This window comes from Reinekea sp. (assembly GCF_046710285.1).
GTDB lineage: Bacteria > Pseudomonadota > Gammaproteobacteria > Pseudomonadales > Natronospirillaceae > Reinekea.
Window position 1 is genome coordinate 57,672 of record NZ_JBKEGY010000010.1, and the last position, 56,995, is coordinate 114,666.

General features: G+C 44.4%; 61 protein-coding genes and 4 tRNA genes (2 of these 65 only partly in view). 28 read left to right on the forward strand and 37 right to left on the reverse strand.

The window, feature by feature from the left end:
- Positions 1 to 120 carry the final stretch of an MATE family efflux transporter gene (locus ACI882_RS08905; protein WP_411743458.1) on the forward strand. Its footprint begins 1,278 nt before the window's first position, so 120 of the gene's 1,398 nt are visible here — the last part of the coding sequence; the start codon falls outside the window, past its left edge; it ends in the stop codon at positions 118 to 120.
- Here the strand turns inward: ACI882_RS08905 and tusA are convergent.
- From tusA to ACI882_RS08925, 4 genes are all read right to left on the reverse strand, one after another.
- Positions 117 to 359, reverse strand: a complete 243-nt coding sequence (tusA, locus tag ACI882_RS08910; RefSeq protein WP_411743457.1) for a sulfurtransferase TusA — start codon at positions 357 to 359, stop codon at positions 117 to 119. The genes ACI882_RS08905 and tusA overlap by 4 nt on opposite strands.
- Positions 356 to 1,429 (reverse strand): 23S rRNA (cytidine(2498)-2'-O)-methyltransferase RlmM, encoded by a 1,074-nt coding sequence (gene rlmM, locus ACI882_RS08915; RefSeq protein ID WP_411743456.1) that lies wholly within the window; start codon positions 1,427 to 1,429, stop codon positions 356 to 358. The genes tusA and rlmM overlap by 4 nt, the downstream gene beginning before the upstream one ends.
- On the reverse strand, positions 1,426 to 2,406 hold the full coding sequence (locus tag ACI882_RS08920; RefSeq protein WP_411743455.1) for a YheT family hydrolase: 981 nt from the start codon (positions 2,404 to 2,406) through the stop codon (positions 1,426 to 1,428). Before ACI882_RS08920 ends, rlmM begins: the two co-directional genes overlap by 4 nt.
- A 174-nt stretch (positions 2,407 to 2,580) precedes the next feature.
- A complete protein-coding gene (locus ACI882_RS08925; RefSeq protein WP_411743454.1) occupies positions 2,581 to 3,120 on the reverse strand; it encodes a hypothetical protein in 540 nt (179 codons plus the stop codon).
- A gap of 385 nt (positions 3,121 to 3,505) precedes the next feature.
- On the opposite strand from ACI882_RS08925, the gene ACI882_RS08930 reads away from it, so the two are divergent.
- Both ACI882_RS08930 and ACI882_RS08935 read left to right on the forward strand, forming a co-directional pair.
- Positions 3,506 to 3,581 (forward strand) — tRNA-Asn (locus ACI882_RS08930).
- 46 nt (positions 3,582 to 3,627) lie between these two features.
- Positions 3,628 to 3,703 (forward strand) — tRNA-Asn (locus ACI882_RS08935).
- A 55-nt stretch (positions 3,704 to 3,758) separates the two neighbouring features.
- Here ACI882_RS08935 and rlmF read toward each other — a convergent pair.
- The 5 genes from rlmF to ACI882_RS08960 all read right to left on the reverse strand — a co-directional run bounded on the left by rlmF (position 3,759) and on the right by ACI882_RS08960 (position 9,468).
- Positions 3,759 to 4,751: a 23S rRNA (adenine(1618)-N(6))-methyltransferase RlmF gene (gene rlmF / locus ACI882_RS08940; RefSeq protein ID WP_411743453.1), complete on the reverse strand. Its 993-nt coding sequence runs from the start codon at positions 4,749 to 4,751 to the stop codon at positions 3,759 to 3,761.
- 21 nt (positions 4,752 to 4,772) lie between these two features.
- Positions 4,773 to 6,365 (reverse strand): L-lactate permease, encoded by a 1,593-nt coding sequence (locus ACI882_RS08945; protein ID WP_411743452.1) that lies wholly within the window; start codon positions 6,363 to 6,365, stop codon positions 4,773 to 4,775.
- 182 nt (positions 6,366 to 6,547) lie between these two features.
- Positions 6,548 to 7,255 carry an FKBP-type peptidyl-prolyl cis-trans isomerase gene (locus ACI882_RS08950; RefSeq protein WP_411743451.1) on the reverse strand — a complete coding sequence of 236 codons (708 nt, stop codon included), beginning with the start codon at positions 7,253 to 7,255 and terminating at the stop codon, positions 6,548 to 6,550.
- A gap of 129 nt (positions 7,256 to 7,384) precedes the next feature.
- The gene (locus ACI882_RS08955) at positions 7,385 to 8,029 is read right to left on the reverse strand and encodes a VWA domain-containing protein (RefSeq protein ID WP_411746603.1); all 645 of its coding nucleotides are present in this window, start codon (positions 8,027 to 8,029) and stop codon (positions 7,385 to 7,387) included.
- Complete coding sequence (locus tag ACI882_RS08960) at positions 8,026 to 9,468, reverse strand: hypothetical protein (RefSeq protein WP_411746602.1); 1,443 nt, start codon at positions 9,466 to 9,468, stop codon at positions 8,026 to 8,028. Before ACI882_RS08960 ends, ACI882_RS08955 begins: the two co-directional genes overlap by 4 nt.
- A gap of 173 nt (positions 9,469 to 9,641) precedes the next feature.
- Here ACI882_RS08960 and ACI882_RS08965 point away from each other — a divergent pair, with 173 nt between their 5' ends.
- A complete protein-coding gene (locus tag ACI882_RS08965) occupies positions 9,642 to 11,060 on the forward strand; it encodes a hypothetical protein (protein ID WP_411745567.1) in 1,419 nt (472 codons plus the stop codon).
- Here ACI882_RS08965 and ACI882_RS08970 read toward each other — a convergent pair.
- On the reverse strand, positions 11,057 to 12,475 hold the full coding sequence (locus ACI882_RS08970; protein WP_411745568.1) for an NAD(P)H-hydrate dehydratase: 1,419 nt from the start codon (positions 12,473 to 12,475) through the stop codon (positions 11,057 to 11,059). The genes ACI882_RS08965 and ACI882_RS08970 overlap by 4 nt on opposite strands.
- 68 nt (positions 12,476 to 12,543) lie before the next feature.
- On the opposite strand from ACI882_RS08970, the gene ACI882_RS08975 reads away from it, so the two are divergent.
- From ACI882_RS08975 to ACI882_RS09000, 6 genes are all read left to right on the forward strand, one after another.
- Complete coding sequence (locus ACI882_RS08975) at positions 12,544 to 13,179, forward strand: TetR family transcriptional regulator (protein ID WP_411745569.1); 636 nt, start codon at positions 12,544 to 12,546, stop codon at positions 13,177 to 13,179.
- Positions 13,161 to 14,600, forward strand: coding sequence for an alpha/beta hydrolase (locus ACI882_RS08980; protein WP_411745570.1), 1,440 nt, complete (start codon positions 13,161 to 13,163; stop codon positions 14,598 to 14,600). The genes ACI882_RS08975 and ACI882_RS08980 overlap by 19 nt, the downstream gene beginning before the upstream one ends.
- Before the next feature lie 11 nt (positions 14,601 to 14,611).
- Positions 14,612 to 15,346, forward strand: coding sequence for an ATP-binding cassette domain-containing protein (locus ACI882_RS08985; RefSeq protein ID WP_411745571.1), 735 nt, complete (start codon positions 14,612 to 14,614; stop codon positions 15,344 to 15,346).
- On the forward strand, positions 15,346 to 16,470 hold the full coding sequence (locus ACI882_RS08990; protein ID WP_411746769.1) for an ABC transporter permease: 1,125 nt from the start codon (positions 15,346 to 15,348) through the stop codon (positions 16,468 to 16,470). The genes ACI882_RS08985 and ACI882_RS08990 overlap by 1 nt, the downstream gene beginning before the upstream one ends.
- A 340-nt stretch (positions 16,471 to 16,810) precedes the next feature.
- Complete coding sequence (locus ACI882_RS08995) at positions 16,811 to 17,122, forward strand: type II toxin-antitoxin system HigB family toxin (protein WP_411745627.1); 312 nt, start codon at positions 16,811 to 16,813, stop codon at positions 17,120 to 17,122.
- Complete coding sequence (locus tag ACI882_RS09000) at positions 17,122 to 17,550, forward strand: helix-turn-helix domain-containing protein (RefSeq protein ID WP_411745628.1); 429 nt, start codon at positions 17,122 to 17,124, stop codon at positions 17,548 to 17,550. Before ACI882_RS08995 ends, ACI882_RS09000 begins: the two co-directional genes overlap by 1 nt.
- 96 nt (positions 17,551 to 17,646) lie before the next feature.
- On the opposite strand, the gene ACI882_RS09005 is transcribed toward ACI882_RS09000, so the two are convergent.
- From ACI882_RS09005 to dapA, 6 genes are all read right to left on the reverse strand, one after another.
- Positions 17,647 to 19,254: an NAD(P)/FAD-dependent oxidoreductase gene (locus tag ACI882_RS09005; RefSeq protein WP_411745629.1), complete on the reverse strand. Its 1,608-nt coding sequence runs from the start codon at positions 19,252 to 19,254 to the stop codon at positions 17,647 to 17,649.
- Positions 19,255 to 19,354: 100 nt separating this feature from the next.
- Positions 19,355 to 20,185 carry a hypothetical protein gene (locus tag ACI882_RS09010; RefSeq protein WP_411745630.1) on the reverse strand — a complete coding sequence of 277 codons (831 nt, stop codon included), beginning with the start codon at positions 20,183 to 20,185 and terminating at the stop codon, positions 19,355 to 19,357.
- An 84-nt stretch (positions 20,186 to 20,269) separates the two neighbouring features.
- Positions 20,270 to 20,980 (reverse strand): phosphoribosylaminoimidazolesuccinocarboxamide synthase, encoded by a 711-nt coding sequence (gene purC / locus ACI882_RS09015; protein ID WP_411745631.1) that lies wholly within the window; start codon positions 20,978 to 20,980, stop codon positions 20,270 to 20,272.
- A 58-nt stretch (positions 20,981 to 21,038) separates the two neighbouring features.
- Positions 21,039 to 21,806: an MBL fold metallo-hydrolase gene (locus ACI882_RS09020; RefSeq protein ID WP_411745632.1), complete on the reverse strand. Its 768-nt coding sequence runs from the start codon at positions 21,804 to 21,806 to the stop codon at positions 21,039 to 21,041.
- 5 nt (positions 21,807 to 21,811) lie between these two features.
- The gene (locus ACI882_RS09025) at positions 21,812 to 22,375 is read right to left on the reverse strand and encodes a hypothetical protein (protein WP_411745633.1); all 564 of its coding nucleotides are present in this window, start codon (positions 22,373 to 22,375) and stop codon (positions 21,812 to 21,814) included.
- A gap of 4 nt (positions 22,376 to 22,379) precedes the next feature.
- Positions 22,380 to 23,255, reverse strand: a complete 876-nt coding sequence (dapA, locus tag ACI882_RS09030) for a 4-hydroxy-tetrahydrodipicolinate synthase (protein WP_411746770.1) — start codon at positions 23,253 to 23,255, stop codon at positions 22,380 to 22,382.
- 150 nt (positions 23,256 to 23,405) lie between these two features.
- On the opposite strand from dapA, the gene ACI882_RS09035 reads away from it, so the two are divergent.
- Entirely contained in the window at positions 23,406 to 23,891 is a 486-nt protein-coding gene (locus tag ACI882_RS09035) for a peroxiredoxin (RefSeq protein WP_411745493.1), read from the forward strand.
- Here the strand turns inward: ACI882_RS09035 and ACI882_RS09040 are convergent.
- Both ACI882_RS09040 and ACI882_RS09045 read right to left on the reverse strand, forming a co-directional pair.
- Positions 23,888 to 24,979, reverse strand: a complete 1,092-nt coding sequence (locus ACI882_RS09040; RefSeq protein WP_411745494.1) for an AI-2E family transporter — start codon at positions 24,977 to 24,979, stop codon at positions 23,888 to 23,890. The two genes, ACI882_RS09035 and ACI882_RS09040, sit on opposite strands and share 4 nt — an antisense overlap.
- 1 nt (position 24,980) lies before the next feature.
- Positions 24,981 to 25,223 carry a sulfurtransferase TusA family protein gene (locus tag ACI882_RS09045; protein WP_411745495.1) on the reverse strand — a complete coding sequence of 81 codons (243 nt, stop codon included), beginning with the start codon at positions 25,221 to 25,223 and terminating at the stop codon, positions 24,981 to 24,983.
- A gap of 107 nt (positions 25,224 to 25,330) precedes the next feature.
- On the opposite strand from ACI882_RS09045, the gene ACI882_RS09050 reads away from it, so the two are divergent.
- The gene (locus ACI882_RS09050) at positions 25,331 to 26,647 is read left to right on the forward strand and encodes a M48 family metallopeptidase (RefSeq protein ID WP_411745496.1); all 1,317 of its coding nucleotides are present in this window, start codon (positions 25,331 to 25,333) and stop codon (positions 26,645 to 26,647) included.
- On the opposite strand, the gene nadA is transcribed toward ACI882_RS09050, so the two are convergent.
- The 16 genes from nadA to aspS form a co-directional block, all read right to left on the reverse strand.
- Positions 26,629 to 27,681: a quinolinate synthase NadA gene (nadA, locus tag ACI882_RS09055; RefSeq protein ID WP_411745497.1), complete on the reverse strand. Its 1,053-nt coding sequence runs from the start codon at positions 27,679 to 27,681 to the stop codon at positions 26,629 to 26,631. The two genes, ACI882_RS09050 and nadA, sit on opposite strands and share 19 nt — an antisense overlap.
- 78 nt (positions 27,682 to 27,759) lie before the next feature.
- Positions 27,760 to 27,835: transfer RNA gene (locus tag ACI882_RS09060), tRNA-Lys, on the reverse strand.
- 75 nt (positions 27,836 to 27,910) lie between these two features.
- Positions 27,911 to 27,986: transfer RNA gene (locus ACI882_RS09065), tRNA-Lys, on the reverse strand.
- Positions 27,987 to 28,126: 140 nt separating this feature from the next.
- Complete coding sequence (gene queC, locus ACI882_RS09070) at positions 28,127 to 28,804, reverse strand: 7-cyano-7-deazaguanine synthase QueC (protein WP_411745498.1); 678 nt, start codon at positions 28,802 to 28,804, stop codon at positions 28,127 to 28,129.
- 284 nt (positions 28,805 to 29,088) lie between these two features.
- Positions 29,089 to 29,811 (reverse strand): tol-pal system protein YbgF, encoded by a 723-nt coding sequence (gene ybgF, locus ACI882_RS09075; protein ID WP_411745499.1) that lies wholly within the window; start codon positions 29,809 to 29,811, stop codon positions 29,089 to 29,091.
- Between the two features lie 68 nt (positions 29,812 to 29,879).
- Positions 29,880 to 30,449 carry a peptidoglycan-associated lipoprotein Pal gene (gene pal, locus ACI882_RS09080; RefSeq protein ID WP_411745500.1) on the reverse strand — a complete coding sequence of 190 codons (570 nt, stop codon included), beginning with the start codon at positions 30,447 to 30,449 and terminating at the stop codon, positions 29,880 to 29,882.
- Positions 30,450 to 30,536: 87 nt separating this feature from the next.
- On the reverse strand, positions 30,537 to 31,841 hold the full coding sequence (gene tolB, locus ACI882_RS09085; protein WP_411746925.1) for a Tol-Pal system beta propeller repeat protein TolB: 1,305 nt from the start codon (positions 31,839 to 31,841) through the stop codon (positions 30,537 to 30,539).
- Entirely contained in the window at positions 31,838 to 32,695 is an 858-nt protein-coding gene (gene tolA, locus ACI882_RS09090; RefSeq protein ID WP_411745720.1) for a cell envelope integrity protein TolA, read from the reverse strand. The genes tolB and tolA overlap by 4 nt, the downstream gene beginning before the upstream one ends.
- Positions 32,688 to 33,113 carry a protein TolR gene (tolR, locus tag ACI882_RS09095; protein ID WP_411745721.1) on the reverse strand — a complete coding sequence of 142 codons (426 nt, stop codon included), beginning with the start codon at positions 33,111 to 33,113 and terminating at the stop codon, positions 32,688 to 32,690. The genes tolA and tolR overlap by 8 nt, the downstream gene beginning before the upstream one ends.
- 2 nt (positions 33,114 to 33,115) lie before the next feature.
- A complete protein-coding gene (gene tolQ / locus ACI882_RS09100; protein ID WP_411745722.1) occupies positions 33,116 to 33,820 on the reverse strand; it encodes a protein TolQ in 705 nt (234 codons plus the stop codon).
- A 137-nt stretch (positions 33,821 to 33,957) separates the two neighbouring features.
- The gene (ruvB, locus tag ACI882_RS09105; protein ID WP_411745723.1) at positions 33,958 to 34,977 is read right to left on the reverse strand and encodes a Holliday junction branch migration DNA helicase RuvB; all 1,020 of its coding nucleotides are present in this window, start codon (positions 34,975 to 34,977) and stop codon (positions 33,958 to 33,960) included.
- Positions 34,978 to 35,029: 52 nt separating this feature from the next.
- Complete coding sequence (ruvA, locus tag ACI882_RS09110) at positions 35,030 to 35,635, reverse strand: Holliday junction branch migration protein RuvA (RefSeq protein WP_411745724.1); 606 nt, start codon at positions 35,633 to 35,635, stop codon at positions 35,030 to 35,032.
- Positions 35,632 to 36,276 (reverse strand): trimeric intracellular cation channel family protein, encoded by a 645-nt coding sequence (locus ACI882_RS09115; protein ID WP_411745725.1) that lies wholly within the window; start codon positions 36,274 to 36,276, stop codon positions 35,632 to 35,634. Before ACI882_RS09115 ends, ruvA begins: the two co-directional genes overlap by 4 nt.
- On the reverse strand, positions 36,276 to 36,797 hold the full coding sequence (ruvC, locus tag ACI882_RS09120) for a crossover junction endodeoxyribonuclease RuvC (RefSeq protein WP_411745726.1): 522 nt from the start codon (positions 36,795 to 36,797) through the stop codon (positions 36,276 to 36,278). The genes ACI882_RS09115 and ruvC overlap by 1 nt, the downstream gene beginning before the upstream one ends.
- Positions 36,798 to 36,803: 6 nt before the next feature.
- On the reverse strand, positions 36,804 to 37,529 hold the full coding sequence (locus ACI882_RS09125) for a YebC/PmpR family DNA-binding transcriptional regulator (protein WP_411745727.1): 726 nt from the start codon (positions 37,527 to 37,529) through the stop codon (positions 36,804 to 36,806).
- A gap of 277 nt (positions 37,530 to 37,806) precedes the next feature.
- Positions 37,807 to 39,579 carry an aspartate--tRNA ligase gene (gene aspS / locus ACI882_RS09130; protein ID WP_411746148.1) on the reverse strand — a complete coding sequence of 591 codons (1,773 nt, stop codon included), beginning with the start codon at positions 39,577 to 39,579 and terminating at the stop codon, positions 37,807 to 37,809.
- Between the two features lie 128 nt (positions 39,580 to 39,707).
- On the opposite strand from aspS, the gene ACI882_RS09135 reads away from it, so the two are divergent.
- Complete coding sequence (locus tag ACI882_RS09135) at positions 39,708 to 40,286, forward strand: lytic transglycosylase domain-containing protein (RefSeq protein ID WP_411746149.1); 579 nt, start codon at positions 39,708 to 39,710, stop codon at positions 40,284 to 40,286.
- 3 nt (positions 40,287 to 40,289) lie between these two features.
- On the opposite strand, the gene ACI882_RS09140 is transcribed toward ACI882_RS09135, so the two are convergent.
- Positions 40,290 to 40,559, reverse strand: coding sequence for an acylphosphatase (locus ACI882_RS09140; protein WP_411746150.1), 270 nt, complete (start codon positions 40,557 to 40,559; stop codon positions 40,290 to 40,292).
- A gap of 235 nt (positions 40,560 to 40,794) precedes the next feature.
- On the opposite strand from ACI882_RS09140, the gene ACI882_RS09145 reads away from it, so the two are divergent.
- The 14 genes from ACI882_RS09145 (at position 40,795) to ccoM (ending at position 53,460) form a co-directional block, all read left to right on the forward strand.
- The gene (locus ACI882_RS09145; RefSeq protein ID WP_411748466.1) at positions 40,795 to 42,264 is read left to right on the forward strand and encodes a hypothetical protein; all 1,470 of its coding nucleotides are present in this window, start codon (positions 40,795 to 40,797) and stop codon (positions 42,262 to 42,264) included.
- Positions 42,265 to 42,475: 211 nt separating this feature from the next.
- Entirely contained in the window at positions 42,476 to 43,915 is a 1,440-nt protein-coding gene (ccoN, locus tag ACI882_RS09150; RefSeq protein ID WP_411744334.1) for a cytochrome-c oxidase, cbb3-type subunit I, read from the forward strand.
- Between the two features lie 12 nt (positions 43,916 to 43,927).
- Positions 43,928 to 44,533 (forward strand): cytochrome-c oxidase, cbb3-type subunit II, encoded by a 606-nt coding sequence (gene ccoO, locus ACI882_RS09155; RefSeq protein ID WP_411744333.1) that lies wholly within the window; start codon positions 43,928 to 43,930, stop codon positions 44,531 to 44,533.
- Between the two features lie 2 nt (positions 44,534 to 44,535).
- Complete coding sequence (locus ACI882_RS09160; RefSeq protein ID WP_411744332.1) at positions 44,536 to 44,706, forward strand: cbb3-type cytochrome oxidase subunit 3; 171 nt, start codon at positions 44,536 to 44,538, stop codon at positions 44,704 to 44,706.
- On the forward strand, positions 44,703 to 45,593 hold the full coding sequence (gene ccoP, locus ACI882_RS09165) for a cytochrome-c oxidase, cbb3-type subunit III (protein ID WP_411744331.1): 891 nt from the start codon (positions 44,703 to 44,705) through the stop codon (positions 45,591 to 45,593). Before ACI882_RS09160 ends, ccoP begins: the two co-directional genes overlap by 4 nt.
- Positions 45,594 to 45,691: 98 nt before the next feature.
- Positions 45,692 to 47,098, forward strand: coding sequence for a cytochrome c oxidase accessory protein CcoG (gene ccoG, locus ACI882_RS09170; protein WP_411744330.1), 1,407 nt, complete (start codon positions 45,692 to 45,694; stop codon positions 47,096 to 47,098).
- Between the two features lie 14 nt (positions 47,099 to 47,112).
- Positions 47,113 to 47,625: a FixH family protein gene (locus ACI882_RS09175; protein ID WP_411744329.1), complete on the forward strand. Its 513-nt coding sequence runs from the start codon at positions 47,113 to 47,115 to the stop codon at positions 47,623 to 47,625.
- A complete protein-coding gene (locus ACI882_RS09180) occupies positions 47,622 to 50,006 on the forward strand; it encodes a heavy metal translocating P-type ATPase (RefSeq protein ID WP_411744328.1) in 2,385 nt (794 codons plus the stop codon). Before ACI882_RS09175 ends, ACI882_RS09180 begins: the two co-directional genes overlap by 4 nt.
- Before the next feature lies 1 nt (position 50,007).
- A complete protein-coding gene (ccoS, locus tag ACI882_RS09185; protein ID WP_411744327.1) occupies positions 50,008 to 50,181 on the forward strand; it encodes a cbb3-type cytochrome oxidase assembly protein CcoS in 174 nt (57 codons plus the stop codon).
- The gene (locus ACI882_RS09190) at positions 50,181 to 50,825 is read left to right on the forward strand and encodes a sulfite exporter TauE/SafE family protein (RefSeq protein ID WP_411744326.1); all 645 of its coding nucleotides are present in this window, start codon (positions 50,181 to 50,183) and stop codon (positions 50,823 to 50,825) included. Before ccoS ends, ACI882_RS09190 begins: the two co-directional genes overlap by 1 nt.
- A 4-nt stretch (positions 50,826 to 50,829) precedes the next feature.
- A complete protein-coding gene (locus tag ACI882_RS09195; protein ID WP_411744325.1) occupies positions 50,830 to 51,423 on the forward strand; it encodes a gamma-glutamylcyclotransferase family protein in 594 nt (197 codons plus the stop codon).
- Positions 51,424 to 51,518: 95 nt separating this feature from the next.
- Entirely contained in the window at positions 51,519 to 52,409 is an 891-nt protein-coding gene (gene ttcA / locus ACI882_RS09200; protein WP_411744324.1) for a tRNA 2-thiocytidine(32) synthetase TtcA, read from the forward strand.
- Positions 52,410 to 52,491: 82 nt separating this feature from the next.
- Positions 52,492 to 53,229 carry a fumarate/nitrate reduction transcriptional regulator Fnr gene (fnr, locus tag ACI882_RS09205; protein ID WP_411744323.1) on the forward strand — a complete coding sequence of 246 codons (738 nt, stop codon included), beginning with the start codon at positions 52,492 to 52,494 and terminating at the stop codon, positions 53,227 to 53,229.
- A 114-nt stretch (positions 53,230 to 53,343) separates the two neighbouring features.
- The gene (gene ccoM / locus ACI882_RS09210) at positions 53,344 to 53,460 is read left to right on the forward strand and encodes a cytochrome c oxidase subunit CcoM (protein WP_411744322.1); all 117 of its coding nucleotides are present in this window, start codon (positions 53,344 to 53,346) and stop codon (positions 53,458 to 53,460) included.
- Positions 53,461 to 53,466: 6 nt separating this feature from the next.
- Here the strand turns inward: ccoM and nudC are convergent, their stop codons facing one another.
- Positions 53,467 to 54,273: an NAD(+) diphosphatase gene (nudC, locus tag ACI882_RS09215; RefSeq protein WP_411744321.1), complete on the reverse strand. Its 807-nt coding sequence runs from the start codon at positions 54,271 to 54,273 to the stop codon at positions 53,467 to 53,469.
- Positions 54,274 to 54,285: 12 nt separating this feature from the next.
- On the reverse strand, positions 54,286 to 56,919 hold the full coding sequence (locus tag ACI882_RS09220) for a GNAT family N-acetyltransferase (protein WP_411744320.1): 2,634 nt from the start codon (positions 56,917 to 56,919) through the stop codon (positions 54,286 to 54,288).
- A 73-nt stretch (positions 56,920 to 56,992) separates the two neighbouring features.
- Here ACI882_RS09220 and ACI882_RS09225 point away from each other — a divergent pair, with 73 nt between their 5' ends.
- On the forward strand, positions 56,993 to 56,995 hold the beginning of the coding sequence (locus ACI882_RS09225) for a histone deacetylase family protein (protein ID WP_411744319.1). It continues 924 nt past the right edge of the window; 3 of the gene's 927 nt are visible here — the first part of the coding sequence; its start codon is at positions 56,993 to 56,995; the stop codon falls past the right edge of the window.

A 56,995-nucleotide genomic window follows, 5' to 3' on the forward strand; every position in this document is an offset into this window, starting at 1 on the left:
AAAACCGATTGGATCATTCCAATGATGGGCGCGGCGGGCTTCTGGATAGGTTTAATTGCAGGCTTAACCAATGCAGCTTTCTGGTTAACCCTGCGCTTATTTAGATTTAGCCGTGCTTAACGCTGGCCTTTTTTAAGCCAGTAAATATATTCATCATCAACCACATCACTGCGCAATAGTTCGTGAGGTAAAAACTCACAAAAGCTTGGAATATCACGCGCAGTGGCTGGGTCAGTCGCGATAACTTTCACCACTTCGCCAACTGCCATTTTGCGTATTTCTCGATGCAACATCATAACCGGCTCTGGGCACTTTAACCCTTTGGTGTCGAGTTCAATATCCGCGATAATTTCGGTCATCCGTTTTGATTCCCCAAATCTAAGAATACTGTTATTTCCTCGCGATCATGATAAAGGTGTTTCGCTTTCATAATGGCTTTAGGATGCTGCCCTACTTTGGCTATGTCTAACTGAGTCTTGATATCTTGCCATTCTTGAAAACGCTTTTTCATCGGTAGCTTTAAGTTAAAAATAGCGTATTTTGCTTGGCGAGTATGCAGCCATTCGTACATTAACTGCGCAACACGGCCTGGTTTTTCGATCATGTCACACACTAACCAATCGACCATCAAAGGCGGCTTCCAAGTAAAGCCATCAGCAGCAACGTGTTCGACCAATCCGCTCGCCATTAGCTTTTTGTCCATCGGGCCGTTATCAATCGCGTAAGTATATAAGCCTTGATTAACCAGTTGCCAAGTCCAGCCACCCGGCGAGGCACCTAAGTCTACACCTGTACGGCAATGTGATAATTGTTCACGCCAGTCGTCACCTAAGAAGTGCCCAAAAGCTTCTTCAAGCTTGAGCGTTGATCGGCTCGGTGCAGCGGCAGGTGAACGTAACCGTGCAATCCCCATCGGCCACTTAGCACGCAAACGTGGTTTGTCTGAACCTACAATAACCTGAGTAGAATCCTTAAAGAATAAACGTAAGCTTGGCTTGGACGAATCTTCTTTTTTACTGAGTAAGTTGAGCTTACGCAGCGCCTGACGCACCGGGTGAACAAATTTACCCGCAAACTTTGCCGTCGCGCGATAATCATCACCTTCAGCGTGTTCTGTGGAAACATCACCTAATAGCTTGATGCCCTTTTCTGCCATCAACTGTTTAACACTTTCAATGATTGGACTTAATCGATCACTCGGATCTAAATCTGTTAACCGATCACTAATTGGCCAAACGTCTCTCGCGAAAACCAGTGCATCACAATGCGAATAAAGTGTATGGGCAGTTTCACATTCAAAAATAACAAAGCCTGAGTTCATTTCTATATTTGCCCAACCAAAGGCTTCTTTGGTTCCGGCCAACTCAGAAATTTCAGCCATACATTCTTTTTCAAAACCTGGACGGCAATACAGCAATAACGCACTCATTTGGTTTTCTCCAATACATAGTGTGCAAATGCCAATGCGCGTTGCTCGCTCCACAAAGGCTGATTCAATTTCCAACGCGCAAAGCCAACATGACCACCGCTGGAAGGCGTTTCTAAATATAAATGTGTTGAGCGATCACCGCGACCATTGTCTTGGCAGGTTGCGGCTAAAAACGGATCGTCCATTGCGTTAACAATGAGTGTTGGCTTTTTAAGGTGCGGCAAGGCATTACGGCCAGAGCATTGTTGCCAATAATCTTTGGCGTCTTTAAAACCATGTAACGGTGCGGTGTAAATGTCATCAAACTGATGAAAACTTTTAATTTGGTCAAAGCCATCCACACTTACGGATTCTGGGAAAAGCTGTGCTTTTTGTTCAACTTTCACTTTCAAGTCACGTAAAAAACGTCGCATATAAATGGACTGTGCCGGCTTAGCAAGTTGGTCGGCGCACGCGGCTAAATCTAACGGTACGCTGAATGTTGCGCCGCCAATAACTTGAGTGGGTAAGTCATCTTCAGCTAGAGTCAACACCGTTTGGTTGCCACCCATGCTAAAACCGATTAGAAATACCTGCTGGGCTTGTTGCTCAACTATCACTGAGTTAATGACCGCTTTTAAATCTTCAATGGCGCCACTGTGATAAAACCTAGGCAACCTATTTACCTCGCCGCCACAACCACGAAAGTTCCATGCTTGAACATTCCAACCCGCGTTATAGAACTGCCGTGCCATGCCTTGCACATAGTGACGTCGACTATCGCCTTCTAAACCATGACTTATCACAACCCACGGGGCTTGTTCGCTTTGCTTTAATTGATCAAGTAGCAAGAAGTCGCCGTCGGGTAATTCTAAACGACTGCGTTGAAACGGTACTTCAACTCGGCGAAAAACAGAAGGTATAACCGATTGTAAGTGACCGTTTGCCAAGCCGAAGCCTGGCGCAAAGGAGGGATAATCAAATAACGCTTGGGTCACAATTTAATGCCTTGATAATAAAGGCGGCATTTTAGCGGCTTATGCGCGAATAATCACTAGGACAAGCGTTTTATCCGGTGACTTTTAGTAAACCGTAGCCAATAAGCACAAGAATCATCACGACTAATGAGCTAATTCTAATTTGTTGGCATCGTTTACAGGGTTTCTTAGCCATTAAGCAGCAACTTTTTTTGGCATATAACGAACGCTGAGTGCATCAAAGAAAGACTCTTTAAGTTGGGCTATTTCTTTTTTGACGTCATCGATCAAATGTATCTCATCACCGGTCAACTGCTGTTTCTCGGCATAGACTTGTCTACGCAGGCTCACTATTTTTGCGCCATAAATACGCAATGAGCGTTCAAGACGTTTTTCACCGAGCAGCAATAGCGTGCTCTCTGCCTCCGTTAAGGCATGAAATACCTCAACCAGCTCATTACCTACGCGGGCAAGTTCATCGCGTCGGCTCTTTGGCCAATGCACGCCATAGCGAGTAAACTCAGTCGCTAACGCCAAATACTGCTGGTACACATGATGTACTTTGCCGACGTTGGCAGCCACAGATTCAAACAACTCTCGCCGTCGTCGCAAGCTTTCTGAAGCAGCGCCGTCTAAGGCTTGATGTCGACGCAAGTACCATAAAAAAAACAGCCCGCTGATCAACATGCCTGTCGCAATTTTGACAGCAGCATCCATCAATTCTATCGTCAACATAGTATTCCTCCAGAAATTTGACGCTATTTAGGTTTCTATAGTGATAAGAGCAAGAACAGTGCCTACTTCTGAATCCGCTTAAAGCTTATTCATGGAAACTGCTGACCTGTAAATATCTCACTGTTTACGCAGGGTTCAGCGACCCATCGTCTGTAATTTCGGTCGCTATAACCCCTTCCATGGGGGCTTGTTTGAAACATCCATGTTTCAAACACCCGAATTACAAGCAATGGGCCGCTTCTAACCTATGGGACCGCGGTGATTTATGACCTTTATTTATTTGTTCAGCAAATGTTCAAAATTGCGAAAATCATAAAAAACCTAAAAAAAACAATCAATTAGGCTTGACTCTTGGCCAGTGATCTCTAGAATACGGCTCCGTTGTTCCCTGATAGCTCAGTTGGTAGAGCAGTAGACTGTTAATCTATTGGTCGCTGGTTCGAGTCCAGCTCAGGGAGCCACTTTAATTAAGAAGTATGGCTCTTGTAGCGGTATTTCAACGATTAATCCTCGATAGCTCAGTTGGTAGAGCAGTAGACTGTTAATCTATTGGTCGCTGGTTCGAGTCCAGCTCGAGGAGCCAAATAAGAAAAGCGCATCGAATGATGCGCTTTTTTCTTGCATTCAAGAAACTGAATTTATAAAGCTTTAAACCAAGCTTTTCTCTGTTCATCGGTCAAAAAAGTCCACGCAACGAAACGGCTGACTTTTTGGCCTTGTGCCATTTTTATTATTTCAATTTCCACTGCGCCGATTTCTTTCAAGGTTTTCTTAATCGCCTTCAAATGCTCGCTCTTAGAAACCAAGCAGGTAAACCAGCACACATTGGCTTCAAACTCTTTACTTTCACGGATCATTCTACGTATAAAGGCGACTTCTCCGCCATCACACCAAAGCTCACTGTGTTGACCACCAAAATTAGTTTCAACGGCTTTCTTAGGGTGCCAGGGAACACCTTTGGTTGAGGGTGATTTATGTTTGGCTAGGTTTTCGACTTTGCGGGCAGTACCTGCTTGCGCTTCTTTTGCAGAGGCGTGAAAAGGCGGGTTGCATAGGGTTAAACTAAAACGATCTGACGCTTGAATGACGCCTTTAAATATCTTCTTGGCATCATTTTGTTTAATAAGCTTCACTTGGTTAGTTAACGTTACGTTATTTTTAACATTCGTTTTCGCGGCTTGATACGATCTCTCATTAATTTCAGAAGCGACAAATTGCCAACCGTAACTCACATTGCCAATGATAGGATAAACAAGGTTAGCGCCAGTGCCGATATCAAGGACCGATACGTCCTTCCCTTTCGGTGGACGCTTGCCATTCGACTTAGCGAGCAGGTCAGCGGCATGATGAATATAGTCGGCTCGCCCTGGAATTGGCGGGCACAAAAATCCTTCGGGGATCGACCAGTTTGTAATCTTATAATAATGACTCAACAGCGCTTTATTTAATGCGATGACGGCTTGATCGTTTGCGAAATCAATTGTTTTTTGTCCGTACGGACTCATGACCACAAAAGGCTTTAAGCTTGGGTTGGCTTTAACTAGCATCGGCAAGTTATAACGCCCTTGATGTAAATTTCTGGGGTGTAATGTTGCAGGCGTTGTTGTCTTTCCGGTCGCTCTAGATGTCATTTAAGCTCAAAACAATAGAATTTAGGCGATGAAGTATGCGATTAGACCCGCCATGAAACAATAGTAAAGCATGGGCACTAACGTAAAGCGGATAATCTCGCCTTCTTTGCCCACTAAATTTACCACCGAAGCCGCCGCCACGACGTTGACGACACAGATCATATTACCTGCGTTGGCGCCTAATAACTGCATGGCTAAAATAACGTTTTGATCTAGCCCCAGCTCAATAGCGGTCGACTGTTGCAAGCCAGCGAACATCATATTTGAAAATGTCGCACTGCCCGCAATAAAGGAGCCCAATGCTCCCACTAATGGCGCTGCGAACGGCCAGTAGGATGAAAACGCCTCAGCAGCGGCACCAGCAAGCGCTAGCGGCATACTGGTTAGGTCGGCGGTGTTGACCCCTGAATTCAGGAAAATACGCACCATGGGCACTGAAGCAGCCAGCGCAATAACGGTCGGCCCTAATGATTTTATCGATGTTAACCATGCGGTTTTCACCTGGACTTTGCTTTTACGATGCAAAATTGCACTTATCAAGGCGACTAAAACAAAAACTGTTCCGGGTAAGTACAAGGTATGGGCTGACGTGCTGACGTTAGTGCCGAAAATATTAGATACCGTAACCGCCGTTCCAACAAGCCAAGCTTTAAAGGGTAGAAAGTCTAATCGCGTGATAACTAAGAGCGCCACTACTAACAAATAAGGTAGCCAAGCTAACCAAAGCGACATCCGCTGAGGTTTAACGGCATTACTATGGTTCAATTCTTCGTCACCCTCAAAACCCCAAACCTTTTTGGGCACCAAAAAACCTACTTTCGCAGCAGCCGTGGTGAGTACCAAGCCGATCAATGCGCCAAAAATGGAAGGAAACTCAGGGCCGAGTAAATTAGCAACCGCCCAAGCAGGGACGGTAAAGGCTAAACCACCAAACAAAGCGAACGGCCAAGCAGCCATACCGTCTTTAATAGATTTATTGGGTCCGAAAAAACGTGTAAGAATAATAACCATGATTACAGGGATAAAAGAGGCGACGGCAATATCAATGGCAACTGCTTGCACGGAAATAGCTTGAAGTGCCTCAGGGCCAATACCCTCGACGCCGTTACCGATACCAACTATCACCGGCGTACCCACCGCACCAAAGGACACTGCCGAGCTGTCAGCTATTAACGCAAGAACTACAGCCGCTAAGGCAGGGAAACCAAGCGCAACCAGCAATGGCGCAACGATAGCTGCCGGTGTACCAAAGCCCGAAGCTCCTTCTAAAAATGATACAAACAACCAGCCAATGATAACAATTTGAATACGACGGTCGGCGGTAATGCGCGTAAAGCCAGTGCGAATAACATTAACAGCGCCACTGCCCTGCAATGTGTTTAACAGCAAAATAGCGCCAAAGACAATCCAAACAATGGTTAAGCTGATGATCCAGCCTTCTATTACCGATGCCGCAATTTGAATAGTAGGCACTTGCCAGAACCAATACGCACTGACGGCCGTTACCAACAAACTCAGTGGCATTGCCTTGGTTGCAGGCATTCTCATGACCACCAATAAAATTAAAACCGCCAATACAGGCATGAAGGCCGTAAGAGTTTGCAGAAAAGTCATGTTTCATCCATGGATTAAATTCATCGATAGTTTACAGGAAAGGGAGTTGCATTGAATTGATGATTATCAGGGTTTGTGTTGCAGTTTAAACAATAAGAATAGTGCCTGTATGTGGGTAGATTAGCGCGAAGCAGGGATAACAGTTCAAGCAGCGCGTTTACGCTGCCTGAACCAAACAACACTTATAGAATTTCGAGTAATTCAACATCGAAAATCAAAGTCGATCCCGCTGGAATAGTCGGGCTCGGAGAGTTGTCACCGTAGGCTAGATCTGCAGGAATGGTGAAACGGAACTTATCGCCAACAGCCATAAGTTGTACGCCTTCTGTCCAACCTTTAATAACACCACCTAGATTAAATTCAATCGGCTCACCACGGTCAACTGAACTGTCAAATACAGTTCCGTTCACTAAAGTTCCGTGGTAATGCACTTGAATATTGTCAGTCTCAGATGGGCGAACATCGCTGCCCGATGCGGTGATTACTTCATATTGAAGACCACTGTCGGTTACTTTTACGCCATCTTTTTTAGCATTTTCTGCTAAATAGGCAGTACCTTCAGCTTTAGCGGCTTCAGCAACTTTCGCGTTTTCAGCCATTGCCGCTGCCTGCTGCTTAGCTTGCAATGCTTGAATAGCGGCGTTGATATCTTCTTCACTGATCGCTTGATCGGCTTGAGCAAAGGCATCTTCAACCCCTTGAACCATCGCTTCAACATCGAGCTCAAGACCTTGAGTCTGCTGTAACATGTTGTTGGCAAAACCGTAACCGATACCATAAGAAGCCTTGGCTTCATCAGTTTTTAAATCTACTGCAAACGCAGCACCCGCGGCAACAACTGCAACGACACTCGCACCTAAAATAGCTTTCTTAATTTTTGTAAACTGCATTCATTGATCCTTTAAATCTTTTAGTAAAGTCGGTGACCGATTCTATTGGCAACCATAAAAAACAGCCAGTAGGTTTACTTTCTACTGACTGCACGAATATATCTAATAACTGTATAGGGTTATTCAGCCCTATTGCAAGGCCAAGGCTTCTGTACGGTCTAAATCATTGACGATATGCCATTCGCCGCCGCCCTGTTCTACCTTTCCTTGCCAGTTTGCAAGCCGATCCATATAAACTTGTGGGTCAATGTTATCTTCACGCAGCTTGGTTACGTTCAGAGCAAAAACATTAAAACCGTCTAATTCATAGTCAAAATCACGTTTATAACCTTCAGGCAGTTCTTCTCGTAAATCTGAATAGATCAGAACATATTTTTGACCCGCTTCTGTCTCATTTAAGAATTCGACTGCTTGCAATAAGCCTCCTGAGATATCGGTATATTGCGCACTCTCTACATTTTCAACAAAGTCGTTGACGGCTCTTGCAAATTCACGTTTTTGGGCGTTCATTTGGCTTGGGCGGCCATCGAAAGTGACCTTAGCAATGATATCTTTTTCACTGAAACTGCCACTGTCGATGCGCGCAACAGCAAAGGAATCGCCTGCGGTAAGAGTACCCAAATAGTAATTAATGATTTGCTGAGCCTTGACCAGCTCATTGGTATACGTGCCGGAAGTATCAAGCAATAGGTAAACGCCACGATAAGGGTTCTCTGTATTACTCGAACAACTCAACATTAGCGACAACAACATTAACAGGCCTAAATGTTTCATTGCGCCTCCTCCAAACCAGTCACTTTAGTTGGCTTTTCACTGGCGACTCTATTACTTAGCTTATCTTCCACCCACAGCGGTAAGCTCACGACAATGTCATAAACCGCCAGCAGTATATCTACGCTATAGCGAACGATATTGCCCAGAAGCCGCATTAAGATGATGAAAAAGTGCAACAATTGAATGAGTAATGTACCTAAAATAACTCGGCTACTTTCAACAAATGACTCAAAAGGAACCGCTGCAAACATCAACACGAACGGTAAAACAAAGCCTAATAACATCTGTGCCGTCTGAGGGATAAATTGGCTAATATTACCAGAAGCCTCTGCGGTAACTAATTCACCACTGACCAGCAATGTTTTAAGTGCGGCGTTGTCAGAGGCAATTTGGTCTCGCATGAAGGCTAGGCCTGATTCAATAGATGCAAATACGAAAATAAAGCTCAAAAAGGTCCATATTAAAATACGTCGTTTACGATCATCTAAGGTGCCAAAAGCCGGGAATAAACGCGTAATGTGCAATACTTCCATTAGTAACATACCGATGACCATTTCCAGCACGACAATCATCATTCCAGACACTTCTGCTATCGTAAAAGTACCAATTCTGGCGCCGCCGCCAACCATTTCTGACATTGGCAGTGCAATCAGGTGAAAGTTTAAAAACGCGCCACCGATCAAACAGGCCATAATGAAAGTAGATTTTACGAAGTCGTTCATCGCTGAAACCCGCAACATGCGCTCTGCTTTATCTGTTCCAGCATGTATTTCGCGGTACTGCGCCATGTTTTTATCAATGTCTTCGGCTTGAATAATCAAATTTTTCATAGTGCCTCCGACACGCTCCACGGCATTGTTGAGCTTGCGCCAGTTCGGCATCATCGAATGCAGCAATTTATGACGGGTAGAAACACTGACCCGGTAAGATTCAAGCGTCTTTTTCTGTTGGTTTTCTAAACTGGAATATAGATCATTAAGCACTTTGACGATAACGGGGTTACCTTTTTGTGCTTCTTTCAGGTTAACAATGGCTTCAATTGCCTCTATCCAATCTGGAGAGGGTGGCGAGGTTTCAGCCGATTTATGATAATCCTCTTCTAACTTTGTTACTAGCCGAGAGATAGATTGCTGCAGTTCTGGGTAGTTTGATAAATCGTTTGAAACGATTTCATTAACTCGGTGGAAGTCGCGATTCAAGCGACGTTCCATCTGGCCTTTCCCCATTTCTAGCAAGACTTCTCGATTGCGGCTTCGTAGGTTTTCAATGACACGCGCAAGCGCTCTTGCGTTGACGCGTAATACCGAGGCGATTAACCGCGAAACTCGATACAGTGCCTGGTGAACCGCCGTTCGTGCAAAATAGAGCACCGCGACTGTTAGGATCGCAATGGCAATAGCGGACAGCATGGGCTGCCCTTCAATAATGACCCAATTCATAATAACTCCAAGTGGTTTATTCGATTATATTTCTTAACAGGGTTATTCAGATGACACTTTCGCCAGTATTACAGGCAAATGACCTTTGAACTGTTACCTTGGTCAAAGAATCAGAAAAAAACTTATTAATCGACTATCTTCGCAATCGGCAAGATTATTGCAATTACATTGCTATGAAAAACAAAACCTTAATATATAGCCTAATTATTTGTGCCACGCTGACGCTTCTAGCGTGCTCGAAAGACGAGGATAACGGCGCCGGAACGGGTGAAAACGCAGATATTAGCTATCACCGTATCAGTGGTACCACGGCTTTAGGCCGACCTGGCAGCTGGGCAACAAATTGCCTAGATGAGGCTTGTGCTGGCTCAAATGCGGAAGGTTTCTACCTGTTATCTGCCCAAACCAATAGCTCTACCTTGATGTTCAGCGATATTCCTGAGGCTGATGGTACGACGGTTCGACTTTATAGTCGCTATCGCCATGACGCAGAAGTAACCTCCAGCCTAGTTAACTTCAACCCCAGCACTCACGCGATTTTAGATGCTTGGTCTACTCTTAACCAACAAAGCAGCATTGAAGAATGTGCCGTTGATGTCAGCTGCCCAACTGCTCTGTTATCCGGGTTTACCCCTGATGTTGAAGCCACAATGGTCAGTCAAGTCGCGGCTATCATGGGCCCTATGTGGCCTGAAGGTCGAAATCCGTTCAGTGATGTCTACATAGCTGATCCAAACCCAGCTAGCCCTAGTTATGATGCCTTAGACCGATTGCACGACTATTTTCATTTTGAAGTTTCTGGTGAGTATTGGCTAGTTTTAGATAATCAGGGAAATGAACTGTCTCGTACGCCCTTAGATAGCTTATTAAATGATAACCCCAACACACTGGTTCCACTGACTGAGATCCAATTACAAGAGTCCGTTGAGCTGCCTATACCACCAGCACCTGCGAGGAACCCGATCAGTTTGGTTTACTCAACCACCCCATCACTGGCAAACTCCATAGACCCACCCCTTTTATTTGAAGTAGATTCCTCACGCAGCCGCTCTGATAATCCTGGCGAGCTAACGATCACGCATGAAGTCACCGACCCTGACGGCTTTAGAGAAACATACAACGGTGCAGTAGCCGCAACGACACTGGAATTACCGGGTAATTATATCTGGTTGATTACCGTTGCTGACGCAGCCAATTATTCCTTAACACGTGGCTTTGTTATACAAGTCGCCGCCATAGAGGGTGCTGCACCCGTATTTGGAGGAGCAGGTAGCTGTTTTACTCCCGCTCCACTGTCCGTAAACAGTTTAAACACCTGCATGGAGACCCAAAACGGCGGCGCTTTTGGAGTTTGTGAACCGGTGAATTCAGGCTCTATACACACTCAATATTCACCAGCTCCGTGCGCTAACGAAGTACAGAATGAGGGCGCTTTGTTTGGTACCTGCACTATTGTTACTTCCGAGTTAAAGTTGTTTTTTTACGATAATCCTGAACGGCCCAACAATGCGGACAGCTTTGAACGCAAGCAACAAGATACAGCCACTCTCTGTACACTATTTTTTGAAGGGGAATGGTCAAATACACCCTAATCGGAAGGTTGTAACGCTAAGAGCTTAATAATATCGCTAGCAAAGACTGAATGCTGCGTTTTCGCGATAAGACAACCGAGCTTAGCATGCCAATTCACTGCACTAACGGCGGCATCCATGGGTGCTCGTCCTTGCGCCAAAAACGCCCCGACCATGCCCGCTAATACATCGCCCATGCCAGGGGTTGCCATAGCACCATGACCTTGATGACAAAAAATAACTTCCGTACCATTACTCACAAGGGTTCCAGCACCTTTAAGCACAACCACTGATTGATATTTTAAAGCGATTTGTTTCACGGCAGAGACACGATCAGCCTGAACTTGCTGTGAGGTAATGCCGAGCAATGCTGCGGCCTCCCCCGCGTGCGGCGTTAATACCCAGCCAGTCATTTTTTGCATCTGATTTGCAAGAATGCGCAGACCATCAGCATCAACAACTCCACCATACTGAGGCGCACTTAAAATGGCTTCTTGCAACACTCCGCTAGAAAATACACTCCGCCCTAAACCTGGCCCAACCACTAACGCATGGTTTTCACCAACCATCAATGGCGACTTACCCAACACCTTAACCATCAACTCTGGCGCTTGAGAAATGGCAACCTGCTGAAAGTGAGCATCACAATGGACCATGACTCGCCCTGCACCGGCCTTTAACGCTGCATGACCCGCTAGAACAGCAGCCCCGGCCATTTTATGGTTTCCCCCTAATACCGACACCGAACCAAATAAACTTTTGTGGCTATTGCCTGACTTATCTATTAACTGTGGCCATTCATCGTTAAATATAGAGTCAGAGTGCGACTCAATACCCAAGGTTGCCAACTCTAACTGACCACAATAGGCCGGCCCATATGCAGTGAGTAATCCTGGCTTGTAGGCAATCATACTCAGGGTGTAATCGGCTTTTATCGCGACAGGCATAGGTACGCCTGTTTGTGCATTTAACCCTGAAGGAAGATCAATAGAGAACACCTCAACATTAGCTTTATTGATTTGTTCGATCAGGTTAATCGCATCATCGTTTAGGGCTCGATTGAGACCGATACCAAAAAGCGCGTCGATAACAATATCGGTTCGTTCTGGCCACTGATCTAGAATTGGTGCAGAGGTTTGGCAATAAAGTTCATAAGCGCGCTGAGCATCTATTGTGTGATCAGGCATGCCGAATGGTGCAAAAACCGAGACTTCAGCCCCTTGTTGCTGGAGTAACCAAGCAACATAATAACCATCACCGCCATTATTCCCAGTACCTACGACCACGGTGACATTCTTATTTGACCAATGGCTTGCGTATAGAGCAACAAAAGACTCTGCAGCCTGCTGCATTAACGACCAAGTCGAACCACTATGTTGTTCGGCCCACTGAGTTTCGAGTTTTTTTATTTGTTCACTACAAAGAACAGGTTTCATTTTATGTTACCTTAGCGTTGTCATACCCACTTTGAGCTAGTTAGCTTTATACTATAGGTGATTTTACTGTGAGCACAGCCATGAAACGCGCAAGAGCCCCAGAACAAAAAGCACAACGACGTGCCGCCATTCTTAAAGCGGCCGAAACTTGCTTTCACCAAGTTGAGCCTAATTTACCCTCTGTCTCAGATGTAGCGGCCCAGGCTGGAGTTTCAAAAGGTACCGTCTATTTATATTTCAGAACCAAAGAAGAAATATTTTTAGCGTTGTTTAGCCATCACTTGAATTCGATTTTTGGTCAAATTCAAACGATTGAATTATCTGAGCAAGCCTCTAACGCCCTTAGTAGTAGCCTTCTGGAGTACCTCTCTGCACACCCAATTTTTATGCCTTTGGCAGCAATGCTGCACAGCGTCATTGAATCTAATTTATCCCTTGAGGTGTCATTGGCCTTCAAGCTGCAACTCAGCCAAGGGTTAACTCATACCGCAGCGGTAGTTGATGCTAAGTTACAATGCCCGCGTGGTTTTAGTGAGCGTGCTCTACTACACAGTTATGCCGCATTAACGGGGCTTTGGCAATTACTGCAATGGCCTAGCGCATTGGAACATGAACAAGATAACCCTCAATACGGTGCATTGCATAAAGACTTTGCTACCGAGCTACAAATAATACTGGAAAAAATATGGCGACCCGAGAGCTAACCTTATCATTTTTTCGTTTGTTCATTGGCGTATTGTGTTTAACCGCTTTACCTAGTTTTGCGAATGACACCAGTACATGGCAACCTTGCCACGTAGATAATGTTTCCATGCGTTTAGAATGCATGACCATTGAGGTTCCTAAGCAAACCCAAGATCCTGCGAACACTTTTTCTATTCATATAGTCAAAGTTGCAGCCGCTAAAAGCAATATTTACGCCGACCCTTTACTCTTTTTAGCAGGCGGCCCCGGTCAAGCCGCCAGCGATGTGGTGGCAAGTGTATTACCAGCGTTTCGACGCACTCAGACACAACGAGATATCTATTTTATTGACCAACGTGGTACCGGTAAAAGCGAACCACTATTTTGTGATGAACCGATTATTGATGCACTGTTGCAAGAGATCGGTAGCAATCAAACCATTAACGAGACTCAAGACTGTGCCGCTTTACTAAACGATCAACTTGGATACTTCAGTACCGAGCAATCCGTTGATGATTTAGAGTTTATTCGCAAACAACTTAATATTCCGCAGTTCAATCTGTATGGCGGCTCGTACGGTACTCGTATTGCTCAGGTTTATATGCGGAAATACCCAGAAGCCATTCGTAGTGTAATTTTAGATGCGGTAGTACCGATGAACTTCGCCATTGGCGACTTTGATGCCAGCGTTAATGCATCATGGTTAGGCTTGCTCGATCAATGCTCACAACACAGCGCCTGCCAACAGGTCTTTCCAGATTTAGCCGGCCTCATGCAGTTAGCCCAAGAAACACTATCAACAGCCACCATCGTTGAGTTACCTCACCCAACTCAAGGCAATAACATTGAGCCGAAAATCAGTAATCTTCAATTTCTTTCTAGTTTACGCAGTATGCTTTATCACCCGAGTACGCGTGCGTTAATTCCTTACACCATTAAAGCCACCAGCGAAGGCGACTATCGGCCGTTGCTGAGCCAACTGTCTTTAGCGCAAAACCAACGCATTGCAACCGGCTTGTTTTTAGAAATTACCTGCAATGAAGATTTTGATTTATGGCAACAAAGTGAAAGAACGGCCTATGATTTTGACAACGGCGTTTTATCCGAACAATACCAACTCATGTGCGAACATTGGCCTAAGAATAAACAAAACTATGCATTCGACCGATCACCAGTAATAAGTGACATTCCAACCTTACTTATAAGCGGCGAGTATGACCCAGTGACACCGCCAAGTAATGCTGTTGAAGTTGCTAACGGTTTGAGTAACCACCGCCATATAGTGGTCAAAGGCGCGGCTCATACTGCGTTATTTCATTCATGCTTGTCGACATCGATTGATAAGTTTATTGACAGTGCCGAAGTAGATCGCCTTGAAGTAAGCTGCCTTGAAGATGCACAACCACATTGGTTTATGACGGGTATTAATTTAATCGAGTAGGTAATCCTAGCATGTTAACACTCCATTCGGTTTCAAAAAGCTACGGTCAATTTAACGCCTTAAGCAACTTATCGCTACAAGCTGAAGACAGTAAAATAACGGGCATACTCGGGCCTAACGGAGCGGGTAAAACATCTGCATTACGCATTTTATACGGCTTGCTGTCAGCCGATACTGGCACTGCAATGATCGACAATATTAATGTAAGTACCGACGCCCTACTCGCACGACAGTGCATTGGTTTATTCCCAGATAAATTTGCCGACTACGAACGCCTAACTGCACGAGAACAAATTATATTTTTTGCCAAGCTGCATGGCCTTCGTGGTCGCGATTTAAAGCAAAAGGTAAATTCAGTAATAAACACCCTACAAATGCAAGATTACGCAGAACGAAAATCTGTCGGCTTTTCACAAGGCCAACGAATGAAGCTGACCCTAGCTCAGGCACTCATTCATCAACCGAAGAACTTAATACTCGACGAACCCACTCGAGGCCTCGATGTCATGAGTACTCGTCTACTTCGCGACCATTTACGCACATTAAAAGATCAAGGCCATTGTATTTTATTTTCCAGCCACGTCATGCAGGAAGTCGCGGCGTTATGCGATTCGGTATACTTATTAGCGAAGGGTAAAATTGTCGCTCATGGCAGCCCTGAAGAACTGTGTGAACAAACCGGCGAAGAAAACTTTGAAGATGCCTTTGTTAAGCTAATTGGTTCCGATGAAGGAATAGCCGCCTAATGTATCGTTTCTCTGCACTAATCAATAAAGAATGGCTTGAGGCTATACGTGACAAGCGGGCACTTTTCTTAACATGTTTCATGGGCTTAATGGGACCTGGCTTGTTTATTTTAATTTTCACTTTACTACAAAATGAAATAAGCAGTAATGAGAATACATCGGTCAACATTATTAACCTGCACTACCCAGCACTAGAGAACCATTTAACCCAACAAGGTTTTGAGCACGACTCAGACGCACCCATAAGTATCGAGTTTCCAACCGACATGACGAGTGCATTGTCTCAAGCGAAAAAGATAACCGTAGTCATTAAAGGCAACCTGGCGAATCAGAACAACCAATCAGCAGCGGCTAATATTGAGCGCAGCTTAGCCCGGTACTCCCAGCAGATATCCACCACTCGGTTAATTGCACGAGGCATTAACCCAACAATTATCCATCCCTTTGATATTCAAGTAGAGAACTCAGCGAACCCAGCTTCTTCGGGCGCCATTATAGTTGAAAGCATGCTGCATCTTTTTATAATGGTTATTTTTATAGGCGGTATGAGCTATGTAATTGACTCAAGCGCAGGCGAACGTGAACGGCATTCTCTTGAATTGTTGTTGATGCAACCTATTTCCACCACCGAAGTCATTCTCGCCAAAGCCGCGATGGCGTGGCTGCTATCAATGACTACTTTTATGATCGCGTTTCTAGGGGTCTTAGTCGTTTTTCGGCTCTACCCAGCGAATGAGTTTGGCTTAAGTGTCGAGATGTCGACCTTTGATGCATTGGTTATTATTTTCGCCTTTCTACCACTTTCGCTCTTAGCCGTATTACTTGAATACCTGTTAGCGTTTCAATCAAAAAGCTACAAAGAAGCACAATCGTACATGAATTTCGTTGTGTTTATTCCAATGGGGTTATCTATGTGGCTGCAGTTTTCCTCGGCGGACCACGCAATCATTGCTTGGCTGCCCTTAGTTGGGCAGCAGCATATATTAGATGCAACGTTCAAAGATCAACCCGCAGATTGGTTTAGTTATGGCGGTGTTTTTATTTTAACCTGTGTAATAGATGTACTGCTGATAATGTCGCTCGCCAAACGCCTACGGAACGAGAAGACAATTTTAGGGTTGTAGACGCTAATGATAATACTCTTCAGCGCCTAGAGACCGTTAATTTACCATTGGCCATGCTTAAAGCGCCTCAGTATTGGTGAACATTAAGGTTGTGAAGTATCTTGAGTGTCTGCAAATTACACTTAGCTGCTTTTATAGTCTGGCGGATAATTCGCCGCATTTGGAGCAAAAGGACATCATACTTAAGCTGACACTTAGCGGTCATTAGGAGATTTGCAAACAATTGGCATGGAAAGGCCAATACGGACACTTTCCTCCGCTTATAAATAAAATCAACATTCACATATTGTGAACTTTATGCATCTCTGCTACAGTTCACATAATGTGAACTGGAGCTCAAATGCACGTCATCTCAAGAAAGCCATTTAACGATGCGGCGAAGAAATACCCGAACGATGCTCATGCACTGGTATCCACCTATCGCACCCTCCGTTCCGGCTTTTTCAGGATATCTGAAGAGCTCAAGCAGGTTTTCCCTAGCTTAGATAACTTTAAATATCGTGACAAATGGTATGTCATAGACATAGGGGGCAATAATTTACGAATGATAGCGTTTATCGAGTTTAAGGATAATCGCATGTATGTTAAGCATATTTCTACGCATAGTGAGTACGATAAATTGTGTGACAAATATCGACGGGAGAGAGAATAATGAATCTGCAATTCGTAATACAAAAGGCTGACGCGCTGCTTCATGAAGCCCGATTCATTAGTCATATCTATGATGAACAGGACTACCAAAACGCGCTGGACATGATGGATATACTGATTGATGACTACGACAATCAGAAACCCTTAATCAACATATTGGCAAATAGCATTGAGCAATGGGAAGATAACGATGAGGGATTTGAAGCGTTCAATGCGCAGGTAAAAGCCCTCGATTCAGATGTTGCAGTGCTAAAAGTTCTAATCGCCCAATACAACTTGAAAGCATCTGATCTTGAAAATGAGATTGGTAGCAAAAGCTTAGTGTCGATGATTCTAAATGGTACAAGAAACCTAACGACAAAGCATATTCGCGCTTTATCTAAACGTTTTCATCTAGACCCTGCAATCTTCATTAATATCGTGAGATAAGGAATAGCCTGACTTTCTTTCAGGCAGCTTTCGAATAAAATACTGGCCGCTTTACTCAGTATATTACGCCGGCATAGAATTAAATGGTTCAAGTTCTTAACCGGTCGTTTCGTTGATACTCAACGCCATCGCTTCAGCAATTTTTATCCCATCAATAGCCGCTGACATAATACCGCCGGCGTAACCTGCGCCTTCCCCTGCTGGGAATAAGCCTTTTGTATTAATGCTTTGGTACACATCATTACGCTTAATGCTGATTGGAGCGGATGTGCGTGTTTCGACGCCGGTTAACAGCGCATCTTCTAAAGCAAAACCGTGTATTTTTTTGTTGAACGCGGGAATCGCTTCTCTAATGGCATCAATACAAAAACTTGGTAACGCATCCGCTAAGTCGGTGAGTTTAATGCCCGGTTTAAAGGAAGGTTTAACTTGCCCTACGGCCTGTGAAGATTTTCCCTTTAAAAAGTCACCCACCTTTTGTGCGGGTGCATCGTAGTTGCTACCGCCCATGGTGTATGCGTGACTCTCAAGTTGGCGTTGGAACTCTATACCGGCTAACGGTCCGCCTGGGTAATCGGATGGATCAATACCAACTACTATGGCGCTGTTGGCGTTGCGCTCATTGCGTGAATACTGGCTCATGCCATTGGTGACAACTCGGTTTTCTTCTGAAGTAGCGGCGACCACTGTGCCACCTGGGCACATGCAAAAGCTGTAAACTGAGCGGCCATTTTTACAATGGTGAACCAGTTTGTAATCGGCTGCGCCTAGTATTTTGTTGCCAGCATTGGGACCAAAGCGGGCTTTATCGATCATTGACTGTTCATGTTCTATACGGAAGCCTACGGAGAAGGGTTTGGCTTCAATATAAACACCCTTTTCATGCAGCATCTCAAAGGTGTCGCGGGCACTGTGGCCAACGGCTAAACCAATGTGCTTAGACTTCAGTTGCTCGCCACTTGCAAGTGTTACGCCGGTAATTTGCCCGTCATTTATTTCAATATCATCAACGCGTGCGCTAAAACGAATCTCTCCGCCTAGCTCAAGAATGGTTGCGCGCATTTGTTCGACCATGGTGACCAATCGAAAGGTGCCAATGTGAGGCTTGCTGACATACATAATTTCTTCTGGTGCGCCTGCGGAGACAAATTCAGTCAACACTTTACGCCCATATTGCTTTGGGTCTTTGACTTGGCTATATAACTTGCCGTCAGAAAAAGTGCCTGCGCCACCTTCACCAAACTGTACATTTGATTCGGTATTAAGCTCTTTTTTGCGCCAAAAACCAAAGGTATCTTTGGTTCGTTCTCGCACTTCTTTACCGCGTTCAAGCACGATTGGCTTATAACCCATTTGTGCAAGTGTTAATGCGGCGAGTAAGCCACAAGGTCCAAAACCTATAATGATTGGCCGCTCTTTTAAATCGATCGGCGCGTTGGCTACATAATGATAGTTTAAATCGGGTGTTGCTTTAATTTGATTATTGTCGGCAAACTTATCAAGCAATAGGTCATTTAGTTTGGTGTCTACATCTAAGGTATAAATTAACCAAATATTTGTCTTTTTACGTGCATCATAACCTCGACGAAATACATTAAGCTCTAGCAAATCAGATTTATCGATTCCCAACGTATCTAAAACTGCTTGTTCGAGCGCGGTATCTGTATGGTCAAGAGGCAGCTTAATGTTAGATAAACGAATCATGGTGGAAATCCTGATAGAGTAAAATATTGAGGTTAAATAAAGTTTTAGAGATAAAAAAAGCGATTCAACAGAATCGCTTTTTAGTCACTGGTGGTTCAACTTAGAAGTGTGCAGTTGCACCTAAGAAGAAGCCATTAACGCCAACTTCAGAAGCGAAGTCAGAAGTATCTGCGCCTAATGTAGAATCACCGATGGTCATGTTGAAGCTACGGAAACCGCCTTCAAGACCAAACTTAACCAACATATTAGTTGGTAATGGTGCATACCAAGTGCCTTTGATGTTCCAATCAGAAATCTTAGTGTCACCTAGTGGTAATGTGGCAAGTTCACCAGATACTTTAACGCCAACGCCAGGAATAGTACCGCCTACACTAAGGTAACCCATAGGTACGATAAGTGGCGTAGAGCCTATTTGGAAAGGAGCATCAACTTTTTTCTCATTTCCTGCTAACTGACCTGTAGCACTAAAGCCACCCATCATTGAACGAATATTCAAACCAAAATCGATATCAACAACTGGAAGCGGTAAACCAAAAGTAAGCGCCATATCTAAATGGGATAAATCTAACTTAGACTCAACATCACCATTCATTTCGAACGTCTGTCCATAAACAACTTCGTCGATTGTTAGGTTATTTTTACCTTCAATCACCAAGCTTTCATACTTTAACTTTACATCAGGAAGTACTGGTAATGATATTGATGCCCAACCATAAAAGCCATTGTTTGCATCCATGTTTAGACCATAAGATGGACTAACACCAGTGGCGCCGGTTTTACTATCAAGTACGAACATATCATTCGCCAAGTTACTTCCAGAACCTAGAGAGTTGATGTTATAACCAACACCGCCATCGATATTAATTAATACTTTCGCAGAAGCCATAGGTACTGTCGCGGCGATTGCTGCAGTAATTAACAATTTTTTCATTATTTATTCCTCAATTAAGTGACGACAAACGCTAACAATGTAGAAGCTATTTGCGGACAGTGCAATTTTGTCTTTCATTATAGCCTAAATAGTTAGACCTATACGACGTGCAACTTCAATGTAACTCTCTACAACGCCGCCTAAACCCTGTCGAAAACGGTCTTTATCAAGTTTTTCTAGGGTTTGGGCATCCCATAGTCGGCAGCCGTCTGGCGAAAATTCATCACCTAGCACCACTCGACCTTCGAAAACACCAAACTCTAGCTTGTAATCGACTAAGATCATATTTCCTGCGGCGAATAAATCTTTTAAAACAGTATTCACCTTAAAGGTTAATTCTTTCATTTGCGCTATTTGGTCTTTGTTCGCCCAACCAAATGTTTCGATATGATAGTCATTGATCATTGGGTCATGCAAAGCATCGTTTTTTAAGAAAAACTCAAAAATAGGTGGATTAACCTCTAACCCTTCTTCGACACCTAAACGACGCACTAAACTGCCTGCAGCTCGGTTACGAACAACGCACTCTACCGGCATCATCTTAAGGTTACGCACTAAAGATTCATGGTCTGAGAGCAACTTCACAAAATGCGTCTCTATTCCGGCATTTTGTAGCTTTTCCATGACGTAGGCATTAAATAAGTTGTTAACACGGCCTTTGTTGTCGAGTTGCTCAATTCGCTCTCCATCAAAGGCTGAGGTATCGTTTCGAAACTCAAGAACCATAAGATTTTCATCAGCGGTCGTGTGTACTGTTTTAGCTTTGCCTGCGTATAAAACGCCTGTTTTTTCCATCTGGAAAGACCTCGTTAGGGTTTAAACATGTCGCAGTGAACGACTCCACTGCGATAATTCATTCTTTGGTGACATCAAGCCAATCACAACCGTCGGCCTGAGTTAACATCAACACTGAGACATTTTGATTGACCAGCGCTGCCTCTACCGCATTTATAGCAAGTTGTTCATCATTATTCTGCTCGCTAATGTGAGAAATTAATACCTGCGACAACATGTCTTTATCGACACTGTTTAGCAACTCTACCGCTTGTTGATTACTCAAATGGCCATAATCACCACCGACTCGCTTTTTTAAACTGTAAGGGTAAGGGCCATCTAACAGCATTTGCGGGTCATGGTTGCATTCTAGCATTAACAAGTTGCAGTGTTTATAGACTTCTTTAACATGCTCGGTAATTGAGCCTAGGTCTGTTAGTAAGCCCACGCGAACACCTGATGCATGGAACACAAATTGAGTGGGTTCGGTAGCATCATGAGGTACGGTCACGGGTTCAACGCTAATATCGCCGATAGTGTACTTTTCATGAGGGTTAAGTACCTGATGCGTAGGCACATCTCGCTTGAAAAAACGAGCAGTGCCCGCGCTTGCCCATAAAGGGATGCTGTACTTATTCGCCAGCATAGGCGCACCTTTAAGGTGATCACCATGTTCGTGAGTCACAAAAATGGCACTAAGATCTCCAGGGGATACACCTTTGACTGCAAGCCGTTGCTCTACGTCCTTTAAACCAAAACCACAATCGATCAAAAGCGTAGTCGCATTAGCCTGTATTAGCGTGGCGTTGCCTTTACTGCCGCTACCTAAAGAGGCAACTCTTATCATTTAGCTTACTCTGCCCATTGATCTAATAACGCAGAAAAAACTCTTTCTACTTCGCTAGCTTCGGGTATGGCATCATCGGCCGATTCAAGGCTTAACACCGTATACTGTCCACTAGGAATCAAGACTAAAGACAAAGGCTCTGTTTTCTTCGTAAACAAACGTTTAAAAAAACCTTTTCCAGCCTTAGTTCCGCCGAGCTCAAATCGGTATTCTGAGCGGTTGCGATCACTGGTTTGAATGCCTTGGTCATTAAGCGCTTGGTCAACAAGCTCCCAACTCGTAGCCGTATTGCGGTTAAGTTTTAAGGTTTTTTGACCCAAGCTGTTAACTATTTCTTCAACAGTAAAGGAAGTTCGTAAGGCCGAATCTTCTTCGGCGCTAATATCGACGGTTAGACGAGCTACGTTAATCTCGGTCAACTCTACCGACGCTGGCGCATCTGCTGGCAAGGGTAAATGATCATCTTTACTTGCTATGCTCGCATCGTATTCGACGATTGTTGGGTTTGAGCCACAAGCAACTATCAGACTTATAAAGAGTGAGATTGCACCTACTTTGAATGATTTCATTTAATTAGAGTATTCCAGATTCCATTAATGCTTTTGTGACAGTTTCATGATGCGATTCATCTAAGGGTACTAAGGGTAAGCGAATACCTGAAGGAATAAGACCCATGATATTCAAAGCCCATTTGACGGGTACTGGATTCGAATCAACAAACAAATCTTTATGTAACGGCATTAGGCTCTCATTTAAACGCTCAGCAAGGACTTTATCGCCTTCTAGTGCTGCTTTGCACATACTGGCCATTGCTTTTGGTGAGACGTTAGCGGTCACTGAAATGTCACCGTGCCAACCAGCCAACATGAATTCCAGTGCGGTTGAATCATCGCCACTGTACAGCGCGAAATCGGCTGGCAAGTGAGTTTTATAGAATATAGCTCGTTCCATTTCACCCGTTGCTTCTTTGATACCTACAATGTTTTTAATACTGGCTAAACGTAGCGTCGTTTCTGGCAGTAGATCTACCGCTGTTCGCCCTGGTACATTATACAGAATTTGAGGGATATCAACGGTTTCAGCGATGGTTTTGTAGTGCTGATATAATCCTTCTTGAGACGGCTTATTATAATAAGGCGTAACGATAAGTGCAGCATCCGCTCCGGCATCTTTTGCAGCTTGAGTCAGATGAATCGCTTCACGGGTCGAGTTGCCGCCAGTACCTGCTATCACTGGGATGCGTGATTGGCATTTATCGACGGTAAAACGAATGGCTTCTTCGTGCTCTTTCATGTCAAGTGTCGATGATTCGCCTGTGGTACCGACAACGACGATTGCTGCTGTACCATTTTCTATATGAAACTCAATCAAATCTTCGAAACTCTGCCATGCAACGCTCCCATCTGGGTTCATAGGCGTCACAATTGCAACCAAGCTGCCAGTTATCATAATCTTGCTACTCTTTTATAGAATTATGCCAATGGTACTGAGGGGTTTAAGTCAGTACAAGCGAGAAAACTGGCAAAACGAAAATATTGAGCCATACTGATTAATCCTTGATCAATATTTTCAAATAATCTGATCCAAACGGAGGAAGGCATGGTTCAGGAAGGACAAGTAATACCCGACTTCATCGTTCCAGCAACGAGTCACAAAAACATTCAATTGCGAGCACTACGCGGATATCGTGTTTTATTGTACTTCTACCCGAAAGACAATACGCCCGGCTGCACTATTGAAAATCAAGATTTTGCGGCGAACTACCCGCGTTTTAAGGCGAAAAATATCTTAGTCTTTGGTGTTAGCCGCGACACTCTCGAAACCCATGAGGCGTTCAAAGAGCAACAATCTCTACCGTTTGAATTAATTTCCGATCACGATGGTAAATTATGTGATTTATTCGGTGTATTGCGTGAAAAAGAGCTCTTTGGCACCCAAATATTAAGTGTCAGCCGCAGTACCTTCCTTATAAACGACCAAGGCACTCTTGAAAAAGCATGGCGTGATATTGAGGTCAGAGAACACGTTCACAAGGTTATTGCTGTAATAGAAGCAGAAGAAGGTAAACGCACAGGGACTAACTAAGCCCCTGTATTTTCAAGCTCCTGATGCTTAGGCCATGCATTAAAAATAGCCTTAACTAAGGTTGCCAATGGAATGGCAAAGAACACCCCCCAAAAACCCCAAACGCCACCAAAAATAATCACCGCGACAATGATGGCGACTGGGTGCAAGTTTACGGCCTCTGAGAACAGCAATGGAACTAACACGTTACCATCGAGCATTTGAATAATTAAATAGGCTATCAGCACGCTGTATAAATCTGGCGTAAAGCCCCATTGCAGTACACCCGCCGCAAAAACGGGAATGGTGACAAATATTGCTCCAATATAGGGCACTAGTACAGATAGACCGATTAGTACGGCTAGCAACGCTGCATATTCCAGACCGAGAATCTGCAAGGTGATATAGGATACCCCGCCGACAATAAGAATCTCTACCGCTTTACCGCGTATGTAGTTTGCAATCTGTATGTTCATTTCAGATGCAATTTGATTCATTAATCGGCGCCGTTCCGGCAATATGTTTTTAAAACTGCCCCACAACTGCTCTCTATCTTTGAGCAAAAAGAACACCATCAAAGGTACGACAATCGCGTAAACTAAAAATGAAATTAGGCTTGGTATCGTATATAACGAGAAGCTCAGGACATCTGGCAGCCAGAGCGATAACTGCTGCCCCACTTTCTTCAGATCAAAGCTTGTAACCCACTGACCAACAACTTCATCAGAAAACAAATCTGGGAAGCGCATTGGTAAGCTTGCTATTTCAGTTTGTAACAAGCCCATCATACGTGGCACGTCTGCTACCAAACTACTCACTTGGCGCACTAACGAAGGGATAAGGATCAACAAAGATACTGTCACCAAGCCAAAGAAACAGAGAAAAACCAACGTCACTGCAATTGAATGAGGTATTTTAAAACGCTCTATTTTATCGATTAGTGGTGATAACAAATAAGCAATGATCACGGCTGCGAACATTGGCGTTAGTATTTTTCCGAACCAATAAAGTAAGAAAAAGAAGATCAAAAATAAGAAAAACAGTATGACGGCTTCCTCATCGGAAAAGTAGCGATGGAAGAAATCAGTAACTACACGATAGAGCTTCAAATCATTGACCCTTTTCAATCAAAAAATAGTATTCATTATCTCGCGCTTGATGCTCGTGCAAAGTATGGGCTGTTAACTTAATAAATGCGGGGATATCTCGCATTGCACCGGCATCGGTCGCCAACACTTCAATACAGTCACCAACCACTAGACTCGACAAGCTTTGCTTAAGCTTTAACAAAGGTAGTGGGCAACGCAGCCCTCTCGCATCAAGTGTTTGGTCCGGGGTTGTTTTACAACTCAATTACAAGCCTCAAATGTCTATTCTAGGAAGTTTAGTTATTATTGTCGCACATGTAACCAATCTATAAATAGATTTTACTTCGCGCATTCACAAACAAGGCACTATATATGTTGGTACGGTTATTTTCCGCCCTGCTTTTTACTTGCTTAAGCATCAATGCTTGGGGGGACTTCGGTGACCAACCACTAGACTGGACACAGAAAGACTCAGATACCTTTCGCGATTATGCGGTTCGCCAATTAAACTCCAAAGGCAGTATTAAAAACAACTACTGGGCGCATTATTGGTTAACGCAAAAAATTCAGCAATTTCAAATCAGTGAATTGCGCATTGCTCAGGCTCCTCAACCGATTCTCATCAATAACAGCACCATAAATGCCTTTGCTTTACCAGGCAACCTGATTGGCATACACACAGGGCTTTGGCGCTTCGCACAGACTGAAGACGAGTTTTTATCGGTATTGGCTCATGAGATGGGACACATTTCATTAAACCACTTTACGCGCTTAAGCGCCGACCGTGCTCAGAAAGGCTGGATTATTGTCTCAGGTATCGTTTTATCAATGCTATTGGCCAATGATAACCCCGAAGCAGCCAATGCTACCTTGTTGAGTTCATTTGCAGCGGCAAGCCAACAAAACCTCAGTTTTAGCCAAGCGATGGAGCTAGAAGCTGATCAGTTTGGTCAAGATCTTCTTAAGCAGCAGGGTTATAACAGCCAAGCTGGCCGTCACTTCTTTGCCCGATTGGACCAACAAACTTTTGCGAACACTCAAACTGAGTTTTTACGGTCGCATCCATTAGGGTCGACTCGTTCAGCTAAGCTTGGTTCATATTCAAATGACGCTAACCGATCTTCATTGCCTGGCGTTTTTGATCTAATCAATCTGTTAGTGTTAGACCACGATCAAAATAAAACCGGCCTTCAACTCCAGCAGTGGTCAGATGCCATAGACAATCAAGCGCCTTTACCGCCTTTTGCACTAACAAACGACCCCCACTATACATACGCACTGAGTCTACATCGCTATCAGAATTCAAGCTCTGATAGCCAATTATTAACCGAATTGACAACACTCGTTGATCAACATCCGAGCTTCTACCCTGGCTGGCTAACAGCCCTTCGTGTTGCACTGATGTTGAAGCATGATTCAAGCTGCGATCTTTGGCAAACCATGCCAAAAGACATCCTCAACAGCCCTCTCAGTTTAGATGCGCTAGAAACCGTGGCACAAGCAAGTGCTCTCTGCCAGCCGACAGCAGCAGCCCAATGGCAGGCAACTTACTATTGGCAATCGGGTCAGGAAGAAAAGGCACTCGCTCTACTGCGAAATGCCTTAGGGAAGGAACATAATACGAATCAATTGGCCCGTTTAAAGAGCCAATTGCTGCAACTGAATGAGCTTTATGATCGTTTGCGTTGACTTGCAAAGTCGAGCATTCGATTCAAAGGGATTGCGGCTTTCTTAATTAATTCAGCTGACACAAACACTTCATTGTTAGGCGCATCTAGCTCTGCTTTGATGCGTTCTAAGTCGTTCATGGCCATCCAAGGGCAATGAGCACAGCTGCGACATTGCGCTCCAGAGCCACCTGTTGGCGCCTCTATAAACGACTTCTTTGGTGAACGTTGCTGCATTTTATAAAAAATACCGCGATCTGTCGCCACAATGAATTGAGGGTTAGGCAAGGTTGCCGAGGCTTCTAATAGTTGTGTTGTTGAGCCGACAACGTCTGCGATTTCAATGACGGCATCTGGCGATTCAGGATGCACCAATATCGCTGCATCTGGGTACATCGCCTTCATCTCAAGCAAGCCTTGAGCTTTAAACTCTTCGTGAACAATACAGCTGCCATTCCAAAGCAACATGTCGGCCCCGGTTTTCTTTTGAACATAGCCGCCCAAATGCTGATCGGGTGCCCAAAGGATTTTTTCACCTTGTCGATCAAGGTGATCAACGATATCTAATGCAATACTGGAGGTCACGACCCAATCTGCACGAGCCTTAACGGCCGCTGAGGTGTTGGCATACACCACAACTGTGCGATCGGGGTGTTCATCACAAAAGGCGCTGAACTCTTCAATTGGGCAGCCAAGATCAAGTGAACAGGTCGCTTCTAAGGTTGGCATTAGAATGCGTTTTTCTGGGCTGAGTATTTTGGACGTTTCGCCCATAAATTTAACACCGGCGACCATGACTGTATCGGCTTTAACGTCACGACCATAACGCGCCATCTCTAGCGAATCACCAATAAAACCGCCTGATTTCTCAGCCAAGGCTTGAACTAACGGGTCTGTATAATAATGAGCCACTAACACCGCATTCTGTGCTTTCAAACGATCTATGATTTCTTCGTTTAAACGCTCAACTTCCTGATGACTTAACTCAGAGGTACGCTGGGCAACGGGTACGTCAAAATTAACAATGAGGTCGGATAATTGGTTTAAAGTTTTCATATGACTCGATAGGTGGGTAGATTAGGTTATTCTAACAGGCACAAAAAAGGAGAGCTAGGCTCTCCTTTCTTTAAAAGTTGGTGGGTCGTGTGCGACTCGAACGCACGACCAATTGGTTAAAAGCCAACTGCTCTACCAACTGAGCTAACGACCCTTTTCTTGTCGGTATTTTACAAAGCGAAATCCACAATTTCAAGTAAAATCAACCACTTACATTCAATTTCTTAAGTGGTGGGTCGTGTGCGACTCGAACGCACGACCAATTGGTTAAAAGCCAACTGCTCTACCAACTGAGCTAACGACCCCCGAAAGAGGCGCATATAATATTGAAATTTCCTGCTAACGCAAGACTTTAATGAAAAAAAATTGTCCAAGTCGTTGTTTTTTAAAGATATTAAAAGGAATTTCCAATCAATAATCGGCTACAGCCCCCATGTAATGTAGCTCAAACCGTAAAATAACGAGTTGGATCTGCAATGCCTGCATCTTCAAAACCTTTGATGCGTAAGCGGCAAGAATCGCACTTTCCACAAGCCTCACCTTCATCATTGGCCTGGTAACAGCTCACCGTCACAGAATAATCAACACCTAAGCTGTGCCCCAATTCAATCGTTTGCGCCTTACTTAACTCCATTAATGGTGTGATTATTTTCATTGACTTACCTTCTACACCACGTTTTGTAGCCAAATTTGCCAAAGTCTCAAAAGCCGAAATGTATTCCGGACGACAATCTGGATAGCCAGAATAGTCAACCGAACTGACGCCTATACAAATAGCGTCGGCATCAAGCACTTCAGCCCAACCCAGCGCAATAGATAGAAAAACCGTGTTGCGCGCAGGCACATAGGTTGCGGGGATACCCTCTGTCTCTTCTTCAGGTACCTCGATACTATCGTCCGTTAAAGCTGATCCGCCGATACTGCGTAAATTCATCGGTACAATTTTATGTTCGGTTACAGCGAATTGAGCAGCAACTCTTTTTGCCGCCTCTAGCTCTGAATCATGTCGCTGACCATAGTCGAAGCTCAACGCGAACACCTCATAGCCATCTGCCTGAGTTTTGGCGATGACAGTGGTCGAGTCGAGCCCGCCGCTTAATAGAACGACTGCTTTACGTTTCATCTGGATTACCTAATTAAATTTGAAGGGTATTTTAAGTGATATCGACAAGGTAAGAAATAAAATGAACGAAACGGCATAACATTAAGACAAAAAACCACCTTCATGTCACTGCTGTCCCATAAATATCATACTTTAGACGGGGTTCAGCGGCCCACCGCTTGCAATTTCGGTCACCATAAACTCGTCCATGAGGGCTTGATTTAAACATCCATGTTTCAAACACCGAATTCCAAGCAATGGGCCGCTTTAAACTATCAAACAGCAGTGGCCTCCATGTGGCTTTTTTATTGGGCGTTTAGCCGTGCAGTCGCTAGTTTGGCACTTTGTGTACCAGGAAACTCTTTGATCACTCGATTAAAATACTGTTCTGCAGAGGCTGCATTGCTGGCTTGTTGAGCAATAACACCCAGCTTATAAAGCGAGTCTGGCATTTTGTCGTGATCACTATAATCACTGACAATTCGTTCGAATGCTTTTTGCGCACCGGTGGTATCGCGTTGCACTAAATATATTTCACCAATCCAATACCAGGAGTTTGGCGTTAATGGATGCTCAGGGTATTGCTTCGTAAACACAGATAGCTGTGCGATTGCTTTATCGAAGTCTCGCTCGCGCATTAAATCTTTTGCTTGATTATATTGCGCCAGGATATCCTCATCGGATAGTGCCTCGTTTGATGTAGCGCTCTCTAAGCGTGTTTCAGCTCCAGTCGGCCGAGAAGCTACTTGCTCCTGCAATGACATGATACGGCGATCTAGATCAACGTAACGCTCTTTCTGCTCTTGCTGCAACACCTGAACTTGATAATGAAGTTCTTCGATGATGCCGCGCTGTTCTGCGACAAGCGATTGTAAATCTTGTAATTGGAACAGCAGTGACTCAAGCACAGCATTATCCGCCGTAGCCGTAGGGGCTTGGCGATTCAACGGGACTGCGTCAGTACTCCGAGCGACATGATCTGCTTGGGACTGTACAACAGGCACCGCCGCATAAACTGGGGCTGTCATAAACGAAAAAGTGCCGCCCAAAAGGGCAGCACTTATTATCTTATACATTAGATGCATATTAGCTCAGCTTACTTGTATACGATTTGAACTCGACGGTTCTCAGCATAGTTAGCTTCAGTTTTACCTAAAGATAACGGCTTCTCTTCACCGTAGCTTACTACGTCGATTTGAGCAGCAGAAACACCCTTCAACTGTAGGTATGTTGCAACTTGCTTAGAACGATTTTCACCTAAACCTAAGTTGTATTCACGAGTTCCACGCTCATCAGCATGACCTTCAAGAACAACGTTTTGGTTAGGGTTGTTCATTAAGAACATCGCATGTGCATCTAACATCATGATGAAATCTTGACGGATAGATGATTTATCGAAATCGAAGAAAACCAACGTCTGGTCAAGCAATGCTTGATCGATGTCGCTTACCATGTCGTCAACTTCAACCATCGCGTCAGATTCAACTTGTTCAATATCTAGAACAATTTCTTCATCTACGACTAGCTCAACAACTGGCTCTACTGTCGCAGTGCCTGTTGATTCAGTTGTGTTTGATGTATCTTCGTCTTGTGTGTTACCGCCACAGGCGACTAGTACAAGAGCTGAAGAGAATACTGCAGCAGTAAATAATTTGGATTTAGCCATTTTACTATCCCATCTTCTGATTTATTGTTTGTCCGTTAACTTTATTCTAAGTTCGGCCGACTTGTCTATCTTGAACTGCTTTTAAACTTAGTTCAAGTACGGAGACCACGCGGGCTCCAATACATCGCCAAAATCAGACCTCATTTGGTTGGTTACTTGACCATCGAGTGAAACCCAAGCAAGAACGCCTCGAGAATCTCTTTGGGTTGCATAAACCAACATCGTACCGTTTGGAGCAATCGAAGGAGATTCATCTAAGTTCGTCTGAGTTAAGATTCGTATGTCACGAGTCGCTAAATCCATAGCGGCTATGTGAAAACGACCTTCAAACTGATGAACAAAAACTAAATACTTCCCATCGGTGCTATAACGAGCACGCAAATTTTGTGATCCCTCGAATGTTAATCGCTCTGAACGCTTGCTGGCAAGGTCATATCTGTAAATTTGTGGTCTACCTCCCTTTTCTGAGGTAAAAACAAGCGATTTTGCGTCTGGAGAGAAGCTAGGCTCGGTATCTATATAGCTATTTCTGGTGATTCGCTCCGATTTTCCTGATTGAAAATCGTATAAATAGATTTCAGGACTATTCTTATTGCTCGACACATAGGCCAAATATCTGCCGTCAGGCGAAAAGGCTGGCGCACTAGTATAACCTTGAGCATCCGAAATTGAACGAACTTGGCCACTTGCCAGCTCTTGAATAAATATTTTCCAGCGATCACCTACTTTGTTGGCGAAAGCTATCTTTTTACCATCGTGAGCCCAAGCGACTGAAATGATTGGCTCTCTTGATTTATAGATGGTTCGCGCTCGCTGCCCATCGGCATCGGCAACTTGCAAACGATAGTCAAACTCGTCCTCCCCTAATGCTTTACGGGTCACGAAGGCTATTTTGGTTGAAAAGATACCTTTTACCCCGGTAATGCGCTCGTAGAACAAATCGGAGATTGAGTGGGAGAATTCACGTAACTGATAAATGCCTATATTTTGAGTCACTCGCACCATGCGTGTTTGTTTCACCACATCATATAAGGCAACTTGCACTTTAACCTGGTTAGCCTGCAATGGTTCTAAAGTGCCAATGACTAAATACTCTTGACCTAACAACTGCCAATCACGAAAAAACACACCCTCTTCTGTTGACGGCTGGCTTAACATTTCGCTTGGCGCTAGCGGCTCAAATCGGCCTGTGCGCACAAAATTATTTGTTAGGGTGTTTTCGATTCTCTCTGGCAACACTGTTGAACCAGACCAAAAGAACGGCACCACGGCTATGCGTGTTTTGGTGTCATAGCCCTTTGTAACCACAATTTCTAAATCACCATAGGCTGGCAGCATTAGGGTCATTAAAAAGAACACACTTAAAGTCGACACTAGGCGTCTAACATTCATGGCGCAATTAAATCCTCTGGTATAAAAGTAATAATAAGGCTTCGGAAACCACCGGCTTCGAATACCGTTGGGTCATCTGGCACATTGAATCGACGAACGCGCTCAATTGCCCTAAGGACAGATTGATCATAGGTCGCCATGCCACTGCTTTCAACTAAAGTCACCGCGGCTAATTCACCTGTTGGTAAAAGCTGTACTGAAACCTTAGCTTCTAAGTCGGTTAAATCTTTCAATCTTAATTCGGCCGGTCGAGACCAGCGTTGTGATATTTGCTGGGTAATGGCAGCCGTATAGTTATCAATTTCCAAGCCAATTTGCTCTGCGCGGATTTTTTGCGCGTCTAATTCGGCTAACTTATCGACAATTTTGGCATCTTCAGCATCTAAATCTGCTAAAAAGTCATCAAACAATGCCGCTTCTTGTGCTGCTTGATCTGCTGCGGCTTTGGCAGCAGCCTTGGCAATTTCTTCTGGACCTGGTGTTACGACTGCGGGCTCTGCTTTAACCGGTTCTGGCTTTGAAGTTAGTTCCTTAGGTACGGTTACTTCTGGTTGTTTAACCACCGTTTCTTTTGGCTTAACCACAGGAGCTGGTTTTGGCTTCGGTTTTTCGACAGGCTTTGGAGCTGGCTTGGTCACGGGTGCTGGCTTTGGCCTAGCGACAGGCTTGGGTTCAGGTTTCGCGATCGTCACTACTTCCGCACGGATAGAATTGGGTATTTCAAAGGCTTTTGGTTTATTTGACGAAAAACTCCACGAGCTAAACACTATAACAGCAACAACGATATGTACGGTTATCGCCAGTACAATAGGAACACTAAACCCTTTAAATGGATCAACCCATTGTTCACTCATTGGGCGCCTCTGTTATCAAACCAACTGACTCCATACCCGCTGCTTGCAAACTCGACATAACCGTCATGACTCGACCGTAAGGCACTGAAGAATCGGCTCGCAACAAAACTTGTAGCCCAGGCTGCTGCTTGCGAATGCCAGAAACATAATTAGCAACGCCTGCGTCATCGACCTTAGCTGGTTCTTCATCACCACGCTCGATCAATGCCTGACCTTCTTTAGTCAAGGCAATAATAAGGTGCTGTTCTTTTTCATCAATAGTCAAAGGCGACGAAGACACTTTAGGCACATCGACCTCAACACCTTGAATGAGCATGGGCGCGGTCACCATAAAAATAATAAGCAACACCAACATTACGTCGATGTAAGGCACTACGTTCATTTCTGCGACCGGTTTACGGCGTTTACGAAGCAGCATGATTACGCACCTTGCTTTTTAGTTTGGTTGGCCAAAATATGCGTTTGACGGTGCAATATCGCGGCAAACTCTTCGGCGAAGATATCCAAGTTTCCGAGCATTTTGTCGGCGCGTGCAGAAAAGTTATTGTAGGCAATTACGGCAGGAATGGCGGCGAACAAACCCATTGCCGTAGCGATCAAAGCTTCAGCAATGCCTGGGGCTACCGTGGCAAGTGAAACCTGCGCTACCGACGCCAAGCCTAAAAAGGAATTCATAATGCCCCATACGGTCCCAAACAAACCGATATACGGACTTGTAGAGCCGACGGTCGCTAGAAAGGATAAGTGAGCATCGAGGCGTTCGGCCTCTTTACTTAAGGCGACTCGCATTGCTCGCTGACAACCTGCCATTATGGCGTCAGAGTCGGTCACATTTTGTGCGCGTAACCTTGAGAATTCTTTAAACCCGGCTCGAAAGAGAATTTCACCACCGTTGAGCTCATCTGGGTTTGCATTTACTTGGCGATATAGGTGCGCCAGATCAATGCCTGACCAAAACCGCTCTTCGAACTCAGCAAACCTCGTCGCAGCTGCCTTCATCACTTTCCGGCGCTCAAAGACAAAGACCCATGTTGAAATAGACAGGCCAACCAATACGAGCATTACTAATTTAACCAATAAAGAGGCATTGGCAATTAAATGCCAGTAAGACAACGTTTCGCCCACAAGATTTTCCTTACTATGAATAATGGTCTTAGGCTAAAGAAGTTCGCCAACTAATTCCAGCTACTTAGTGCGTGAAGGTGAATAATTTTCTAAGCCTTTGCAAACCAAGGGTTTCAACAAAGGCTAGATTAGGAGCTTTACTGGCTACTTTGATGGGGAGGTTTTAGATCAAAATGCAGGTAGGCAAGATCGGTTACAATGCGGCCGCGGGGGGTGCGCATTAAATAGCCCTGTTGAATTAAATAAGGTTCTACGACGTCTTCGATAGTATCGCGCTCTTCGCTGAGTGCCGTTGCAATGTTTTCAACACCCGCGGGGCCTCCACCAAACTTTTCTATTAAGGCTAATAGCACCCGTCTATCTAGTTGGTCGAACCCAGCCCGATCAACATTTAGTAAGTTAAGAGCGCCATCGGCTATGGCCTCGGTAACAAAACCTTCATGTCGGACTTCGGCGAAATCACGCACACGGCGCAACAACCGATTCGCAATTCGTGGTGTGCCACGTGAACGTCTAGCAATTTCGCGCGCGCCTGGCTGATCAATTTCAATATCGGTTTTCTCTGCCGATCGCATCACAATGGTAGTTAAGTCGGCTACTGAATAAAACTCTAGTCGCTCGACAATACCGAAACGATCACGCAATGGTGAAGTCAACAACCCAGCTCGCGTTGTGGCGCCCACCAAGGTAAACGGTGGCAAGTCTAATTTAATGCTGCGCGCTGCGGGCCCTTCACCGATCATGATGTCCAATTGATAGTCTTCCATCGCTGGGTACAAAATTTCTTCTATATGCGCCGAAAGCCGATGAATTTCATCGATAAACAGTACATCCCCTTCCTCCAAATTTGTCAGCATGGCGGCTAAATCACCTGCTTTTTCCAATACGGGGCCCGAGGTGGTTTTGATATTCACACCCATTTCATTAGCAATAATATTGGCTAACGTTGTTTTACCAAGGCCGGGAGGGCCAAATATTAAGGTGTGATCAAGGGGCTCTTCTCGCTTTTTAGCGGCACTTAAGAATATCTCCATTTTCTCACGCACGGCTGCCTGGCCAATGTAGTCTGCGAGCGTATCTGGACGAATCGCGCGATCTTGATTGGTTTCTCTCGGACTTTCCTCTACAGGGCTGATAAAGCGATCAGTTTCTATCATCTTCTCTCACTTAAAAACTTGGCTACTGCAAAGTAGCCAGGCCATTATGACGTTAAATAGCTTTTAATGCTGCGCGAATGATGGCTTCAGAAGTCATACCTTCAACGGCGACTTTCTCAACTGCCTTAGTCGCCTGAGCTGGCTTATAACCTAATGCTAACAAGGCACTTTCGGCATCTGCTAAGGCATCGTGGCGCTCGACTCGTGCAACTTGGGCCTCCAGTGGAGTCATCAACGCTGCACCGGCGGAGCCTAGTGCACTTAACTTATCTTTCATCTCGACAATGAGTCGTTCTGCGGTTTTTTTGCCAACACCCGGTATTTTCACTAAACCTCCCGGGTCTTGATCTTGGATACACTGAATAAAGCGCATGGTTTCCATGCCACTTAAAATAGCCAACGCAAGCTTTGGACCCACCCCACTAATTTTAATGAGTGTACGGAATAGAGTTCGCTCTTGCTCGGTATTAAAGCCATAAAGCACGTGGGCGTCTTCGCGTACCGCTAAATGCGTGTGCAATACCACGGTCTCACCAATGGCTGGTAGGGCAAACGCAGTCGATAGCGGTGCTTTTATCTCATAGCCAACACCGTGCACATCAACCAATAATTCCGGTGCTTTATTTTCAATCAAAATGCCAGATAGACGACCAATCATAATTCCCTCGGGTGATTTTCTTTGCGATAGGACGCAGTATTTAAAAACGCAGGCAATGACAAACGCCATTTAATCGCTGCAAAGCGTATAATCATAACTAGGCTAAAGCCGACCAGCATTGCTATATCGATGGGCATGCCCAATTTTTGAGAATAGTAGACCCAGATAGCGCCCGTTAAAGACGCGGTTGCATAAACATCTCGACGAAATATAAGCGGAATTTCATTCGCCATAATGTCGCGAATGATGCCACCAAAAATCCCTGAAGACATGCCCATCATAATAACAACTAGAGCAGGCATATCTAGGGCTATTGCGGTTTGTGTACCACTGACCGTAAAGGCAGCAAGACCAATAGCATCGGCATATAGCATCATTTGAAACGGTACGGCCACGAATTTGGCTAATAAAAACATGGCTAGGCCTGAAATGAGCGCAACATAGGCCAAGGTTAGGTCGCCAATCCAGGCTAAGGGCGCAACATTTAACAATAAGTCTCTTAATGTACCGCCACCCAGTGCAGATACAAATGACAATACCAGTACACCAAATAGATCAAAGCGATTTCGTGCCGCTTCTATGGCACCTGCCATTGCGAAGACAGCGACGCCAAATAGATCGATCCAATATAGCACTGACATTAGACGGCACGGCCTCTTCTTGAATGACTCGCGCCAGCAATGTTTATTAAACCGGCGTGGTTATATACATGACACAAGGCAATGGCCAATGCATCCGCGGCATCTTCTTGTGGCACCCCAGGTAGTTTTAAGATGGATTGCACCATATAACCCACCTGATCTTTGTTAGCATTACCGTTACCGGCGACCGATTGCTTTACTTTTCGGGCGGCATATTCATAAACTTCTAACTTAGCTTGTGTTGCTGCAATGATAGCAGCCCCTCGCGCTTGACCTAATTTAATAGCGGCATCGGGCCCTTTACCGAGAAACACTTGCTCGATGGCAAGACTTTGCGGACAAAATTCTTCAATAATTTGCGAGATGCTTTCGAAGATCAAATTAAGCCGAGCGGGTAAATCTGGCTCTTTATGCAAGCGAATGACGCCACTGGTGACGTAACTGGCTTTTTGACCCACTTGGTTAATTATGCCAAAGCCTGTCTTACGTGAACCTGGGTCTATCCCGAGAATTAAGGCCATGATAACTTATTCATTTTCAATAAAGGAGGCGTTGGTATAAACCGCCTGTACATCATCTAGATCTTCGAGCATATCGATCAATTTTTGCACTTGCTCTGCTTGCTCACCAACAACTTCTGCTTCAGTACTCGGCAACATGGTGACTTCGCCTTCAGGCTCATAGCCTGCTGCAACGAGCGCTTGCTTGACGGCTAAAAAGTCTTGCTGGCTAGTTCGAACTTCAAAACTGCCATCATCATTACTGATAACATCATCGGCACCGGCTTCCAATGTGATCTCCATAATGGCGTCTTCATTACCATTCTCGATAAACAACTGCCCTGCCGTTTCGAACAAAAACGCTACGGAGCCATCAGTGCCTAGATTGCCTTCACACTTAGTAAAAGCATGGCGGACATCACCCACAGTACGGTTTTTATTATCAGATAAGCACTTAACATAAACGGCAACACCACCGACGCCATAACCTTCGTAAGTCATCACTTCATAGGCGTCGCCTTCCATATTGCCGGCGCCACGAGCAACGGCTTTATCAATGGTGTCACGCTTCATGTTGGCCGTTAACGCTTTATCGATCACGCTGCGTAGCGTTGGGTTATCCTCAGGGTTCGGACCACCTTGTCGAGCTGCGACGACCAATTCACGAATTATTTTCGTGAAAACCTTGCCGCGCTTAGCATCTTGCGCCGCTTTACGATGACGAATATTTGCCCATTTACTGTGACCGGCCACGGTTTTATCCTCGTTCTGTTTGAGTGCCAATGCCAATGAGAGTGGTAACAAATTAACAGGGGCGCTGTGCACCCGTCCATGGGCGCTCAAAGATGACAACCATGTCATCTCATACCCTGTTAATTTGTCACCTCTCTCCTTTTAATATTTAGCCACTTTTATACTTTAAGAGAAATCAAAAAACATCAATATATTGATTCCAAAAACTACTCTGTCTTAAATAACAACGCCCGAAGCAAGTCGGGCGTGTTAATAGAACCTTTACAAAGGTGATTGCTTAGCTTTCTGCAGCTGGCTTACGAACTCGAATGCTGAGTTCTTTAAGCTGCTCGGCTTCAACTTGGCCAGGTGCTTGTGTCATGACACAGGCGGCTGACTGAGTTTTAGGGAAGGCGATCACTTCACGAATAGATTCAGAGTTGGTCATTAGCATAACTAAGCGATCAAGTCCGAAGGCTAAACCACCGTGTGGCGGAGCACCATACTGCAAGGCGTCTAACAAGAAGCCAAATTTTTCGCGCTGCTCTTCTTTGCTGATTTTCAACACATCAAAAACTGTGTTTTGCATGTCTTGATTGTGAATACGAATAGAACCACCACCCAGCTCAACGCCGTTTAGCACCATGTCATAGGCGCGTGACAATGCAGTATCTGGGCTCGCGATCAATTCTTCAGCTGAACAAGACGGCATGGTGAATGGGTGATGCAGTGCGGTTAAGTTACCCTGGCTGTTTTCTTCAAACATTGGGAAATCGACTACCCACAACGGTGCCCACTCTTTCGTATAAAGGTCTAAATCTTCACCAATTTTGCAACGCAATGCGCCTAGCGCGTCGTTTACGATGCTGGCCTTGTCTGCACCGAAGAAGATGAGATCACCGTCTTGGGCGTCTAACCGCTCAAGCAAGGCTTTGCGTACATCTACGGGTAAGAACTTAACGATAGGAGACTGTAAGCCTTCTTCTAAATCCGCTTTGTTGTTGACCTTTATATAAGCTAAGCCTTTTGCACCATAAATACTGACGTACTTGGTGTAATCATCTATTTGCTTACGGGTCAGGCTGTTGCCGCCCGGAATTTTTAAAGCTGCGACTCGACCTTTTGGATCGGTTGCTGGTCCTGAGAATACTTTAAACTCTACGCCGGCCATTAAATCATTAACAGAGACTAATTCTAATGGAATTCGTAGGTCTGGCTTATCGCTGCCGTATTTCTCCATGGCTTCAGAGAATGGCATTTGTGCAAAGTCACCGAATTCAACATCTAAAACACTTTTGAACAATTCACGAATCATTGTTTCAGTGATGGCCATAATACCGGCTTCATCCATGAACGAGGTTTCAATATCGATCTGGGTGAATTCTGGCTGGCGATCTGCACGTAAATCTTCATCACGGAAACATTTTGCAATTTGGTAGTAACGATCAAAACCGGCCACCATTAACAACTGTTTAAACAACTGCGGTGATTGCGGCAAAGCAAAAAATGAACCTGGATGAGTACGTGACGGCACCAAGTAATCACGCGCGCCTTCTGGTGTGGCACGGTTCAAAATTGGCGTTTCAATATCGATAAAACCTTGATCTTCTAGGCTTCGACGAATAGCTGAGCTGATTTTGCTGCGTAAAATAAGCTTCTGCTGCATTTCAGGACGACGCAAATCTATATATCGGAATTTTAAGCGTGTGTCTTCACCAACGCCTGAGTACTCGTCTAACGGAAATGGCGGGGTGGCAGATTTATTCAGTACTTTGATCTCACGGCCAAGCATTTCCACTTCGCCAGTACGCATATTTTTATTAACGGTGCCTTCTGGACGTGCACGCACTAAACCGGTAATTTCTATAACATACTCACTGCGCACTTTATCGGCAGTGTTAAAGCTTTCTTCGGCATCTGGGTCGAATACGACCTGCATTAGCCCTTCTCGGTCACGCACATCTAGGAAAATAACACCGCCGTGGTCACGGCGACGATGGACCCAACCAGAAATGGTTACAGTTTGATCAATATATGAGCTATCTAGAGCTCCACAGTACTGGCTACGCATTGTTTATCCCGATTCAGTTTCTATTCGCAAAGGTGGAGTATTATACAGGGAAAAATAAAAGAATTAACCCGATTAATGAATGATGTAAGATATAACCGTTTGATTTTATTAAATTTGGCAGCTTTTTTATGAAACTGAAGCTTAATATGTACAAAATAGCTTATTTGATGAGTGTTTTTCTATCTTTTTCGGCTTTAGCAGAGTCGAACGATGGTGACCTTGCCAATGCATTAAGTAGAGCACTCAATCAAAGCACCTCATTTGAAGACCCCTATGTAGGGCAAGTTTGGTTGGCCGCCATGTCGGGCAAACTCGAGCGGTGGGTCGAAGACCCTGATGAGCGTATTCAATTGCTGACTAAAATTCACGCCGAAGCCGCTCGGGCAAATCTTGAACCGGGCTTGGTTTTAGCACTAATACAGGTTGAAAGTGCTTTTAATGGCTACGCTATTTCTTCTGCAGGCGCTCGAGGCATGATGCAAATAATGCCATTTTGGAAAAAAGAAATTGGTCGAGATGACGACAACCTACTCGATATTGATACCAACCTACGTTACGGCACAACAATACTGGCGCACTATATAGAGGTTGAAAAAGGCAGTGTCATTCCTGCTTTAGCACGTTACAACGGCAGCCGCGGCCAAACTTGGTATCCGAGAAGAGTATTAAACTACTGGTACCAATATTGGCGCTACCAAGATGATTAAATGCTAACCGGTCATAAAACCCGTTAAATTCTCTACTGGGTGTGGCTCAACATCTACGCCAGCTACCACAGAAAATCTCGGCCCTTTATTAAGCGCATCCACCATTTGTTCAAGCGCAGCCTCTGTCCCCGTGACCAAGACCTCTACTCGTCCATCTGGTAAGTTTAATGCATAGCCCGTAAGGCCTAGCTCTTTCGCTGCCTTCTTACAAAACAGCCGATACCCTACTCCTTGTACTTTTCCATAGACTGACGCCTTTATTGTATGTTGCATAGCCAATCAGCTTCTCCCTTATAGTCGGTGTCGAGCATATCAGTAATAAATACCAAAGCAAAAACTACGTTTTAACCCTGCAATTAGACCATTTCAAAGCCAGCCACCTGAATATAACGCCAATAATGTGACCCAGTTCACATGAATTACATTAAATACTTCACACTTCAAAAACCAGTCTACTTTATATAGTAAGACAACTATAGCTTAGCAAATCAACAGGGAGGGGAAGCTAATGAGCATTGCATCATTGCGACTCAAGTTGCCAGAGCAGAATTTGCATATTAGCCGAGATAGCGCTGCGTTATATCGTGACGTGCTGGTTAACCAAGTCTTGAGCGTGGCAGATTTTGATCAGCATTTAGAAAAGGTACTCACCAACTTAAGAAACTTAAATCGCATGCCACTTGGTGGCGATACACGGCTTTCTTTAACGGAAAGCCTAATCAACCAATATATTTTATTTATACGGCAAGTTCGCAATGGCAGTTTAGTGTTATCAGCGGTGCAATTATCGAGCTTACCTGAGCTCAACCGCGAGTTTGCATTCGCCACCAAACTACTACTGCGCGATGCTATTCCTCATTCGAAAGAAGAGCTGGCTAATTTCGTTTACTGGGTGATCTGCTCATTGAGCGAACAACTGCAAGATTACAGTGCACAGCGCCGTACTCAACCTGATGGCTTATGGGGAGAATTGAACCGTGTTTACTTCTTCGCAGAAACTAGGTATTTAACCGACTTCCATAACAACAAACCGGACAGTCGAGATATTGAAAGCCGATATAAGCAGTTATTGTTATTTCAAGCAGCTCAACCCGATCACTTGAATGATAAAGAGCAAACAATGCTAGATTGCTACCTTACCAAATGGTCATTTCGAGCTCACTTACGCCATCAAGAATCTCGTGATTTTAATTCACGCTACTTTTACCTAGATTTAGAATTATCTAACGGTGCAGTTTCTGCGAGAACCATCGAAGGCGTCGCTAACGATGAAAATATCAGAGCTCTCAACCCATTACCCATTATTGAACAAGTAAGACTGCATATGAGTCAGCTACGCAAATCCATGTCAGCTGACAAGATTGGTTTCCCAGAGGGGTCCGATAATATTGATGCATTCATGACACTGAAAAAAGTTTTATTGTCTTGGAAGCAAGAATCTACGCGCCGCTTTGAACGAGCCGTCTGCGCGATGACGGCACGCACAGCAATAGGCCTGAGTGCAATTCACCAATATTTACGTTCGCCTAAATCACATGATGATAAACTTCTAAGCAGCTCAACGGTTAACATCAGCAAAACCGGAGCATGCGTCAAGCTAGACAAAGACAACAGTAACTTAGAGCTTTCCGTTGGTGATGTTATTGTTCATAAACTTAGCAATGAAAGCAATGGCCGCCTTGCGGTGGTTCGCTGGTTGCAACGAGTAGGCACTTCTTTACTATTTGGTGTTGAATATATTATCGGTAATTTACAACCAGTCACCATTAGAGTTGAAGACAAGATCGCAGAAGCATTGTTGGTCTCTACCTCAGACAATGACTCTTTAATAACTCATAAAGGTTGCTGTGCAAGTAATACCCCAGTGCGCTTAAAAAATGTACGCCATGGCATTTCTCTGGATGCACGGGTTCAAGCATTAATTCAACGCGGGCAACATGTTGATCAAATACGTTTAAAGCGTAGTCAAATTGCTTAAACCAACATTAATACTCTAAATAGTCAAAATCGCGCTTTTCCAATTGGAAAGGTGCTTTTTTTTTACTACAATTGAACTAGATCGCCAACTCCTTGAATGTAAAGCACTATGCTTAAAAAGATTGATTTAGGTCATTTGCAAAATATTGACACTATGAGCATACTGGCGCCGCATTTACCCACCCTATTTATAAACGATTGGAAACGTATCAATGACCAATGCAATTAACACGTCCCAAGTACAGGAAACCTACAACTACAAAGTAGTTCGTCAGTTTTCTATTATGACTGTCGCCTGGGGTGTCATCGGCATGCTAGTCGGTGTCATTATCGCTGCCCAAATGGCCTTTCCTGAGCTAAATTTCGGACCATATTTCCACTTTGGTCGCCTGCGTCCACTGCACACCAACGCCGTTGTTTTCGCGTTTGGCGGTTGTGCATTAATGGCTACGTCATACTATGTAGTACAACGTACTTCCCAGGCACGTTTAGCTTTTGGTCCTTTAGCAAGCTTTACCTTCTGGGGCTGGCAAGCGGTGATTGTGGCGGCAGTTGTTACCCTGCCTTTAGGCTTAACTTCTACTAAGGAATACGCTGAACTTATTTGGCCAATTGATATCTTGATTGCGGTCGTCTGGATTTCTTATCTAGTAGTATTTGCTGGCACGATCATGAGACGTAAAATGCCTCATATTTACGTCGGTAACTGGTTCTACCTTGCATTCATTATTACCGTTGCGGTATTGCACGTTGTGAACAGTGCTGCGTTACCCGTAAGCGCCACCCAAGCTTATTCTGCCTATGCTGGCACCGTTGATGCCATGGTTCAGTGGTGGTATGGCCATAACGCAGTAGGGTTTTACTTAACTGCGGGTTTCCTAGGCATGATGTACTACTACGTACCTAAGCAAGCCGAACGTCCTATTTATTCATACCGTTTATCTATTGTTCACTTCTGGGCATTAATTGCTGTTTATATGTGGGCGGGTGGTCACCATTTGCACTACACTGCACTACCAGACTGGGCACAAAACCTAGGTATGGTTATGTCTTTAATCTTATTAGCACCAAGCTGGGGCGGCATGATTAACGGCATGATGACTCTATCTGGAGCATGGCACAAATTACGCACGGACCCAATTTTACGCTTCTTAGTGGTTTCACTATCTTTCTACGGCATGTCTACGTTTGAAGGCCCGATGATGGCAATCAAGACAGTAAATGCCCTCTCTCATTACACCGACTGGACTATTGGTCACGTGCACGCAGGTGCTCTAGGTTGGGTTGCGATGATCACTATTGGCGCGATGTACCACACTATCCCGAAACTTTGGGGTAAAGCTGAAATGCATAGCATAGATTGGATCAACACTCACTTCTGGTTAGCCACAATCGGTACTGTTTTATACATTGCATCCATGTGGGTTAACGGCATCATGCAAGGCTTAATGTGGAGAGCAATTAACAACGACGGTACATTAGCCTATAGCTTCGTACAGAGTGTCGAAGCGAGCTGGCCTGGTTATGTAGTTCGCCTAATTGGTGGTCTACTGTTCTTGTCCGGTATGATCTTAATGGCAGTTAACGTCTGGTTAACAATTAAAGATGGCGTCGAAGAGAAAAATGTCGACACTGCAGTGCCAGCGGCCTAAGGAGATAATATAATGAATCATGAAAAGGTCGAAAAAAACGTAGGTTTGATGGCTATTTTAATTGCCGTCGCAATTAGCTTTGGTGGTTTAGTTGAGATAATTCCATTATTTTTCTTAGACGACACAACTAAGCCAACGCCTGGTTTAAAACCACTTACTGCAGTGCAGCTTGAAGGTCGAGATATTTATATCCGTGAAGGCTGTCATACCTGCCACTCGCAGATGATCCGTCCGCTACGTGCAGAAGTTGAGCGCTATGGCGAGTACAGCCAAGCCGGAGAGTCTGTTTACAACCGTCCATTCCTTTGGGGTTCTAAGCGAACAGGCCCAGATTTAGCCCGCGTTGGTGGACGTTATAGTGATGAGTGGCATAAATCGCACTTATATGACCCTCGTTCGGTGGTACCTGAGTCTAATATGCCTGGCTTTACTTGGTTGTTTAAAGCAGAAATTGACAGTAACAAAACAGCTCAGAAATTACGCACGCTTAAACGTCTTGGAGTTCCTTATACCGATGAAGACATTGCCAGTGCGGCATCTGAAGTTGAAGGCGTTAAAGAGATTGATGCGCTTGTTGACTACTTGCAGAACCTCGGCACCGTTGTGACAGGTCGATAATTATGGATTTAAATGATCTTCGAGCGTTAGCAACGGTATTTACCACCGTTGCTTTCTTAATCGTATTCGTTTGGGCATACAGCAGTAAAAATAAGGCGCGCTTCGATGAAGCCGCCAATCTACCATTTGCAGATGACCCAGAACAACAGCCCAATAAGGGAGAAAACGAATGAGTTCTTTTTGGAATGCATACATATTTGCGTTAACAGGCTTTTTTCTTCTAGGAATCGCTAGCCTTCTTTATTTCACTCGCCGTATGCCAAATAACGAAAAACCAGGTGAAACAACCGGCCATTCATTTGATGGTATTGAAGAATACAATAACCCCATGCCTAAATGGTGGTTGAATATGTTTTACATCACTATCGTCTTCGCACTTGGCTACTTGATCTACTACCCATTAGGTAACTGGGATGGTTTAGGAAAGTGGACCTCCATTAATCAGTTGGAGTCTGAAACAGCTGCCCATGACGAGAAATACGGGGATATTTTCCGCCGTTTTTTGGAAACGCCAATTGAAGAGCTGCAAGAAAGCGCTCAAGCCATGCGCATGGGTCAGCAATTGTTTGTGAATAACTGCTCCTTGTGTCATGGTCAAAACGCACAAGGCTATTATGGTTTTCCAAACTTAGCAGACAGTGATTGGTTGTATGGCGGTTCTGCTGATCTAATTAAACATTCGATAGCCGAAGGCCGCGATGGCCAAATGCCAGCGTGGAAAGATACCTTAGGAGATCAAGGTGTTTCTGCGGTAACTGAATATGTTCTGCAAATTTCTGGCAATGAGCACGTTGCCTCTCAAGCTAAAAAAGGCGAAGTGATATTCCAGCAAATGTGTATGGCATGCCATGCTGCAGACGGCACAGGTGTCCAAGCCTTGGGTGGACCTAACTTAACCGATGACATTTGGTTATACGATGTTCCAAACCAAGACTTACGACGTGATATTATCACCACTGTCAGTAACGGTCGTGCGGGTAACATGCCTGCATGGCAAGACATTTTAGGTGAAGAAAAAGTACACCTATTATCTGGTTACGTTTATAGCTTAGGTAATTAAAATGTAAGGGAGGCAACGCCTCCCTGCTTTCATCCATAAAGGCTAATATAATTCTTGTTTGAGTCTTTATGAATGAAAGTAACTGGTAACGAGTTCTAATGACTAAGCAAAAATCAAACGCTGCAAGTTCTCCAGAAATCATCTCGACCGATCTATATCAGGCCAGAGAAAAAATCTACGTTCGCCGAATTAAAGGCTACTTTCGCAATCTAAGAGTCTTTGGGGGTTTATTTTTATTCATCCTCTATTTTGGCATCTTATGGTTAGATTGGGATGGCCGTCAGGCTGTGCTTTTTGACTTACCTGCTCGCCAATTCCACATTTTTGGTATTACTTTTTGGCCCCAAGATTTCGCCTTACTTGCTTGGGCACTAATTATTGCTGCCTTCGCATTATTTTTTATCACCGTCTACGCTGGGCGAGTTTGGTGCGGTTACACCTGCCCACAAAGTGTGTGGACATGGATATTTATGTTTATCGAAGAAAAAACAGAAGGTAAACGTAATGCTCGTATTAAACTCGACAACCGCGGTTTTTCTATCGGTAAATTGCTACGAAAAATCGCCAAACATGTACTTTGGACATTAGTGGCGTTAGTGACCGCTATAACTTTTGTGGGTTACTTTGCACCCATTAAAGAACTGGTACCAGACTTAGCTACTTTCCAAGCACACGGCTGGAGTGTTTTTTGGATTGCTTTCTTCACTTTAGCAACATACGGTAACGCTGGCTGGCTTCGTGAACAAGTGTGTATTTATATGTGCCCTTATGCTCGATTCCAATCGGTCATGTTCGATGCTGACACCCTTATTGTTAGTTACGACGCAGCTCGCGGAGAAAACCGTGGTACCCGTAAACGCGGTGTAGATCCTGCTAGTTTAGATCTCGGTGATTGCATCGACTGCGATCTTTGTGTCCAAGTCTGCCCAACGGGCATCGATATTCGTGATGGCCTACAGTACGAATGTATTACTTGTGCAGCTTGTATTGACGCATGCGACAGCGTCATGGAAAAAATGAATTACGATAAAGGCCTAATAAGTTATACCACCGAGAACCAGCTCGCCGGTAAAGAAACCCACATACTAAGACCAAGACTCATTGGTTACGCCAGCGCCCTATTAATTATGGTAATAGCGTTTTCTTGGGTACTGTATAGCCGTGTCCCTCTTGAATTACATATTACTCGTGACCGTGGCGCCCTTCATCAAATGACTGGCGATGGCCTTATCCAAAATAACTATTTACTCAAAGTTATTAACATGACCAACATTCCACAAACTTTTAATTTAACGGTTGAGGGCATGGATGGCTTAGTATTCCGAAGCGATACTGAAATATCTGTTCGCGCGAGTGAATCTGAAAGCGTAACCGCGACTCTCGTATTGCCTCCGGAACTGAACGAACTGCCTACGAATAAAATTCATTTTAAAATCGAAAGCATTAATGATGATTCACTGAAAACCAAATCAGAGAGTCGCTTTTTTGGTCCAGCTAATTTTTAATATTGGAGATAAACTTGATTAACGAAAACACACCTTGGTACAAACAGTTTTGGCCTTGGTTTATTTTATCACCACTTATTATAGTTATCTTTGCTGGATTCTGGATGCTTTATACAGCAATTGTGACTAACGATGGCGTCATTATTGATAACTTTTATAAAGATGGCCTAGGCATTGAAGTTCGTACAGAGCAAGACAGTGTTGCTCGTGATTTAGGCTTAAAAGGTGATCTTCGTTGGGCCGGTCAAGATCTCCAGCTTTCCTTATCGGGCGTGATGACTGGCTACCCAGATCAACTTTCTTTTTTAGTGGTTTATCCAACGAAAAGCTCACGTGACATCAAAGTTATCTTAGAGCATCAAGGAGCAGGTTTATACAGTGGGCAGATGACAGAGAAAACTTCTGGAACTCGTCAATTACAACTAGAGCCTGTCACCGAGAGTGGTGATTCAATGTGGCGCCTGCATGCAAAAGCCGTCGTTCCACCTCTTTCTAGTCAATTGGTACTTTTACCTAAAACGGAATGAACACTTCACATTGCTTCCATTGCGGCTTACCTAACCCTCACAACCCTTTAATTTTAACGGTTGACGGAGAAGATAAGCCGTTTTGCTGTATTGGCTGTCAAAGTGCAGCCAATACGATTATTAGCTCGGGCCTAGGTGACTATTACAAATATCATCAACCTGATCAGACCCCGCTATCTATTACGCTTTCTGAAAAGCACCAGCAAGAATTTAACTTACTCGACCGCCCGGATGTTCAAAGCCAATTCGTTCGTCAGCAAGACGAAACTCTTGACCAAGCTATTTTTCTTATTGAAGGGATAAGTTGTTCAGCTTGTGCTTGGCTAATTGATAAGCGGCTTTTGCAATTAGATGGTGTTGCCTACGCTCAGGTAAACTCGGCAACTCATCGGCTTTCTATTAGCTGGCATCGCGACAAATTAACATTATCCACTATTGCCAAAACACTATTTTTGATCGGCTATAGACTCAGTCCGTTTGTACCGAGCGAAGAAGACCAAGTAATTCAACGCACCCAACGCCAATATATTTTAAGGCTAGGCGTTGCTGGAATTGGCATGATGCAAGCCATGATGAACGCGGTCGCACTCTATTCTGGGCAAATCATTGAACGGCATGAACTTTGGCTTTGGTGGACCAGTTTATTTCTGACCATTCCGGTCATATTAATTTCAGCGCGTCCGTTCTTCACTTCAGCTTGGCGTGCCTTAGCCGCCAAACAAATGTCAATGGACGTGAGTGTTTCCGTCGCAATTTTGAGTGCTTTTGTCGCCAGTGTCTGGGCGACGATAACCGCCTCGGGCGAGGTGTATTATGAATCGGTAAATATGTTCACGTTTTTTTTAGTGCTGAGTCGTTTCTTAGAGTTTAGGGCCCGAACGCACTCAGCGCATCAACACAAAAACACCATGGTTTTACCTACTCTGTGTCGGAAAATATCAGAAGGTGAAACCGTTCAATGCACAGTCAATGATTTGAAAACTGGCGATATTGTCGAAATTTTGGCCGGTGAAGTTTGCCCAATTGATGGCGTATTGCTTTCTGGCAGCAGTCAATTCGATGAGTCCAGCTTTACGGGTGAGTTTGCGGGAATTCAAAAAATACCCGGCGATAAAGTTTTAACAGGGTCGGTCAATTTAGAGTCTGCCGTTAAGGTGAAGGTTGTCGCTTTAGGTGCGCATAGCTCCTTTAACTTGTTGAGGCAACTTATCGAACAAGCCGGTAACGATAAACCACGCCTTGCTGAACTCGCGGATAAAGGCTCGCAACAGTTTGTTTGGACAACGCTTATTGTGTCTCTGCTGATTGGAATCTTTTGGTATTTTTACCAGCCCGAACGCGCTTTTTGGGTGGTTATCAGCGTATTAGTCGTCACCTGCCCTTGCGCGTTAAGCTTGGCAACACCGACGGCATTATCACAAGCCTTAAGTAAACTAAAAAAACAGGGGTTAATCTTAACTCGTGGCTATGCGCTCGAACGCTTAGCTCAAATAGATACGATAGCCTTTGATAAAACTGGCACGCTAACTGAAGGAAAGTTTAGTGTTGTGAGTATTGCGCATATTCCCAATTCACTTGAGTTAAATTGGTCTGATCAAGACCTTTTAGCCGTGTGCCACCAACTTGAAAAGCACAGTGAGCACCCTATCGCCCAAGCTTTCCCGGCTATTACTTCTCACCACAGCCCTGTTGATGTCAGCGACATTAAATCGGTGACAGGTCATGGTATTCAAGGGTCAACTGAACTGGGTACCGTGAAGCTAGGTAACGCTGAATTTACAGAGCAGCTTGCTGTCGAGAGTTTGGATACCCAGCTATTTTTGACCATAAACGGCCATTGTATTGCGCAATTAGGTCTAAATGACAAAATACGTTCAAATATTGGTCAATTGTTTGCAGAACTAGACAGCTTGAACGTCAGTGCAGCCATTATTACCGGTGACCCTAACGCAAATGCTCAGGATGCCTTTATTGAACGCGGTTTAACCGGCGAGTATTTTTTTAATGCTCGCCCGGAAGAAAAACTCAACATTGTGCAACAAAAGCTACCGTACGCTGCATTTGTCGGTGATGGCATCAATGATGGCCCTGTTTTAGCCGGGGCTCATCTCTCTATCGCGGTTAACAATGCCACCGACTTAAGTAAAACGCAGGCAGATGCGCTGTTGCTCAATGACAACCTTATGACAATCGTCCAGGGGATTCATACCGCACGTAAAACCAATCGGATTATTAAGCAGAATTTAGCATGGGCTTTGGTGTACAATTTAATCGCGTTACCGATAGCAGCAATGGGGTTCATATCTCCTTGGCAGGCGGCTATTGGAATGTCTGTTAGCTCTTTACTGGTTGTTGGCAATGCCATTCGGCTTAGGAAATAAAATGGATATCTTACTTCTACTCATTCCAGTCACCATGTTTTTGCTTAGCGTAGGCGTAGCACTATTTTGGTGGACCGTCCGTAGTGGGCAGTATGACGATTTAGACAGTCCAGCCCAACGTATTTTATTTGATGACGACGACCACCTGATCCCGACCAAACGCCCTAAAAACTAATGCTTAACTCCTTAATCTCAGCATTTATTATAGGTATAGTCTCCGCTGGTCACTGTTTCGGTATGTGTGGCGGTTTAGTGGTTGCCGCTGGGTTCAATAGCACTCATAAATCCTACCTATGGCTGTATAACATCGGTCGAATATCGACTTACGTTATCTTAGGTGCGCTATTTGGCCTAACCTCTGCCGTTTTACCAGATACTGCGGTTCCTATTCTAAAAGGCTTGTCAGTTATTTTATTAATACTGACCGCATTCTATTTTATGGGCATTACATCGGCCGTCACTTCACTTGAAAAAGCGGGATTACCGATTTGGCGCAAAATACAACCGCTAACACGCAAGTTATTACCGGTTTCCTCTGCAAAAGCCGCTTTATCGCTCGGTTTACTCTGGGGGTTTATCCCTTGCGGTTTAGTTTACACGGCTCTGGCGTTCGCAATGAGCCTTGGTAATTCAGTTAATTCAATGCTAGCGATGCTGGCATTTGGCTTAGGTACTTTCCCGGCCATGATCTCAGTAGGCTTAGCGGCTAACGTGGTACGCCCGTTACTTGCCAAGCGGTCGGTCAGAGTCGGCTTGGGTAGTGTACTGTTGATTACAGCGTTAATATTGGCCTATTCGACATTTTTTAATGCAAGGTAATAGCATGGATTATATTTTTGGCTACGGCTCACTGATTTGTGAAGACAGCCGCAATCGAACCGGGACCAGTGGCGCTGCCTACGCAATTGAAGTTGACGGCATCAGCCGGAACTGGTCAGTCCATACGCCAGATTGGCCAGCGACAGCCGTTAGCGTACAGCAAGTCGACACGGCGCGTTGCACTGGTGTTTATTTTGCCGTCGATAAGGACAACTTAGCTCAGTTTGATAAACGAGAACAAGGCTATGACCGTATTGAGATACCTTGGCATAAAGCAGCACCTGTGTGCGATCAAGCACTGCCGTGCCAGGGCAAGCTCTGGGTGTATGTTGGTACACAAAATGACGTTACGCCCCTGCCAGAGCGCCCTATCATGCAAAGCTATTTAGACGTTATATTAAATGGTTGTCTGGATTTTAATGAGCACTTCGCCGTGCGTTTTTTACAACTGACAGGCCATTGGCAACATCTCATTGATGATCGACAATCACCTAAATACCTAAGGCCGTTATCGTCGACTGAACGTTTAGCCGATATCGACCAGCTTATTAAGCAACATCAACCCGAACTTTGGGCTGATCGGAAAACTTTAGAATAACGGCGCTTCTCTGAGAATAACGCTGTTCTAGCATTTACTGATTGCGCCACTCATGGTACAACACGCGACCAAATTTACTCCAAGATAGAAGACTCATGACTGACACCCTGATCGGCAAAGAAAAACTCGAATTTAACAAGCTCCAAAAGAGACTGCGCCGTGATGTAGGCAAAGCTATTGCCGATTACAACATGATTGAGGAAGGCGATAAAATAATGGTCTGCCTTTCGGGTGGGAAAGACTCATTTACCATGCTCGATATTTTGCTAAGTTTGCAAAAAAGTGCGCCCATATCGTTTGAACTAGTTGCCGTAAATTTAGACCAAAAACAACCAGGCTTCCCTGAAGAAATTTTACCAAATTACCTGAAAGAACTGGGTGTGAGTTACCATATCTTAGAACGCGATACCTACACGATCGTCCAAGACACTGTACCAGAGGGCAAAACCACCTGTGGAATTTGTTCACGCTTAAGAAGAAGCACGCTTTACGCCTTTGCAGATCAAATAGGTGCCAATAAAGTGGCACTAGGTCATCACCGAGATGACATAATTGAGACGCTGTTCTTAAATATGTTCTATGGCGGGAAACTAAAAGCCATGCCGCCAAAGCTGTTGAGCGACAGCGGCTCTAACGTTTTAATACGGCCAATGGCTTACTGTCGAGAAGCGGACATCGTTAATTTCTCAAAAATCAAAAACTACCCAATTATTCCGTGTAATTTGTGCGGTTCTCAAGAGAACCTCCAAAGACAAAACATTAAGGCCATGTGCCAAGACTGGGAAAAGAACTTCCCCGGACGTATCGAAAGTATTTTTAGGAGCATGGCGAATATTTCGTTATCTCAATTGGCCGATCGCAATAATTTTGACTTCGAGTCATTGCAGGTTTTGGGCATTCCTGCCGTTAATATTGACGAAAATAGCCAGTTCGCGCCAATGGCCACAACCACCGTCAATACTTGGGAACCAAATACTGTAGAGTAAAGTGTACCTTCGTATTACACTTTGTGGTTAATAGTGTATTATTGATCTCTATCAATTTATTTATGTCAGTGGAGTTGTCCAAATGGCGTTATCTACCGCCTGCAAAAACTGCAGCCTTCATCCTTTGTGCTTACCGCTAGCCTTATCTATAGAAGATATGGACTCTTTAGATTCCATTATCAAGCGTGGCCGACCCATTCAAAAGGGTGAACACCTATTTTATCAAGGTGATGAATTTAACGCGATCTACGCAGTTCGCACCGGTACTATCAAAACTTACACCTTGACGAATGAGGGTGAAGAGCAAATTACGGGCTTTCATCTTGCCAGTGAGCTAGTTGGCCTAGAAAGTTACGACTCTATTACTTATCCATCTTCAGCAAAAGCGCTTGAAACCACCAACGTGTGTGAAATTCCCGTTGATAAGCTTGATGAATTATCGGGCAGAATGCCTGAATTACGCCGCCAACTAATGCGCTTAATGAGTAAAGAGCTCCGTGATGAGCAAAAAATGATGTTATTGCTAAGTAAAAAGAGCGCAGAAGAGCGAATTGCTTCGTTTTTAATTAACTTAGCGGCACGCTTTAAGCGCCGAGGTTTTTCTGGAACATCGTTCCGGCTCACTATGTCGCGTGCAGATATTGCTAACTATTTAGGTTTAGCGGTCGAAACCGTCAGCCGTGTCTTCACCCGCTTTCAGAAGCAAGGTTTACTAGACAATACCGGTAGTGCCAAAGATATTGTTATCAGTAACTTTGACGAACTCACCAATATCGCCTCACTTGCGGAGTGCGAACGTTTAGAATTAGGCATCGCCTAATTCTCATTTAAAACATAGATCAGCACATTCGTTTAAAGTGCTGATCCAAATCAACCCTTTGTTAATCCAATTGCCTACACTTGATTCATTAATTGAATAAATGAAAGGTGAATTATGTATCTCGATATCGTTGTCTTATCTGGAATTGGCGTTGTCGGTCTAATGATCGCGTTTTTTGGTGGTGTCTACTATTTTCTGCGTAAAGACGCACAGCAAAACAAGAAAAAATAAGCCCACTCAGCTTTGTCGTTCCTTTAGATAAGATTGGATTAACCACCCCGCTATCGTTAAATTAGGCGGGTATTTGGGTAGGTCATCTAATTTAAACCAAGCTGCGTCGGCTATTTCTCCTACCTGAGGGGTTATTTCTCCACCTGCATATTCCGCATGAAACCCAAGCATGAGCTGATTTGGGAATGGCCATGTTTGGCTATTCAAATAACGAATATTTTTTAGTTTTACTCCAACTTCTTCCTGCACTTCTCGAATAACCGCCTGCTCTGCTGATTCGCCCGTTTCAACAAAACCCGCCAACGTGCTGTACCAACCGCGATCTCGGTGCCTTTCGCCCTGAGCCAACAATACTTGGTCGCCATTGGTGATAAGTACAATAATACAGGGTGATATTCTTGGGTAGAATCGTAAACGACAAGGTTCACAAGTCAGTGCAAATTCAGTCACTATTTGCTTTGTTTTTTGGCCACACTGGCCACAAAACTGGTGTTGAGCGCGCCACTCTAACAAACCTTTCGCGCGCGATGCTAACATAAACAAAGTTTCGCTGACTAAGGCAAGGTCTCGTAAGGTGATGGTTTCCGTACCCGCGGCTTGAATAACCTGACCAGTGAAGTAGGGTTTATTATCGAGCAAGCCAATAAACTCTAGTTTATCTACGTCGAATGGGTGGTCAGTTGCAGACCAAACGGGGTTTCCTTCCTCACATAACAAACGCCCTTCGTGCCAAAGTAATAATCGGCCGTTGTTATCTGGCGTATTGTGACGAAAAGGCAGTTCTATTTGGTGCTGTCCAAGCTCGTAAAGCATAAAAGCTAGCCTTTAAAGATGTTTAATGGCCCGCATAGTCTCATCTTCTTGGCTAATTTCAAACCCAAATCTATGCGCTAAACCAAGCATAGCGCCATTTTCTGGCAGTATATCGGCGACTACGGCACTGGCATTTATTTTAGCGGCATAGTCGAAGGTTTTGCGCATTAACATAGATGCTAAACCAGTCCCTTGTGTATTAGGGGCGACCATGATGGCAAACTCTAACTCATTGGTATTGATATCAAGCCACAGTCTTTGCTCACCCAACATGACACCATTTATTTCAGCTATAAAGACCATCTCACGGCGGTAGTCAATTTGGCTCATGGTTGCCAGTTCAAGATGTTCAAAGTTCATCCGACTATAGAAAAAACGCAAGCGTAACGACTCTGCATCGAAGCAACCGAAAAAGCTCTTCAACATTGGCTCATCTTCGCCTCGAATCGGCCTTATAAGAACTGTACGCTTGTCTTTCAGAATTACCGTTTCTTCAAATTCTACCGGATAAGGGTTCAAAGCAGGTCGAATTTTCGGGCCTTGGTCAACTGCGACGCCTAAAACTAAAGGCTCTTGGCCATACTGCATTAATAAGTTTATTTCGACGCCCTTTAGTCGAGGAAGGTCAATGACCATTTGCGACAACGTAATTAAGGCATTGATTAGCTTTACCATATCGCCATCTATATCTTCACTGCGTTCGAGTAAGACTTGATAACCATGCGATTTTTTTATCAGGTGTTTTGCTAAGGTTGAATTTAGTGGCGCAAGGGACACTTGGCGGTCGGCCAACATGTCGGCATGTGAACCACCTTCACCAAAAAATACTAAGGGCCCATAGGTTTCTTCACGGGTAATCCCTAGACTAAATTGTAGGGCGTCTACTTTGCGCCGCATAGGCTGCACAGAAAACCCCAACACTTTTGAATTGGGAAGGCGCTTCGCTTTTTCTTCGACCAGTTCCTTATGGGCTCGAAGTAAGGCATCTCGATCAACTAAATCTGTTTTAGCTCCGCGCCACCGCGCGGCAGGTACATGTTGATAGGCAAAGGGGTAGCTATAGGTTTCATGAATAATTCTTAGCGCAGCCGGATAATGCCGCTGATGGGCATTATTCGCTAGGTTTTTAAAGTCGACATCAAATAGGCTTTCGACCAAGTGAAAACCATAAAGTCGCATAAGTTGGCGCGATTCTGGCCAAGTTAAATAATCACGATTCGCTTTGCGTGCTTTATAGAGCACTGCTTTAGCATGCTTCACATCTGCAACAAACCCTAATGCATCGGTGGTCGGGGTTTCACGCATTTGTTCTTGCGCAGACTGGTATTTAGCCAGTGTAAGGTAGGCTTCTACTGCATCGGAAGGTGTATCGAAACTCAAAAGCCCTGCGCCATCAAAAGCCTGCCGAGCCTCTCTTGTTGTCAGGCCACCTAGAAAGCATGTCAATATAAGTCGTCGACTGCGTTTAATATAAGGCAACAACGCTTGAGCAAAATCAAAACTCGTCGACGCCCTATTTGGGCTGTGTATCAGTAAAATAACGCCTATCTCATTGATTTTTTCTAATTGCTTCAACGCCCCGATATACTCTTTGCCACCCGCCTGTGTGGGTAGGATAAACGGATTGCCAGTCATTTCTTTTTGATACCATGCCATGCTGGACAAGGCATCATTTAGCTCAAACTTAGACAATTCACCAGCATGCCCCTCAAGGTACTGGCGAGCCAAAAGTGACGTGCCTAGTCCGTTACCGACAATGGTTAGGTTTCTGCGATAAATTGGCTTCGCTCGGCTCAATACTTCTAGGCCAGAAAAAAGACCGTCTAAGGTATCAACTTTTAGCGTGCCTGCTCTTGAAAAGTATTCATCGTCAATTTTACTTAAATCAATAATACCGGCCGGTGCATTACTATTTGGCCGCGTCCGAATGGCAAGTACCTTTTTCGAGCGGGATGCTGCCCTCAACGCAATTAGGAGCCGATTAGAGTCTCGTATCTGCTCTAAATGAACTAAAATCGCTTTTACTCGGCGGTCGGAGGCAAAAAAATCGACAAAATCCGAAATACGTAGATCCGCACTTGCCCCTACAGTTAAAAAATGGGAGAAACCGATGCCTCTTCCGCCTGCCCAATCGAGTAACGCTGAACCGAGGGCTGCGGAGTGACCAACATAGGCGGCATGCCCTGGTAAGGCATCAATATGCGTATAGCTAGCATTCAAATGGTGATCGGGAACTAGAATTCCGAGGCAGTTAGGACCCAGTACTCGAATACCTAAGCCCTTGGCTAAATGACGTATTTTACGGTTTTGTGTATCAGATTGGCTTAACTGCCGAGCCATGCCCCCAGTTAAAATCATCGCCGACTTTAGGTTAAGCCGACCCATTTGCCGCAAAACACTGGTAATTCCGTTACCAGGAACACAAATAATAACTAAATCGATATCTTCCTTAATTTCACGTAAATAGCGTACACAAGGGAAACCATGAACATGGCTATAGCCCTTTAAATTCACACCATAGACGGTGTGTTCAAAGCCTGAATCTTGAATATTTTTTAAAACAATCCCGCCTAAACTGTCTTCACGCTCAGATGCTCCAATGACAGCGATTGATTTAGGATAGAAAAACGATGTTAATTTAGGCATATTGAACCAAAGTCGTGATGCGATTCCCCTACTCTAGACGTATACTGTTTAAAAACAATGGCCTAAATCAAAAATG

Coding starts and splice junctions, on each gene's coding strand:
- tusA (WP_411743457.1), bottom strand. CDS start 359: ATGACCGAAATTATCGCGGATATTGAACTCGACACCAAAGGGTTAAAG.
- rlmM (WP_411743456.1), bottom strand. CDS start 1,429: ATGAGTGCGTTATTGCTGTATTGCCGTCCAGGTTTTGAAAAAGAATGT.
- ACI882_RS08925 (WP_411743454.1), bottom strand. CDS start 3,120: ATGTTGACGATAGAATTGATGGATGCTGCTGTCAAAATTGCGACAGGC.
- rlmF (WP_411743453.1), bottom strand. CDS start 4,751: ATGACATCTAGAGCGACCGGAAAGACAACAACGCCTGCAACATTACAC.
- ACI882_RS08945 (WP_411743452.1), bottom strand. CDS start 6,365: ATGACTTTTCTGCAAACTCTTACGGCCTTCATGCCTGTATTGGCGGTT.
- ACI882_RS08950 (WP_411743451.1), bottom strand. CDS start 7,255: ATGCAGTTTACAAAAATTAAGAAAGCTATTTTAGGTGCGAGTGTCGTT.
- ACI882_RS08955 (WP_411746603.1), bottom strand. CDS start 8,029: ATGAAACATTTAGGCCTGTTAATGTTGTTGTCGCTAATGTTGAGTTGT.
- ACI882_RS08960 (WP_411746602.1), bottom strand. CDS start 9,468: ATGAATTGGGTCATTATTGAAGGGCAGCCCATGCTGTCCGCTATTGCC.
- ACI882_RS08965 (WP_411745567.1), top strand. CDS start 9,642: ATGAAAAACAAAACCTTAATATATAGCCTAATTATTTGTGCCACGCTG.
- ACI882_RS08970 (WP_411745568.1), bottom strand. CDS start 12,475: ATGAAACCTGTTCTTTGTAGTGAACAAATAAAAAAACTCGAAACTCAG.
- ACI882_RS08980 (WP_411745570.1), top strand. CDS start 13,161: ATGGCGACCCGAGAGCTAACCTTATCATTTTTTCGTTTGTTCATTGGC.
- ACI882_RS08985 (WP_411745571.1), top strand. CDS start 14,612: ATGTTAACACTCCATTCGGTTTCAAAAAGCTACGGTCAATTTAACGCC.
- ACI882_RS08990 (WP_411746769.1), top strand. CDS start 15,346: ATGTATCGTTTCTCTGCACTAATCAATAAAGAATGGCTTGAGGCTATA.
- ACI882_RS08995 (WP_411745627.1), top strand. CDS start 16,811: ATGCACGTCATCTCAAGAAAGCCATTTAACGATGCGGCGAAGAAATAC.
- ACI882_RS09000 (WP_411745628.1), top strand. CDS start 17,122: ATGAATCTGCAATTCGTAATACAAAAGGCTGACGCGCTGCTTCATGAA.
- ACI882_RS09005 (WP_411745629.1), bottom strand. CDS start 19,254: ATGATTCGTTTATCTAACATTAAGCTGCCTCTTGACCATACAGATACC.
- ACI882_RS09010 (WP_411745630.1), bottom strand. CDS start 20,185: ATGAAAAAATTGTTAATTACTGCAGCAATCGCCGCGACAGTACCTATG.
- purC (WP_411745631.1), bottom strand. CDS start 20,980: ATGGAAAAAACAGGCGTTTTATACGCAGGCAAAGCTAAAACAGTACAC.
- ACI882_RS09020 (WP_411745632.1), bottom strand. CDS start 21,806: ATGATAAGAGTTGCCTCTTTAGGTAGCGGCAGTAAAGGCAACGCCACG.
- ACI882_RS09025 (WP_411745633.1), bottom strand. CDS start 22,375: ATGAAATCATTCAAAGTAGGTGCAATCTCACTCTTTATAAGTCTGATA.
- dapA (WP_411746770.1), bottom strand. CDS start 23,255: ATGATAACTGGCAGCTTGGTTGCAATTGTGACGCCTATGAACCCAGAT.
- ACI882_RS09035 (WP_411745493.1), top strand. CDS start 23,406: ATGGTTCAGGAAGGACAAGTAATACCCGACTTCATCGTTCCAGCAACG.
- ACI882_RS09050 (WP_411745496.1), top strand. CDS start 25,331: ATGTTGGTACGGTTATTTTCCGCCCTGCTTTTTACTTGCTTAAGCATC.
- nadA (WP_411745497.1), bottom strand. CDS start 27,681: ATGAAAACTTTAAACCAATTATCCGACCTCATTGTTAATTTTGACGTA.
- queC (WP_411745498.1), bottom strand. CDS start 28,804: ATGAAACGTAAAGCAGTCGTTCTATTAAGCGGCGGGCTCGACTCGACC.
- ybgF (WP_411745499.1), bottom strand. CDS start 29,811: ATGACAGCCCCAGTTTATGCGGCGGTGCCTGTTGTACAGTCCCAAGCA.
- pal (WP_411745500.1), bottom strand. CDS start 30,449: ATGGCTAAATCCAAATTATTTACTGCTGCAGTATTCTCTTCAGCTCTT.
- tolB (WP_411746925.1), bottom strand. CDS start 31,841: ATGAATGTTAGACGCCTAGTGTCGACTTTAAGTGTGTTCTTTTTAATG.
- tolA (WP_411745720.1), bottom strand. CDS start 32,695: ATGAGTGAACAATGGGTTGATCCATTTAAAGGGTTTAGTGTTCCTATT.
- tolR (WP_411745721.1), bottom strand. CDS start 33,113: ATGCTGCTTCGTAAACGCCGTAAACCGGTCGCAGAAATGAACGTAGTG.
- ruvB (WP_411745723.1), bottom strand. CDS start 34,977: ATGATAGAAACTGATCGCTTTATCAGCCCTGTAGAGGAAAGTCCGAGA.
- ruvA (WP_411745724.1), bottom strand. CDS start 35,635: ATGATTGGTCGTCTATCTGGCATTTTGATTGAAAATAAAGCACCGGAA.
- ACI882_RS09115 (WP_411745725.1), bottom strand. CDS start 36,276: ATGTCAGTGCTATATTGGATCGATCTATTTGGCGTCGCTGTCTTCGCA.
- ruvC (WP_411745726.1), bottom strand. CDS start 36,797: ATGGCCTTAATTCTCGGGATAGACCCAGGTTCACGTAAGACAGGCTTT.
- aspS (WP_411746148.1), bottom strand. CDS start 39,579: ATGCGTAGCCAGTACTGTGGAGCTCTAGATAGCTCATATATTGATCAA.
- ACI882_RS09135 (WP_411746149.1), top strand. CDS start 39,708: ATGAAACTGAAGCTTAATATGTACAAAATAGCTTATTTGATGAGTGTT.
- ACI882_RS09140 (WP_411746150.1), bottom strand. CDS start 40,559: ATGCAACATACAATAAAGGCGTCAGTCTATGGAAAAGTACAAGGAGTA.
- ACI882_RS09145 (WP_411748466.1), top strand. CDS start 40,795: ATGAGCATTGCATCATTGCGACTCAAGTTGCCAGAGCAGAATTTGCAT.
- ccoN (WP_411744334.1), top strand. CDS start 42,476: ATGACCAATGCAATTAACACGTCCCAAGTACAGGAAACCTACAACTAC.
- ccoO (WP_411744333.1), top strand. CDS start 43,928: ATGAATCATGAAAAGGTCGAAAAAAACGTAGGTTTGATGGCTATTTTA.
- ACI882_RS09160 (WP_411744332.1), top strand. CDS start 44,536: ATGGATTTAAATGATCTTCGAGCGTTAGCAACGGTATTTACCACCGTT.
- ccoP (WP_411744331.1), top strand. CDS start 44,703: ATGAGTTCTTTTTGGAATGCATACATATTTGCGTTAACAGGCTTTTTT.
- ccoG (WP_411744330.1), top strand. CDS start 45,692: ATGACTAAGCAAAAATCAAACGCTGCAAGTTCTCCAGAAATCATCTCG.
- ACI882_RS09180 (WP_411744328.1), top strand. CDS start 47,622: ATGAACACTTCACATTGCTTCCATTGCGGCTTACCTAACCCTCACAAC.
- ccoS (WP_411744327.1), top strand. CDS start 50,008: ATGGATATCTTACTTCTACTCATTCCAGTCACCATGTTTTTGCTTAGC.
- ACI882_RS09190 (WP_411744326.1), top strand. CDS start 50,181: ATGCTTAACTCCTTAATCTCAGCATTTATTATAGGTATAGTCTCCGCT.
- ACI882_RS09195 (WP_411744325.1), top strand. CDS start 50,830: ATGGATTATATTTTTGGCTACGGCTCACTGATTTGTGAAGACAGCCGC.
- ttcA (WP_411744324.1), top strand. CDS start 51,519: ATGACTGACACCCTGATCGGCAAAGAAAAACTCGAATTTAACAAGCTC.
- fnr (WP_411744323.1), top strand. CDS start 52,492: ATGGCGTTATCTACCGCCTGCAAAAACTGCAGCCTTCATCCTTTGTGC.
- ccoM (WP_411744322.1), top strand. CDS start 53,344: ATGTATCTCGATATCGTTGTCTTATCTGGAATTGGCGTTGTCGGTCTA.
- nudC (WP_411744321.1), bottom strand. CDS start 54,273: ATGCTTTACGAGCTTGGACAGCACCAAATAGAACTGCCTTTTCGTCAC.
- ACI882_RS09220 (WP_411744320.1), bottom strand. CDS start 56,919: ATGCCTAAATTAACATCGTTTTTCTATCCTAAATCAATCGCTGTCATT.